The sequence below is a fragment of the Xanthomonas sp. D-36-1 genome, from assembly GCF_017746155.1.
Classification (GTDB): Bacteria; Pseudomonadota; Gammaproteobacteria; order Xanthomonadales; family Xanthomonadaceae; genus Xanthomonas; species Xanthomonas cissicola.
Genome location: NZ_JAGHWR010000060.1, coordinates 1 through 40,604 on the forward strand (window position 1 = coordinate 1; position 40,604 = coordinate 40,604).

General features: G+C 65.8%; 33 protein-coding genes and 2 pseudogenes. 19 read left to right on the plus strand and 16 right to left on the minus strand.

Annotation, left to right across the window (positions count from 1 at the left end):
- Window positions 1-227, plus strand: a 227-nt coding sequence (locus tag J7367_RS16090; protein ID WP_209028954.1) for a hypothetical protein, incomplete at its 5' end; no start/stop codon positions are given.
- Between the two features lie 55 nt (window positions 228-282).
- Here the strand turns inward: J7367_RS16090 and tyrS are convergent.
- Window positions 283-1,494 carry a tyrosine--tRNA ligase gene (tyrS, locus tag J7367_RS16095; RefSeq protein ID WP_057660398.1) on the minus strand — a complete coding sequence of 404 codons (1,212 nt, stop codon included), beginning with the start codon at window positions 1,492-1,494 and terminating at the stop codon, window positions 283-285.
- Between the two features lie 170 nt (window positions 1,495-1,664).
- Here tyrS and J7367_RS16100 point away from each other — a divergent pair, with 170 nt between their 5' ends.
- Together J7367_RS16100 and J7367_RS16105 are read left to right on the plus strand one after the other, a co-directional pair.
- Entirely contained in the window at window positions 1,665-3,083 is a 1,419-nt protein-coding gene (locus J7367_RS16100; RefSeq protein ID WP_057660399.1) for a M23 family metallopeptidase, read from the plus strand.
- A 369-nt stretch (window positions 3,084-3,452) separates the two neighbouring features.
- The gene (locus tag J7367_RS16105; protein WP_057660402.1) at window positions 3,453-4,586 is read left to right on the plus strand and encodes an anhydro-N-acetylmuramic acid kinase; all 1,134 of its coding nucleotides are present in this window, start codon (window positions 3,453-3,455) and stop codon (window positions 4,584-4,586) included.
- A gap of 41 nt (window positions 4,587-4,627) precedes the next feature.
- On the opposite strand, the gene J7367_RS16110 is transcribed toward J7367_RS16105, so the two are convergent.
- From J7367_RS16110 to J7367_RS16120, 3 genes are all read right to left on the minus strand, one after another.
- Window positions 4,628-4,855 carry a hypothetical protein gene (locus J7367_RS16110; RefSeq protein ID WP_003489057.1) on the minus strand — a complete coding sequence of 76 codons (228 nt, stop codon included), beginning with the start codon at window positions 4,853-4,855 and terminating at the stop codon, window positions 4,628-4,630.
- 58 nt (window positions 4,856-4,913) lie between these two features.
- Entirely contained in the window at window positions 4,914-6,209 is a 1,296-nt protein-coding gene (locus J7367_RS16115; RefSeq protein ID WP_007964123.1) for an MFS transporter, read from the minus strand.
- A gap of 319 nt (window positions 6,210-6,528) precedes the next feature.
- Window positions 6,529-7,329, minus strand: a complete 801-nt coding sequence (locus J7367_RS16120; protein WP_005930855.1) for an exodeoxyribonuclease III — start codon at window positions 7,327-7,329, stop codon at window positions 6,529-6,531.
- A 121-nt stretch (window positions 7,330-7,450) separates the two neighbouring features.
- Between J7367_RS16120 and pyrE the strand changes: the two genes are divergently transcribed.
- From pyrE to J7367_RS22335, 9 genes are all read left to right on the plus strand, one after another.
- Window positions 7,451-8,110 carry an orotate phosphoribosyltransferase gene (gene pyrE / locus J7367_RS16125; RefSeq protein WP_057660404.1) on the plus strand — a complete coding sequence of 220 codons (660 nt, stop codon included), beginning with the start codon at window positions 7,451-7,453 and terminating at the stop codon, window positions 8,108-8,110.
- A gap of 88 nt (window positions 8,111-8,198) precedes the next feature.
- Window positions 8,199-8,810 carry a hypothetical protein gene (locus J7367_RS16130; protein WP_057660406.1) on the plus strand — a complete coding sequence of 204 codons (612 nt, stop codon included), beginning with the start codon at window positions 8,199-8,201 and terminating at the stop codon, window positions 8,808-8,810.
- A 114-nt stretch (window positions 8,811-8,924) separates the two neighbouring features.
- Window positions 8,925-9,722, plus strand: a complete 798-nt coding sequence (locus J7367_RS16135; RefSeq protein ID WP_005914407.1) for an AAA family ATPase — start codon at window positions 8,925-8,927, stop codon at window positions 9,720-9,722.
- The gene (locus J7367_RS16140) at window positions 9,722-10,651 is read left to right on the plus strand and encodes a ParB/RepB/Spo0J family partition protein (protein WP_022560182.1); all 930 of its coding nucleotides are present in this window, start codon (window positions 9,722-9,724) and stop codon (window positions 10,649-10,651) included. The genes J7367_RS16135 and J7367_RS16140 overlap by 1 nt, the downstream gene beginning before the upstream one ends.
- Before the next feature lie 33 nt (window positions 10,652-10,684).
- Entirely contained in the window at window positions 10,685-10,993 is a 309-nt protein-coding gene (locus J7367_RS16145; RefSeq protein WP_003489070.1) for a helix-hairpin-helix domain-containing protein, read from the plus strand.
- A 204-nt stretch (window positions 10,994-11,197) separates the two neighbouring features.
- On the plus strand, window positions 11,198-12,163 hold the full coding sequence (locus tag J7367_RS16150) for an NAD-dependent epimerase/dehydratase family protein (RefSeq protein ID WP_057660410.1): 966 nt from the start codon (window positions 11,198-11,200) through the stop codon (window positions 12,161-12,163).
- A gap of 362 nt (window positions 12,164-12,525) precedes the next feature.
- The gene (locus J7367_RS16155) at window positions 12,526-13,248 is read left to right on the plus strand and encodes a glycosyltransferase family 2 protein (RefSeq protein WP_003489074.1); all 723 of its coding nucleotides are present in this window, start codon (window positions 12,526-12,528) and stop codon (window positions 13,246-13,248) included.
- Window positions 13,248-13,589, plus strand: coding sequence for a lipid-A-disaccharide synthase N-terminal domain-containing protein (locus tag J7367_RS16160; protein ID WP_005914402.1), 342 nt, complete (start codon window positions 13,248-13,250; stop codon window positions 13,587-13,589). The genes J7367_RS16155 and J7367_RS16160 overlap by 1 nt, the downstream gene beginning before the upstream one ends.
- 415 nt (window positions 13,590-14,004) lie before the next feature.
- On the plus strand, window positions 14,005-14,568 hold the full coding sequence (locus J7367_RS22335; RefSeq protein WP_042675175.1) for a hypothetical protein: 564 nt from the start codon (window positions 14,005-14,007) through the stop codon (window positions 14,566-14,568).
- A 79-nt stretch (window positions 14,569-14,647) separates the two neighbouring features.
- On the opposite strand, the gene J7367_RS16165 is transcribed toward J7367_RS22335, so the two are convergent.
- The 3 genes from J7367_RS16165 to coaBC are packed head-to-tail and all read right to left on the minus strand — an operon-like array spanning window position 14,648 to window position 18,745.
- Window positions 14,648-16,993, minus strand: a complete 2,346-nt coding sequence (locus J7367_RS16165) for a phosphomannomutase/phosphoglucomutase (RefSeq protein WP_057660412.1) — start codon at window positions 16,991-16,993, stop codon at window positions 14,648-14,650.
- Window positions 16,994-17,006: 13 nt separating this feature from the next.
- Window positions 17,007-17,474: a dUTP diphosphatase gene (gene dut, locus J7367_RS16170; protein WP_007964142.1), complete on the minus strand. Its 468-nt coding sequence runs from the start codon at window positions 17,472-17,474 to the stop codon at window positions 17,007-17,009.
- Entirely contained in the window at window positions 17,471-18,745 is a 1,275-nt protein-coding gene (gene coaBC / locus J7367_RS16175) for a bifunctional phosphopantothenoylcysteine decarboxylase/phosphopantothenate--cysteine ligase CoaBC (RefSeq protein WP_057660414.1), read from the minus strand. The genes dut and coaBC overlap by 4 nt, the downstream gene beginning before the upstream one ends.
- A 60-nt stretch (window positions 18,746-18,805) precedes the next feature.
- On the opposite strand from coaBC, the gene radC reads away from it, so the two are divergent.
- The 5 genes from radC (at window position 18,806) to J7367_RS16200 (ending at window position 23,688) form a co-directional block, all read left to right on the plus strand.
- Window positions 18,806-19,519: a DNA repair protein RadC gene (gene radC / locus J7367_RS16180; protein ID WP_172955934.1), complete on the plus strand. Its 714-nt coding sequence runs from the start codon at window positions 18,806-18,808 to the stop codon at window positions 19,517-19,519.
- Between the two features lie 86 nt (window positions 19,520-19,605).
- Window positions 19,606-21,294, plus strand: coding sequence for an arginine--tRNA ligase (argS, locus tag J7367_RS16185; protein WP_057660415.1), 1,689 nt, complete (start codon window positions 19,606-19,608; stop codon window positions 21,292-21,294).
- Window positions 21,295-21,473: 179 nt separating this feature from the next.
- Window positions 21,474-22,355 (plus strand): SPOR domain-containing protein, encoded by an 882-nt coding sequence (locus J7367_RS16190; RefSeq protein WP_007972634.1) that lies wholly within the window; start codon window positions 21,474-21,476, stop codon window positions 22,353-22,355.
- Window positions 22,356-22,361: 6 nt separating this feature from the next.
- Window positions 22,362-22,895: a hypothetical protein gene (locus J7367_RS16195; protein ID WP_057660418.1), complete on the plus strand. Its 534-nt coding sequence runs from the start codon at window positions 22,362-22,364 to the stop codon at window positions 22,893-22,895.
- Window positions 22,896-22,932: 37 nt separating this feature from the next.
- Window positions 22,933-23,688, plus strand: coding sequence for an SDR family NAD(P)-dependent oxidoreductase (locus J7367_RS16200; RefSeq protein WP_057660420.1), 756 nt, complete (start codon window positions 22,933-22,935; stop codon window positions 23,686-23,688).
- A 248-nt stretch (window positions 23,689-23,936) separates the two neighbouring features.
- On the opposite strand, the gene J7367_RS16205 is transcribed toward J7367_RS16200, so the two are convergent.
- From J7367_RS16205 to speA, 5 genes and pseudogenes are all read right to left on the minus strand, one after another.
- Window positions 23,937-25,046, minus strand: coding sequence for an acyltransferase (locus tag J7367_RS16205; protein WP_057660423.1), 1,110 nt, complete (start codon window positions 25,044-25,046; stop codon window positions 23,937-23,939).
- 137 nt (window positions 25,047-25,183) lie between these two features.
- On the minus strand, window positions 25,184-26,515 hold the full coding sequence (locus J7367_RS16210; RefSeq protein WP_057660425.1) for a glycosyltransferase: 1,332 nt from the start codon (window positions 26,513-26,515) through the stop codon (window positions 25,184-25,186).
- A pseudogene (locus J7367_RS16215) lies at window positions 26,508-30,516 on the minus strand (amino acid adenylation domain-containing protein). Before J7367_RS16215 ends, J7367_RS16210 begins: the two are co-directional and overlap by 8 nt.
- Window positions 30,517-31,079: 563 nt before the next feature.
- A complete protein-coding gene (locus J7367_RS16220) occupies window positions 31,080-31,259 on the minus strand; it encodes a hypothetical protein (protein ID WP_057660426.1) in 180 nt (59 codons plus the stop codon).
- Window positions 31,260-31,396: 137 nt separating this feature from the next.
- Complete coding sequence (gene speA, locus J7367_RS16225; protein WP_057660429.1) at window positions 31,397-33,283, minus strand: arginine decarboxylase; 1,887 nt, start codon at window positions 33,281-33,283, stop codon at window positions 31,397-31,399.
- Between the two features lie 232 nt (window positions 33,284-33,515).
- Between speA and speE the strand changes: the two genes are divergently transcribed.
- On the plus strand, window positions 33,516-34,373 hold the full coding sequence (speE, locus tag J7367_RS16230; protein ID WP_057660430.1) for a polyamine aminopropyltransferase: 858 nt from the start codon (window positions 33,516-33,518) through the stop codon (window positions 34,371-34,373).
- A 367-nt stretch (window positions 34,374-34,740) separates the two neighbouring features.
- On the opposite strand, the gene J7367_RS16235 is transcribed toward speE, so the two are convergent.
- Window positions 34,741-35,352: a PH domain-containing protein gene (locus tag J7367_RS16235; RefSeq protein ID WP_007963431.1), complete on the minus strand. Its 612-nt coding sequence runs from the start codon at window positions 35,350-35,352 to the stop codon at window positions 34,741-34,743.
- Window positions 35,353-35,544: 192 nt separating this feature from the next.
- Window positions 35,545-36,357 (minus strand): annotated as a pseudogene (locus J7367_RS16240) (outer membrane beta-barrel protein).
- A gap of 554 nt (window positions 36,358-36,911) precedes the next feature.
- On the opposite strand from J7367_RS16240, the gene J7367_RS16245 reads away from it, so the two are divergent.
- Complete coding sequence (locus J7367_RS16245) at window positions 36,912-37,568, plus strand: RIO1 family regulatory kinase/ATPase (RefSeq protein ID WP_007963435.1); 657 nt, start codon at window positions 36,912-36,914, stop codon at window positions 37,566-37,568.
- Window positions 37,569-37,770: 202 nt separating this feature from the next.
- On the opposite strand, the gene J7367_RS16250 is transcribed toward J7367_RS16245, so the two are convergent.
- The gene (locus tag J7367_RS16250; protein ID WP_057660433.1) at window positions 37,771-39,756 is read right to left on the minus strand and encodes a beta-N-acetylglucosaminidase domain-containing protein; all 1,986 of its coding nucleotides are present in this window, start codon (window positions 39,754-39,756) and stop codon (window positions 37,771-37,773) included.
- Window positions 39,757-40,239: 483 nt separating this feature from the next.
- Window positions 40,240-40,578 (minus strand): P-II family nitrogen regulator, encoded by a 339-nt coding sequence (locus J7367_RS16255; RefSeq protein ID WP_057660458.1) that lies wholly within the window; start codon window positions 40,576-40,578, stop codon window positions 40,240-40,242.
- Window positions 40,579-40,604 lie beyond the last annotated feature (26 nt).

A 40,604-nucleotide genomic window follows, 5' to 3' on the forward strand; every position in this document is an offset into this window, starting at 1 on the left:
TTTTTCGTTTCGTCAACACCTTAATTTCAAGGAGTTTTCGAACCCTTTCCGCTTCAGGTCCGCGTTTGCGGGCCGCTGCGTCGGGGGAGGCGAACTATATGCCCGCCGAACCGATTTGGGAAGTGTTTTGTGAAAAATTCTTCACGGAATTGCCAAAAATTTGCGCTACGCCGCAGTCATGCTGGCGTGAGACGTCTGATGGCCTTGGAACTTCTACTTCCATCTAACAGGTAAGACATGGGGGCCATCGAGATTGCCCACCTGCAGCAACCCCGGTGCGCCTTAGCAAGTCACGAGCGACACGCGAGCAAAATTGCGCTTGCCCACCTGGATGACCCCCTCAAAGCCCTGCGTGAAGACGCGACTGGGATCCTCCACCACTTCGCCGTCGATCTTGACCGCGCGCTCCTTGAGCTTGCGGGTGGCTTCGGAATTGCTGGGCGTCAGCCCGGCGGCAGTCAGGAGACCGGCGAGGCGCAGGCCTTCGGCGGGAACCACCACTTCCTGCAGCGGCAATAGGCTGGTGTCGCCCTGCCCTGTCACCACGGCATGCCAGCCGGCAATGGCCTGCTCTGCGGTTGCGGCATCGTGGAACCGGGTGGCCAGTTCGCGTGCCAGGCGCAGCTTGACCTCGCGCGGGTGCAACTCCCCGGAGGCGACCTGCTCCTTCAGGCGCGCCGCTTCGGCCAGGCTGATATCGAAGGACAGCAAGTCGATCCAGCGCCAGGTCAGCGCGTCGCCGATCTTCATCGTCTTGGTGACGATGTCGATGGCCGGCTCGTTGATGCCGATGTAATTGCCCAGTGACTTGGACATCTTGGCCACGCCGTCCAGGCCTTCCAGCAATGGCATGGTCAGCACGATCTGCGGCGCCTGGCCGTAATGCTCCTGCAAGCCACGCCCCATCAACAGGTTGAACTTCTGATCGGTGCCGCCGAGCTCGACGTCTGCCTTCAGGGCAACCGAATCGTAGCCCTGCACCAATGGATAGAGGAATTCGTGAATGGCGATCGGCTGCTGGCTGCCGAAGCGCTTGGCGAAATCGTCGCGTTCGAGCATGCGCGCGACGGTGTGCTGGGCAGAGAGCTTGATCATGTCGGCCGCGCTCATCTGGCCGAACCATTCGGAGTTGAAGCGCACTTCGGTGCGTTCGCGGTCCAGGATCTTGAAGACCTGCTCTTCGTAGGTCCGTGCGTTGACCAGCACATCCTCGCGGCTGAGCGGCTTGCGGGTGGCGTTCTTGCCGCTCGGGTCTCCAATCATGCCGGTGAAATCGCCAATCAGGAAGATCACCTGATGGCCGAGCTGCTGGAACTGCCGCATCTTGTTGAGCAGCACGGTATGGCCCAGATGTAGATCCGGCGCGGTGGGATCGAAGCCGGCCTTCACCCGCAGCGGCTTGCCGCTGGCGAGCCGCGCCTGCAGCTGATCGAGCTTGAGGATCTCTTCGGCGCCGCGGCCGATGAGTGCGAGGGATTCTTCGATAGTGGCCAACCACAGACTCCAGCGGCGCTTGCCGTCAAAAACGTGAATGATGTTAAACGCGGGTTAATTCCGCGCCAAGTGAAAATAATGAACAGGCTCAATGGTTTGACGCGCTGTTACAGGCTGTCTATGGTACCGGCGATTGGGCTCGCACTTCGAGCCAGCGAGGAATTTGAACGATGCAGAACTCAGAGCAGGGCCGTGCACGCAAGCGGCGCTTTCACGAACGCCTCCACGTCCTCCACGACACTGCACTGCATCGCAAGCTCAAGGCCCATCTGCCGGCGGCATTCAATGACCGCTGGACACGGCGCCACTGGATCCACGCCAGCCTGTTCGCCACCATCGGCGCGCTGGTGGCAACGATCGTGCCGGGTTTTTCCAACGCCATCGACACACCGCTTTCCAGCCATTCCACGCTGGCGTTGCCGTTGCCGCCGCTGATTCCCAGCCGCAAGCAGCTGGCGCCGAGCACCGATTGGGAAATTCTGCAGGTCAAGCCGGGCCAGACGCTGAGTACCTTGTTCGGCGAGCTGGGAATCCCGACCACGGTGATGTACCAGGTACTGGCGCATCCGGGGACCAAGGAGGCGCTGACCAAGCTGCGTCCGGGCACCGAGATCGCCTTCGACATGCCGACGCCCGGGCAACTGCGCGCACTGCGCTTCGATCGCGACGACAGTCATCGGGTGGAACTGCGCCTGCTGGGCGACGCGGTGCGCGAGAACGTGACCGAGCGGGCGACCACCACGCGCACGGTGGTTGCCAGCGGGGAGATCAGCAGTTCGTTGTATGCATCGGCCGGCAAATCCGGATTGTCGCCGGCGGCGGTGGCGATCATGACCGACGAGATCTTCAAGTACGACATCGACTTCGACAAGGATCTGCAGCCCGGCGACCGTTTCAGCGTGGTGATGGACGAGTCCTGGCGCGAAGGCGAGCGGATCAGCACCGGCGACATCCTGGCGGCGACGTTCACCACCGGCGGCAAGACCTATACGGGGTTTCGCTTCGAGCGCGCCGGCAAACCGGCCGAGTACTTCGACATCAATGGCCGCCCGCTCAAGAAGAGCTTTATCCGCATGCCGGTGGCCTATAGCCGGATCAGCTCCACCTTCGGTGCGCGCAAGCATCCGGTGCTGGGCACCATGCGCATGCACAAGGGTGTGGACTATGCGGCCGCCTCGGGCACGCCGATCATGGCAGCCGGCGATGCGCGGGTGGTGTTTGTCGGGACCCAGCGCGGTTACGGCAACGTGGTGATCCTGGATCACGGCAAGAACTACAGCACGCTGTACGGGCACATGTCGCGCTTTGGCAAGATCAAGGCCGGGCAGCGCATCAACCAGGGCACGGTGATCGGCTATGTCGGCATGACCGGCCTGGCGACCGGCCCGCATCTGCATTACGAATTCCGCGTGGGCGGGCAGCAGCGCAACCCGATGTCGGTGACGATGCCGCCGCCGGAGCCGCTGCAGGGCGCCGAGCTGGCGGCGTTCCGCGCGCAGACGGCGCCGGCGCTGGCGCGCATCGAAGGCATGGAGAAGCTGATCTACGCCGACGCCGCCAAGCCTGCCAAGGGCAAGTCGCGCGGGTGACTGCGGGCGGCTGGGCGACTGCGCCGGCCGTTGAGGTGGTTGGACCGCGCAAGGTCCGCCGAAGCTGACATCGCACCCAGCCATGCCGCGCGGCGAGCTGGGTTGCGTACCTCCTGCACCGCTGCGCAGCGGCGTCAGCCACTTCACGCAACCACGGCGTTCGACCTGACCTGTCCGCCGCGCATGACGTGGACACGATCATTGGAGATGCCTGCGGCTTGCAGGCCTCACGGCTCGTCGGCAATGCACGTCGCGAAGGTACCGTTACGACGGTGATTTCCCGCTGCGCATCTGCTGCGGGAAGCGGCACCAGTTGACGGACCGGGTACGGCTGCACAAGCTGGCCGGCCGTGTCTTTTTGGCTTCGGCATGTCTGTCTTGGAACACGTTGACTCCCCCCTGTACCTGGGCCTGATGTCGGGAACCAGCGCCGATGGCATCGATGCGGCGCTGGTGCGCTTTGCCGACGCCACCCACCGCCGCTGCGAACTGGTGGCCGGGACGACGGTGGCGTGGGAGCCGCAGTTGCGCGAGACCTTGGTGGCGCTCGGCCAGGGCGCCGAGACGGTGGTCATCGATGCGCTGGGCCAGCTGGACGCGCAGGTGGGGCTGGCGTTCGCGGCGGCGGCCAATCAGTTGATCGGCGACAGTGGCGTGGAGCGTCGGCAGATTCGCGCGATCGGCTCGCATGGGCAGACCATCCGCCACCGGCCCAACGCGAACCCGGCGTTCACCTGGCAGATCGGCGATGCCAGCCGGATTGCCGAGCACACCGGGATCACCACGGTGGCCGATTTCCGCCGTCGCGACATTGCCGCCGGTGGCCAGGGTGCGCCGCTGATGCCCGCCTTCCATCTGGCCATGCTGGGCGCAGGCGACGAAGACCGCGCCGTGCTCAATCTGGGCGGGATCGGCAACCTGACCTTGATTCCGCGCGATGGCGCGGTGCGGGGATTCGATACCGGCCCGGCCAATGCGTTGCTGGACAGCTGGTGTCAACGCCATCACGGCACACCGTTCGATGCCGAGGGTGCGTTTGCCGCCAGTGGGCGCGTCGATGCGGCCTTGCTGCAGGCGCTGTTGGCCGATCCGTGGTTTGCGTTGCCACCACCCAAGAGCACCGGCCGCGAGCAATTCCATCTGGACTGGGCAGTGCAGGCGATGGGCAACGCGCGGTTGGATGCTGCCGATGTGCAGGCGACCTTGCTCGAACTCACCGCTGCCAGCGTGGCCGATGCCTTGCTGCGGCTGCAGCCAACCACGCGCCGGGTGCTGGTCTGCGGCGGGGGCGTACGCAACCCGGTGCTGTTGGCCCGACTGGCGGCGCGGCTGCCGGGCGCGATGGTGGAATCCAGCGCGCGGTACGGGCTGGACCCCGATTACCTGGAGGCGATGGGCTTTGCCTGGCTGGCAGCCGAGTTGATGGCCGGACGCGCTGCCAATCTGCCCTCGGTGACTGGGGCCGCCGGGCCCCGGCTGTTGGGAGCGATCTATCCGGCGTGAGCCCGTCGGCCTTTTCCAGCCTGGATGGAGCGGCTGCGGCGCTAGGGATTATTTCCCGCCGGCAGCGCCTTGAGCGCGGCAATCGCCTCGGCCAACGCATCGACCTCCGGGTGCTGCAGGCCGCCGGTGACTTCGTATTCGCTGGCGAACAGGCCTTGTTCGAGCAGATGCATGACAGTCTGGTGCTGGGTCCAGCCACGTGCAACGGAAATGCGGCGAATACGGTCCACCAGCACCGGGTCGATGTCACGCAATACCAGATCGGTCATGCCCTGCCTCGTGCAATGCGCTGCCCCGCGCGCATCATCGGCAACCTTGGCGGACGTTTCAATCCGGCCGCCTGTCGTGCGCCAATAGCCGCGGCCACAACCAGGCCAACAGCAGCAAGGTGGGAATGACGGTCAGGGCGCTGAGGATGAAGAAGGTGCTGTAGGAGGTCGCATTAATCACGGACCCGGAGACGGCACCGGCGAACTTGCCCGGCAGGTTGGCTAGCGAGACCAGCAACGCATACTGGGTTGCGGTGAAGTTGCGGTCGGTCAGCGAGGACATGAAAGCCACCAGCACCGAGGCGGCGAAACCCTGGAACAGGTTATCGGCACTGAGCGCGGCATAGAACGCCCACAGCTTGCCGGGGTTATGCGCCATCAGCAGGAACGCCAGGTTGGACAAGGCCACCCCCAACGCGGCCACCAGCAACATGCGCCGGAACCCGAACGCGGCGACTGCGGCACCGCCAGCGAAGGCTCCGACAATCCCCATCCAGACGCCGAACAGCTTGGAGACGGTGGCGATATCGGCCTTGGTGAAGCCCGAATCCAGGTAGAACGGGCCCGCCATGACGCCGATCACCTGATCGGGAAACCTGTACAGGCCTACGAACAGCAGCAGCGCGATGCCCAGCGCCAGCCCATTGCTGGAGAAAAAACTGGAAATCGGTTGCCAGAAGGCACCTGAAACATCGACTCGGCGCACCACTGTCGCCTCGGGACGGTCGGGCTCGCGGCACAGCAAGGTGGTGACGATCGGCACCAGCATCAGTGCAGCCATGCCGACATACGCCCATGTCCAACCAAGGTATTCGGCCATGTACAGCGCGCCCGCGCCGCCCAGGATCAGCCCGATGCGGTAGCCCAGCGTGTAGGTCGCCGCCAACGCAGCCTGTGCGGAATCCGGTGCGACTTCGATGCGGTACGCATCCACGACAGAATCCTGGGTGGCCCCCCAGAACGAGGCGAACAGCACCCAGCCGACCAGGCCGGTCACGCTCAGATCCGGGCGCGAAAATGCCAGCGCGAACAGGCCGATGGTGACGCCGATCTGCGCCACCAGCAGCCAGGAGCGACGACGCCCCAGAAACGCAGTGAGCGGAAACGCGTAGCGGTCGATCAGCGGCGCCCATAGAAACTTGAGGAGATAGAAAAAGCTGGCCAGGCTGATAAAGCCGATGTCTTGCAGGTCCAGCCCTACATCGCGCAATCGGACGGACAAAGTCTGCGAGGCGATCAGCAGAAACGGCAAGCCGCTGCCGAAACCCAGCAGCGCCAGGGTCGCCGCCGAGGGCGTGGCGAAGGCGCGCTGGATACCACGCCAGCCTTTATAGCTAGGTGCGGACGTGGTCATGCGTCACACGGGCGAGAACGAACGCCAGTGGTCGTGGCCGGCGCGGCCCACCGCACCGCCGCATGCAGCCCGCCGCGGACGATCGTCATGGCGTCAAGCGTCTTGTCTTGAGCGGTCTGTGCAGCACCCCGACGACGCGCGCCCGTGCCGAGGACGAACGTTTTGAGCGGCATCGGCACACTGCGTAATGGCGAATGAGAGCCACCGCGCGTGCTGCAATGGCCAAGGTGCGTCCAGGTGGCGATATCGCCGGCGAGGTGTTCGCCCCATTCCGTAATAGGCTGACGCGATGTGACGGAAATCGCAGCCTTGACCTGCCTCACTGCGCGTAATCCACGATGTACGGCGCGTGGTCGGAGAAGCGTTCTTCGCGGTAGATCGAGCAAGCCTTCAGGGTGTCTCGCAGGCCGGGGGTGACCAGTTGGTAGTCGATGCGCCAACCCACATTGTTGGCGCGCGCCGCGCCGCGATTGCTCCACCAGGTGTAGTCCTGGCCCTGCGGATGCAGCACGCGGTAGCTGTCGACCCAACCGCGGCCGTCGGCGGCGCTGGCGTCTTCTGGCGCGTCGGCACACAGGCCGTTGAGCCAGTCGCGCTCGGGCGGCAGGCAGCCGGAATTCTTCTGGTTGGATTTCCAGTTCTTGATGTCCAGCGCCGTGCGCACGATGTTCCAGTCGCCGCACAGCACGTACTGGCGGCCACTGGCCAGCCATTCGTCCAGGATCGGCCGCAGCCATTGCATCACCTGGAACTTGTAGTCCTGGCGCAACTCGCCCGAGGAACCGGAGGGGATGTAGAAGGACACCACGCTGAGGTTGCCGAAGCGCGCTTCGATATAGCGCCCCTCTTCGTCGAACTCCGGCCAGCCCAGCGCGGTACGCACCTCGTCGGGCTCGTGCCGGCTGTAGATCGCCACTCCGCTATAGCCCTTCTTGGTGCTGGCGTCGCGAAACCAGGCCTTGTAACCGGCGGGCAGGAAGTCCGGCCCGGCCAGTTGGTGCTCCTGGGCCTTGGTCTCCTGCACGCACAGCACATCGGCGTCCTGGGCGGCGAACCATGCGAAGAAACCCTTGCTGGCGGCCGAGCGCAGGCCGTTGGCGTTGAAACTGATGATGCGCATAGGGGCCGGGAATGGGAAATTGGGAATGGAGAATCGTAAAGCCTACCCCAGACGCATGCGGAAGGCTGCCGGCGCGCGATGCGTTTACCATTCCCGATTCCCTATTCCCCATTCCTGGCCAATGACCGACCACCGCACCCGTTTCCTGCAGCTGGCCCTGGGCACCGATGCTTTGCGCTTTGGCGAGTTCACGCTCAAGTCCGGGCGGCTCAGCCCGTACTTCTTCAATGCCGGGCGCTTCGATTCCGGCGCCAAGACCGCGCAGCTGGCGCAGTGCTATGCCGATGCGATCGATGCCGCCGGCGTGGACTTCGACCTGTTGTTCGGGCCGGCCTACAAGGGCATCCCGTTGGCGACCGCGCTGGCGTGCGCCTACGCCGGGCGCGGGCGCGACCTGCCGCTGGCGTTCAACCGCAAGGAAGCCAAGGACCATGGCGAAGGCGGCACCCTGATCGGCGCGCCGCTGGCCGGCCGTAAGGTGTTGATCGTCGATGACGTGATCACCGCCGGCACGGCGATCCGCGAGGCGCTGGCCATCATCCGCGCCGCTGGCGGAACGCCGTCGGGGATCGTGGTGGCACTGGACCGGCAGGAAATCGCGTCCGATCAGGACCGCCGCTCCGCCGCGCAGGCGGTGGCAGCCGAGGCCGGCATTCCCGTGATCGCGGTAGCCAACCTGGGCGACCTGCTTGCTTTTGCGGCAGGAAACGCCGACCTTGTGGGCTTCCAGGAACCGCTGCTGGCCTATCGTGGCCGCTACGGGACCGAGACCACAGGCTGACGGCAGGCGACAGGGGGCTGCGACGATGCCAATACACACACGTTCGGCATTATTCGCCGTTGCGGCGGCTGTCGCTGCGACACTGGTCATGGCTGCGCCGGCCGGTGCGCAAGACAAGCCGGCCGCCAAGAAGCTGTATTGCTGGAACCAGAACGGCGCCCGCGTGTGCAGCGATACGCTGCCCCCGGAGGCGGTGAACCAGGCGCGCGACGAATTCAACGTCAAGAGCGGGATGCGTAGCGCCGAGGTGCAGCGGGCGATGAGCAGCGACGAGCGCGCTGCTGCTGCGGCCATCGAGCAGCAACGCCAGGCCGATCTGGCCGCCGAGCAGACGCGCCAGCGTACCGACCAGGCGATGCTGATGTCGTACCAGAGCGAGGACGACCTGCGCCGGGTGTTCAACGAGCGCATCGCCATCGTCGACAACAACATCCATACCGCGCGCTTCAATGTGACCAGCCTGCGCGAAGGGTTGGCCAGCCTGCTGCGCAGCGCCGGCGACCGCGAGCTGGCCGGCCAGACAGTGGCCGACAAGCTGGCCGGCGACATCCAGCAGCGCCATCGCGATTTGATGGCGCAGTTGCGTCTGCAGATCAGCTTCGAGCAGCAGCGGGTAGCGCTGGATAGCGAGATCGCCGACATCCTGCAGCGCTACCGGGCCATGAAGGAGCCACCCGCCAGCGCCCCGCCCGCCGGCTGAGCGGCGCTTGCGTCATCCCGGCCGTGCGGCGCACCGCCGCGGGCGGCATTTCCCGATCCGGCGCCCTGCCCGCATAATGGCCGGTCTTACTCTTCGCCCACGAGGCTCTCCCGCATGGCCCGGATCATCGCCATTGCCAACCAGAAGGGCGGCGTCGGCAAGACCACGACCGCCGTCAATCTGGCGGCCGGCCTGGCGCGCGCGCCCAAGCGTGTATTGCTGGTGGATCTGGACTCGCAGGGCAACGCCACCATGGGCAGCGGCATCGACAAGCGCGATGTGGCCGCCTCCACCTGCGATCTGCTGCTGGGCGAAAACACCGCCGCGCAGATCCGGGTGACCGCGCCGGAAGGCTTCGATCTGCTGCCAGGCAACATCGACCTGACCGCCGCCGAGATTCAGCTGATGGACCAGGGCGAACGCGAGCAGCGGCTCAAGCGCGCCTTGGCGCCGATCCGCGACGAGTACGATTTCATCCTGATCGACTGCCCGCCGGCGTTGTCGCTGCTCACGCTCAATGCGTTGACCGCGGCCGATTCCATCATCGTGCCGATGCAGTGCGAGTACTACGCGCTGGAAGGGCTGACCGCGCTGCTGGAAACCATCGAAGCGCTGCGTGCCAACCTCAACCCGGCGCTGGAAATCGAAGGCGTGCTGCGCACCATGTTCGACATCCGCAACAATCTGGCCAACGCGGTATCGGCCGAGCTGACCGAGCATTTCGGCGACAAGGTGTTTCGCACCATCGTGCCGCGCAACGTGCGCCTGGCCGAGGCGCCCAGCCATGGCCAGAGCATCGTCGGTTACGACCGCACCTCGCGCGGCGGGGTGGCCTACCTGGGGTTGGCCGGTGAGATCGTGCGCCGCCAGAACGACCGCAACAAGGCCGTCCGGCCCGTGGAGACCGTCTGATGAACAAGCCGATCCCCGCAAAGAAGCGTGGCCTGGGCCGTGGCCTGGAAGCGCTGTTGGGGCCCAAGGGCGCGGCGGCGGCAGCGGCACCCGGTGCGGCCAGCGAAGAGGCGTTGCAGCCTGGCGATAGCTTGCGCCAGTTGCCGGTGGCCCAGCTGCAGCCGGGCAAGTACCAGCCGCGCAGGGAGATGGACGAGATCAAGCTGGCCGAGCTGGCCGAGTCGATCAAGGCGCAGGGCGTGATCCAGCCGATCGTGGCGCGCGAGCTGGCACCGGCGCAGTTCGAGATCGTGGCCGGCGAACGCCGCTGGCGCGCTTCGCAGCTGGCTGGGCTGACCGAAGTGCCGGTGGTGGTGCGCGAGCTGGACGACCGCACCGTCATCGCGATGGCGCTGATCGAAAACATCCAGCGCGAAGACCTCAACCCGCTGGAAGAAGCGCAGGCGCTGCAGCGGCTGATCGACGAATTTTCGCTGACCCATGCCGAGGCCGCCGGCGCGGTGGGACGCTCGCGTGCGTCGGTCTCCAATCTGCTGCGGTTGCTGGAATTGCCGGTGGCCATTCGCGTGTTGCTGGAAACCCGCCGGCTGGAAATGGGCCACGCGCGCGCGCTGCTCACCCTGGCGCCGGAGCTGGCCAGCAAGCTGGCACAGGAAGCGGCCGACCAGGGCTGGTCGGTGCGCGAAGTCGAACACCGCGCGCAGCAGTTCGCTGCCGGCAAGGTGCCCGGCTCGCTGCGCAAGGGCAAGCCGGCGCCGGTGGCCCCACAGGCCGATATCGCCTCGCTGGAAACCGAACTGTCCGAGTCGCTGGGCACCAAGGTGGTGTTCAATCACGGCCGCGGCGGCAAGGGCAAGCTGGTGATCCATTACACCGATCTGGACACGCTGGACGGCGTGCTCGAACGCCTGCGCATGCAGCGCAGCTAATCGCCTGCACATCCAACAGGATCCTCGTCGGCCATGAATCCCGCCAAGGTGGACCGCCAGCATCTGCTGCAGCTGACCGATTTGCCCAACGTCGGGCCGGCCTGCGAAAAGGACCTGCGCCTGATCGGCATCCGCGTGCCTGCGCAGCTGCGCGGACGCGATGCCTACGACATGCACGCACAGCTATGCCTGCGCACCGGCGTGCTGCACGACCCCTGCGTGATCGATGTGTTCCTGTCGATCGTGCGCTTCATGGAAGGCGAGGCGGCGCAGCCGTGGTGGAAGTTCAGCGCCGAGCGCAAGGCCAAGCTTGCCAGCGAAGCACCGCTCGCCCTGCGGTGAGCGAAGACGCATGGCGCGCTGCAAACTTTATTTTGCGCCTGGTGTGAGCTGCGAGCACGATGAATCGCGCATGGCGCAAGGCGCACCGCAGGCGCGTGGGCAGCATCGGGATGCCGGACCCGCTGGCGGCGGTGCCCGCGATGCGCTGCGCGTGCGCATCCGCAGCGCCCGCCTTTTGTTTCCGCATTTCCCAGGATCACAGCCATGACCATTCTCGTCACCGGCGCTGCCGGTTTCATCGGTGCCTACACCTGCCGCGCGCTGGCGGCCCGCGGCGAGACGGTGGTGGGGCTGGACAACTACAACAGCTACTACGACCCGCAGCTCAAGCACGACCGGGTGGCGACGCTGTGCCCAGGCCTGGATATCCGCAGGCTGGACCTGACCGATCGCGAGGGCCTGGCCGCGTTGTTCGATGAGATCCAGCCGACCCGCGTTGTGCATCTGGCCGCGCAGGCGGGCGTGCGGTATTCGCTGGAAAACCCACACGCCTACGTCGACAGCAACCTGGTCGGCTTCGTCAACATGCTCGAGCTGTGCCGGCACCGCGGCGTGCAGCACCTGGTGTATGCCTCGAGCAGTTCGGTCTACGGCGATTCGGCCACCCCGCCGTTTTCCGAAGACCAGCGCGTGGACCAACCGCGTTCGTTGTATGCGGCAACCAAGGCCGCCAACGAATTGATGGGCTACACCTATGCGCAGCTGTATGGCCTGCGCGCGACCGGCCTGCGCTTTTTCACGGTGTACGGGCCGTGGGGCCGGCCGGACATGGCACCGCTGATCTTCAGTCGTGCGGTGCTGGCGGGGCGGCCGATCGAGGTGTTCAACCACGGCAAGATGCAGCGCGATTTCACTTTCGTCGACGATATCGTGGCCGGTGTACTGGGCGCGCTGGACACGCCCAGCGACGCGCCGGTGCCGCACCGTGTGTTCAACCTGGGCAACCACACGCCGGTGGAGCTGGAGTACTTCATCGACGTGATCGTGCAGGCCGCCGGCCGCCCGGCCGAGAAGGTCTACCGGCCGATGCAGCCGGGCGACATGATCCGCACCATGGCCGATACGCAGCGTGCGCAGGCCGCCTTCGGATTCGATCCGGCGACCCCGGTCGAGCGTGGGCTGCCGCAGGTCGTGGATTGGTGCCGGCAGTATTTCGGCGAGCGCGCCTAGCGCTTGGCGGGGTTTGCTGCAGGGTTGCACGTGGGCGTCGATGGGGCGCGCTAGCGTGGGGCGCGGGGGCTGCCATGCGAGCCAGATGCAGGGCGTACTGTCCAGCCGTCCTGACGTACGACCGCATGGCAGATAGGCAATGCACATGGCGGTGCGTGCCAACTACGCTGCGCCGGAAGAGGACGCGTGATCGGCCCGCAAGCCCACGCCTTTGCAGCCTTGCCACATCCCTACCATTCGCTACAGGCTGCTTCCAACCGTTCCAATGCGCATAACGCGTGCATGCTTCATGCCTGACTCAGAGAGTCAGGGCACAATGCCCGATCTTTTTCGCTCAGCCTTCATCCGGCCACCCTGCAACCATGAGCCAACCTCAGCTGTCCGTCGTCGTCCCGGTATTCAACGAGCGCGATAACGTCGCCACGCTGGTGGGCGAAATCGTCAGCGCCCTGCGTGGCGTGGTGGCCTTCGAAATCGTGTATGTCGACGACCATTCGCGCGACGACACGCTCGCAGTGCTGCAAGGCCTGAAGAGCACCACACCGGAACTGCGCGTGCTGCATCATGTGACCCAGAGCGGCCAGAGCACGGCGGTGCGCAGCGGGGTGAAGGCCGCACGCGCCAGCTGGATCGCCACGCTCGATGGCGACGGCCAGAACGACCCGGCCGACATCCCCAAGCTGCTGATCGCGCGCAGCCAGGCGCAGGCGCAGGTGAAGCTGTTCGCCGGCTGGCGGGTCAATCGCCAGGATTCTGGCTCCAAGCGCTGGGCCAGCAAATGGGCCAATGCGATCCGCTCGCGCATGCTGCGCGACAATACGCCCGACACCGGCTGCGGCATCAAGCTGTTCGAGCGCGAGGCATTTCTGGACCTGCCCTACTTCGACCACATGCACCGCTATTTGCCGGCGTTGATGCAGCGCGCCGGCTGGCGCACGGTGAGCGTGCCGGTCAACCATCGCCACCGCACCGCCGGCGTGTCCAAGTACAACAATCTCAATCGCGCCCTGGTCGGCATCCGCGACTTGCGCGGTGTGGCCTGGCTGATCACCCGCAGCAAGCGCACCGTGGTGCAGGAACGCTGATGGACCCGTCCTTTCTCGACCAACAACTGACCTGGCTGTACTGGACCGGCATCCACGTGACCGGGTGGAAGCTGATCGGCTATGTCGGCGCGCTGATGTTCGGCGGCCGCTGGCTGGTGCAGTTCGTCGCCTCCAAGCGCGCCGGCAAGCCGGTGATTCCGCGCCTGTTCTGGTACATGAGCGTGGTCGGCAGCTTGATGACGCTGAGCTATTTCGTGTTTTCGGCCAAGCAGGATTCGGTCGGTGTGCTGCAGAACCTGTTCCCGGCGTTTACGGCGTTTTACAGCCTGTATCTGGATGTGAAGCATCGTGGGTGGAAACGGGATAGGGCCGGTCATTGAGGCGGGGATTCGGGATTCGAATCGCCTGGTCCGGAGAGTTGCCGGTGATCGAACGCTGTAGGTGAGCACCGTGGCGGGTCGAGACGATCCGGGTGCGTGTTACTGCAAAGCGCATTGCTGCATGTCATTTCCGGTGATCGATCGTCGTTGGCGATGCCTCGACGTACGAAAGCGATCCGGGCGCATTGCATCTCACTGGCCAGGTTTTGGGGTGTGATGCATGGTGATTGATGAGCGCCTGCGCGCATTGACGTGATCCGGGGCATCCACCCGATGCAGCGCAGAGTGCCGAAGGCGTGGCGATATCGCTGACCGCTGATGCCTGCTTTTCGGACACGCCACTGCGCGCGCGGCCGACGCGATGATGGGGTGCCCGCCGATCTTGCCGCTCCTGCGTCGCTGGCAACCTGTGAACATGTCCAGTGCGCTCCGTCATCGCCCCCCGTCCACGCCGACGCTTGAAGCCGCGTATTGGCATCTGCGGCTGCCCACGCATCAGCACGTGCCGTTGTTCGCGGACTGGCGCTGCGCTCGCGCTGCGGCGGCCAGCCTGGCACTGCCCCGCCATTGGCAAGGTGCGCGGTTGCTGTGCTGGGTGCTATTGCCTGACACGTGGTGCGGGTTGCTGCAGGCACCGAGCAGGTCGGCATTGCTGCAATTGGCCGCGACGGCGCGACTGAGGACTGCCGATGCAGTCAATCGCGCACGCGGGCGTGGGGGAACGGTGTGGCAGCCGCAGATGCAGGTGTCGGCGCTCCCGCTGCTAAGCGATCATCGACAGTTCGCCCGCATGCTGGTCGCATTGCCCCTGCGGGCAGGGCTAGCCGAGCAGGTGGGCGGGTATCCGTACTGGGACGCAGTATGGCTATTGCCTGACGGTCATGACGCTGCATCGATCACCACGCAACGCGGTCGTGCTGAGCGACTGGAACAGGTGGAACACACGGGTGACCGCGTACGCCGACGCGATGCCGGATGACGGACCGCCGCGTCGCGCACCGGCCCAGCTGCGCTGCCGCTCCACAGGCAACGCAGCGGACGGTCTCCGGATCCGGCAATCAGAACGCCAGGGGATGCTCCGGCAACAACGTTTGCAGTTCGTTGCGGAACAGCGTGCGAATCCGCTGCAAGGCGGCTTCGCTGTCGGCTTCGAACCGCAGTACCAGGATCGGGGTGGTGTTGGAGGCGCGTACCAGCCCCCAGCCGTCGATGAAGTCCGCACGTAGTCCATCGATGGTCGACAGCCGCGCCGATTCGAACGGCGATTCTTCGCCGGTCTGCGCACGCGCGACAAATTGCGCGACCAGCGCATGCGCATCGCCTTCCACCGGCACCTTGATCTCCGGCGTGGAGACACTTTCAGGCAAGGCATCCAGCACCTCGGACGGCGTCTGCTCGCGCTGGGCCAGGATTTCCAGCAAGCGTGCGGCGGCGTAGATGCCGTCGTCAAAGCCGTACCAGCGCTCCTTGAAGAAGAAGTGCCCACTCATCTCGCCAGCCAGTTCGGCGTCGGTCTCGCGCATCTTGGACTTGATCAGCGAATGCCCGGTCTTCCACATCAGCGGACTACCGCCGTTGCGCAATACGTAGTCGGACAGCTTGCCGGTGCACTTCACGTCGTAGATGACCAGTGCGCCAGGGTTGCGCTGCAGTACATCGGCGGCGAACAGCATCAGCAGGCGGTCGGGGAACACCATCGCGCCTTCCTTGGTCACCACGCCCAGGCGATCGGCATCGCCATCGAACGCCACGCCGATATCGGCATCGAAACGCTGCACCATCTTCACCAGATCGTTGAGGTTGTGCGGCTCGCTCGGATCAGGGTGATGGTTGGGGAAGGAGCCGTCGATATCGCAGTACAACGGCACCACTTCGGCGCCGATCGCTTCCAGCAGGCGCGGTGCGATCTCACCGGCCACGCCATTGCCGGCGTCCACCACCACCTTGATCGGGCGATCGAGCTGGACGTCGTCGGCGATGCGCTGGATGTAGGCATCGCCGATGTCGCGCTGTTCCAGTTCGCCAGGCGTGGCGGCGGTATGCAGGCGGCCTTCGTTGATGCGCTGGTGCAGTTCGGCGATGGCCGCGCCGCACAAGGTCTCGCCGCCGATCACGATCTTGAAGCCATTGTAGTCCGGTGGATTGTGGCTGCCGGTCACCGCCACGCAGCTGCCGGCACGCAGCTCGTAGGCGCCGAAGTACACCACCGGCGTCGGTGCCAGGCCGATATCGGTGACGTTGCAGCCGGCGCGGCGCAGGCCTTCGATCAGGCCGTTGCTCAGCTCCGGCCCGGACAGCCGGCCGTCGCGACCGACCACCACATCGCGCAGTCCCTGCGCCTGCATCACGCTGCCGATGGCCTGGCCGATCAAGGCGGCAACGCCGGGGTTGAGGTCTTTGCCGACCACGCCGCGGATGTCGTAGGCACGGAACATCTCGGCGGCGACCTGCACCGCCGGCACCAGCGCTGGCGGTGCTGGCGATGCCTCGGCGTCCAGCGCGCGTGCTTCGCTGGCAACGCTGGCGTCGTGCTGCAGGCTCTGACTGAAGGTGGGTTCATCGACACTGGATTGGTCAGCCACCCGACGCCGCGGCAAGGCCACCTGCCCCCGGCTGGCCAGCACCAGCAGCACCGCAATGATCAGCAGCAGTGCCGCCACGATGGCGCAACCGACGGTGCCCAGACCCAGTGGGCCACTATCGCCTTGCGGCACTGCCGCAGCCACGCGCAAGCCGCTGTTCCCAAGCGGCCTGGCCAGCGTTTCGGCCACATCGGCCAGTGCCACGTCGCCCTGCTGGGCCACGTTGTAGCTGCCCTGGCGCACGGCCAGGTAGGCACTGTCTGGCGCCGCAATCGCATCCAGCGGGCCGGTCAGGCGCAGTAACGGCAACCGCGCATACGCCACCGCCGGCTGCCCGCCAAGGCGCACCGCGGCAGCCACGCCCAGGCGGACTTGTTTGGCGTCGCGCACGACCCGGACCTGCGCACGGTCGGCCACCTGCGCCGATTCGAGCAGGCTCAGACGCGCGTACCCGAAATCCTTGGGGTTGGCATAGGCCGCGGCAAGGTCGCCAGGCAGCACCTGGACATCCTCGGCGCCTTTGAAACGCTCGCGGATGGCCGATGCGGCCGCCAGCGCGTCGCCACCGGCCAACGCCGCGATGACCGGCGGCTGCTTGAGCACCGCATCGAGCCCGCTGGCCTGCGTGGCCATGGCCTGGCCCACGTCCTGCACCGCGCGGTCGCGTGCCTGCTCCAGCCCTTGCGCCACCGCATCCTGGCGCCATTGCGCATAACTGTTCCAGCCGAACCAGACGGCCAGCAACAGCAAGATGCCCCCCAACACCGGACCACTCGTACGCACGCTGGACATCCCCTGCCTGCGCTCGTTCGCCTTGCTCATGTAATTTCCCCTGTCAGCGCACGCCGGTGTGGCCGAATCCACCCGCTCCCCGCGCGCTGTCGACGAAAGTATCCACCACTTGCAAGCCCATACGCACGATCGGCAGGATCACCAGCTGCGCGATGCGGTCGCCGGGCTCGATGGTGAAGGCCTCGCGGCCGCGATTCCAGGTGCTGATCAGCAGCGGCCCCTGGTAATCGGCATCGATCAAACCGGTGCCATTGCCGAGCACGATGCCGTGGCGATGGCCCAACCCCGAGCGCGGCAGGATCACGGCGCACAGTTGCGGGTCGGCCAGATGGATCGCGATACCGCTGGGGATCAAGGCCGCATCGCCCGGCTGCAGCGTCATCGGCGCCTCCAGCGCGGCGCGCAGGTCCATGCCCGCACTGGATTCGGTGGCATAGGCCGGCAGCGGCCACAGATCGCCGAAGCGCGGGTCGAGCAACTTCACCTGCAGGGACTGGGTTGGGGGGCTCATGCCTGCAATCTCTCCGCGATCAGGGCCAGCAGTTGGTCTGCCAATTCGGTCTTGCTGCTGCTGGGAAACACGCGCTCGCCGCCCTGCCAATAGGCCGTGGCTGCGTTATTGTCGCTTTCGAATCCGCCGCCTTCGATCCCTACCTGATTGGCGATGATCAGGTCCAGGCGCTTGGCCGCCAGCTTGCCACGGGCGTAATGCTCCACATCGTGCGTTTCGGCAGCAAAACCGACCACCAGTTTCAGCGCGCCGGTCTGTGCGGCGACCTCGGACAGGATGTCCGGGGTGCGCACCAGTTCCAGGGTCAACGTTTCGCCGGTCTTCTTGATCTTCTGCGACACCACCCGCTTGGGGGTGTAGTCGGCCACGGCGGCAGCGCCGATGTAGATGTCGGCCGGGAATGCACCCAGCACCGCGTCGCGCATCTGCGCGGCCGAGCGCACGTCGATGCGCTGCACGCCATCCGGGGTGGTTTGATGCACCGGCCCGCTGACCAGCACCACATCAGCGCCCTGCTTGGCAGCCGCGGCGGCCAGAGCATAGCCCATCTTCCCGCTGCTGCGGTTGCCGACGTAGCGCACCGGGTCCAGGTCTTCGAAGGTGGGGCCGGCGCTGATCACGATGCGCAGGCCCTCCAACTGCGCGCTGCTGGGGATGAAGACGGGCGCGGCGACGCTCCTGGCGCCCTCCGGGGCAGTGCTGGCGGCCGCCGCGCCACCGGCCAGCGCAGCAAGGATCGCCGCCGGTTCGGCCAGCCGCCCGGGTCCGGATTCGCCCTCGGCCAGCGGGCCGTCGTCAGGGCCCACCACCGTCACCCCGCGCGCGCGCAGGGTGGCGATGTTGGCCTGGGTGGCCGGATGCAGCCACATGCGGTGGTTCATGGCCGGTGCCACGGTCAGCGGCGCGGTCGTGGCCAGGCACAGCGTGGTGACCAGATCGTCGGCCAGGCCATGCGCCAGACGCGCCAGCAGGTCGGCGGTCGCCGGGGCGACGATCACCCGATCGGCCCAGCGCGCCAGTTCGATGTGGCCCATCGCCTGCTCGGCGGCGCTGTCCCACAGCGTGGTGCGGGTGGGCTGCCCGGACAATGCCTGGAAGCTGAGCGGGGTCACGAATTGTTGCGCACCGCCGGTCATGGCGACCTGCACCTGCGCACCGGCGTCGCGCAGGCGACGGACCAGTTCGAGCGATTTGTAAGCGGCGATGCCTCCGCCGACGCACAGCAGCAAACGCTGTCCGTCCAGGGGGCGGGCCTGAGTGGAGCCGATCACGTCGGGGTCGTCCTACGGTTACAAGGACAACTAGATTAGCCGATGCCCCTGCTTGGCCTGATGGGCGTCGGCGATGAGCACCGGCAATCTCGCCATATGCACATACACGACTGGCCCACCCACGAACGCCCGCGCGAGAAACTTCTGGCGCGCGGGGCCACTGCCTTGTCCGATGCCGAGCTGCTGGCGATCTTCGTCGGCTCCGGCTTGCGCGGCCAGGATGCGGTGCAGACCGCGCGCGATCTGCTGCACCGGGATGGCCCGCTGCGCCTGTTGCTGGACCGCCCGGCCAAGGCGCTGGCGCGCCTGCCCGGGCTGGGCCCGGCCTCGGCCTGCAAGCTCGCCGCTGCGATGGAACTGGCCCAGCGGCACCTGATGAGCGCGCTGGAGCGCGGGGAGGCCCTCAGCGACCCGCCCAGCGTGGGCCGCTACTTCTCGCAGCGGCTACGCGCGCGGGCCTATGAAGTGTTCGCGGTGCTGTTCCTGGACAACCGCCACCGCGCCATCGCCTTCGAAGAACTGTTCACCGGCACCATCGACGGGGCCGACATCCACCCGCGCGAAGTGGTCCGGCGGGCGCTGCTGCACAACGCGGCGGCGGTGATCGTCGGGCACAACCACCCGTCGGGTAATCCGGAGCCCTCCGAGGCCGACCGCGCGGTCACCAAGCGCCTGCTGGACAGCCTGGAGCTGGTGGACATCCGCCTGCTGGACCATTTCGTCATCGGCGATGGTCGGCCGGTGTCGTTCGCCGAGCGCGGCTGGCTGGAATGAGCAGTGTGCGCTGACCTGAACCATTGCTCGGACCCTGCGGCACGCGGTCGGGTAAAATCGCTGGTTTGGTTCCAAGCAGATCCCACGTGAAAGCCCTACTCCGCGCACTGATCGGCCAAGGCATTGAAGCCTTGCGCGCCAATGGCACCCTGCCCGCCGACACCCTGCCGCCGGATTTTGTGGTCGAGCGACCCAAGACCCGCGAGCACGGCGACTTCGCCACCAACGCCGCGATGCTGCTGGCCAAGGCTGCGCGCAGCAATCCGCGCGCACTGGCGCAGGCGCTGCTGGCGGCGCTGCCGGCCAGCGACGACGTGACCAAGGTGGAAATCGCCGGTCCGGGCTTCATCAATTTCCATCTGGCCCCCACCGCGTATCAGCGCGAAGTGGCGCATGTGATCAAGCAAGGCCACGACTACGGGCGCGGCTTGGCCGGCAACGGCCGTTCGGTGGGCGTGGAATACGTCTCGGCCAACCCGACCGGACCGCTGCATGTCGGCCACGGCCGCGCCGCGGCGATCGGCGACAGCCTGGCGCGCGTGCTCGATGCCAACGGCTGGAACGTCAAGCGCGAGTTCTACTACAACGATGCCGGCGTGCAGATCGAGAACCTGGCGCTGTCGGTGCAGGCGCGGGCGCAGGGGCTCACGCCCGATAGCGCGGGCTGGCCGGAAAACGGCTACCGCGGCGACTACATCGCCGATGTGGCCAATGCCTACCTGGCCGGCGACACCGTCGATCTGGAAGGCCATCTGGTCACCGGCACCAAGGATCCGGCCGATCTTGAAGCGATCCGCCGCTTCGCGGTGGCGTACCTGCGTAACGAACAGAACCACGACCTGGCTGCGTTCCGGGTCGATTTCGACATCTACTTCCTGGAAAGCTCGCTGTACAAGGACGGCAAGGTCGAAGAAGCGGTGCAGAAACTAATCGCTTCCGGCCACACCTACGAAGAGGGCGGCGCGCTGTGGCTGAAGTCCACCGACTTCGGCGACGACAAGGACCGCGTCATGCGCAAGTCCGACGGCACCTACACCTATTTCGTGCCGGACGTGGCCTATCACCTGACCAAGTGGCAACGCGGCTACGAACGCGCCATCACCGAACTGGGCGCCGACCACCACGGCTCGCTGACGCGCGTGCGCGCCGGCCTGCAGGCGATGGAGCTGGGCATCCCGCAGGGCTGGCCGGAATACGTGCTGCACCAGATGGTCACGGTGATGCGCGGCGGCGAAGAAGTGAAACTGTCCAAGCGTGCCGGAAGCTACGTCACCCTGCGCGACCTCATCGAAGAAACCAGCGCCGATGCGGTGCGCTGGTTCCTGATCGCGCGCAAGCCCGATTCGCAGCTGACCTTCGATATCGACCTGGCGCGCGCGCAGAGCAACGACAACCCGGTGTTCTACGTGCAGTACGCGCATGCGCGGGTATGCAGCGTGCTGCGCCAGGCGCAGGAAAAGGGCTACAAGTACGACCAGGCCCATGGTCTGGCCGAGCTCGCATGCCTGGACGACGAACACTCGCTGGCGGTGATGCTGGAGCTGTCGCGTTACCCGGAAGTGGTGGAAATCGCCGGTCAGGCGTTGGAGCCGTACCAGATCGCGCAATACCTGCGTGAATTGGCGCACGCCTTCCACACGTGGTATCACAACAGCAAGGTGCTGGTGGACGCTGCCGCCGAGCGCGACGCCAAGCTCACCCTGGCGGTCGCCACCCAACAGGTGCTGGCCAATGGCCTGGAACTGCTCGGCGTCAGCGCTCCGGAAAAGATGTAAACAGGCCGTAGCTTCCAGGCGCCATCGCAGGCAGCGGCGCAGCGCATGGCGCTGCGGTAGGCGCCGGCCTGCCACCTCGGGCGCCGATGGCGCTCACCGGGCAATCAGCGCAGCGGCGCGCGTTGCCACAGCAAGTCGGGCCAGCGGGCCCGCAACGACACGATTCGGAGAAGTGGTAGATGGCAGCACGACGCGGTAAGAGTCAGGCCCGGCGCAACACCAGCAACGGCACCCCCGGTTGGGTATGGCTGGTGGCTGGCGCCGCGATTGCGGCAGTGATCTTCCTGGCCGCACCCAACCTGTTCAAGAAGGACGGCGACGGTTTCCTGCGCGTGGGCCCGCGTGCCAATCCGGACGCGCAGCCCGAGCCGGTGGCCGATGCCGACGTGGACACGCCGGCCGAACTGCCCAAGCCCAGCGCGCAGCCGCCCAAGCCGCAGGCCAAACCCGGCGATGCGCAGACCCAGTACGACTTCTACACCTTGCTGCCCGGCAAGGAAGTGCAGATGTCCGATGCCGAACTGGCGGCCAGCGCGCGCGCCGAAGAGGCCGCGCGTGCGCGTGCGGCGCTGGAAGGCAAACCCGTGCCCCCCGCACCCGGCGCCAGTGTGGCAGCCGCCACACCGGCCGCCAGCGTCCCGACGCCGTTGAAGGAAACCACCGCCAGCGTACCCAAGCCGCTGCCGGAAACCGCCCCTGCGCGCCCGGCCGCCACGCCGGCTCCGGCCAGCACCGCCGCACTCACCGCGCCGGCCGCCGCGCCCAAGCCCGCCGCAACTGCCGCCGCTGCAACAGCGACGACGGCTGCTGCGCCGGCGGTCGCCGACAACACCCGCTACATCCTGCAGGCCGGCTCGTTCGGCGCCTCCGGCGATGCCGAATCCACCAAGGCCAAGCTGGCGATGATGGGCCTGGCCGCACGCGTGGAATCGGCCGACATCAGCGGCAAGACGGTCTATCGCGTGCGCATGGGGCCCTACGGCAGTGCCAGCGAGCTTGCCGAGGCCAAGCAGAAGCTCACCGGCAGTGGCCTGTCCGCCATCGCGATCAAGGCGCAGTAAACGCCCGTGTTGCGACGTATCGCTGGCATGTTGCTGGGCGTCCTGGCGTGGGCCGGCCCGGCGCAGGCCACCGATCAGCTGCCCGACCTGATCCAGATCGACGGCCAGCAGGCGACCCTGCTGGCCGAACCCTTGTCCGGCCCACTGGACGACCCAGCCACCTGGAAGCGTTTCGTGGCGCACGCCGGCAGCGCGCTGGGCAGTTGCAGCGCCAACTGGCGCGGCTACCGCGCTTACTGGCGTCTGGACGGACACCAGCTGTGGCTCGATCGCGTGGTCTTGGGCGCCTGCGCCGAGGCACCGCCCACGCTGCCGTTGGATGTCCTGTTCCCCGGCCAGCCAGCGCCAGTGCCCGCCGCCTGGGTGGATGGCGAATTGATCGTGGCGCTGCCCGCCACCGCCACGAGCGCTGCGCACGCACCGGCCCCGTACGTGGCGCTGCAGCTGCGGCGTGGCCACGTCGTCGCACGCCAGGCCCTGACCGACGAGCTGCTGCGCGCGCGGCATGCCGCAACGGCGAACCCGCGGCCTGCTCACTGAATCTGCCTCCCGCCCCCTGTCCTCCCTGGAGTTCCCCATGTCCAAGACCGTCCTGATCACTGGTGCCACCTCCGGATTCGGCAGCGCCGCCGTGCGCCGCTTCGCCGCAGCCGGCTGGAAGGTCATCGCCACCGGCCGTCGCGCCGAACGCCTGCAGGCGCTGGCCGCTGAACTGCCGGCCGGGCAGGTACACGCCGCCGCGTTCGACATGCGCGATGCACACGCCTTGTCGGACGCGATCGACGCGGTGCCGGCCGCATTCGCCGAGATCGACGTGCTGGTCAACAACGCCGGCCTGGCGCTGGGCACCGCGCCCGCGCAGCAGGCCGACCTGGCGCAGTGGCAGCAGATGATCGACACCAATGTCACGGCGCTGGTCACGCTCACCCACCGCCTGCTGCCGGCGTTGATTGCGCGCCGCGGCGCCATCATCAACATCGCCTCGGTGGCGGCAACCTACCCATACACCGGCGGCAACGTCTACGGCGGCACCAAGGCCTTCGTGCAGCAGTTTTCGCTGGGCCTGCGCTCTGACCTGCACGGCACCGGCGTGCGCGTGACCTCGATCGAACCGGGCATGGCCGAGACCGAATTCACCCTGGTGCGCACCGGCGGCAACCAGGCCGCGTCGGACACGCTGTACCGTGGCGCCACCCCGATGACGGCAGAAGACATCGCCGAACAGATCTTCTATGTCGCCAGCCTGCCGGCGCATTTGAATATCAACCGCCTGGAAATCATGCCGGTGACGCAGTCCTTTGCGGGGTTCCAGGTGGCCCGCGACGCGCAGTGAGGCGTTGCAACGACGCAAGGGCCTAGGCGGTGAGCGCGCAGTGCGCCAGGCACACCCCCCCGCTGCGCCGCGTAAGCGGTACGGAGCATCGAACGGAGCATCGAAAAGCCGCGCACTGCGCGGCTTTTCTTTGCATCGGCGCTGCAGATTCGCAGCAATTGCGCAGACCGGTTGCCTGACACCAGGTGCTGCAGCGGCGGCCACCATGCGCAACCGGTGCACGCTCGCCGTTATCCGCAGCCATCGCATCATGCAAGTTCGGCATCGCGGCGCACGGCTGCGCGCCATCGCAACAACGCGCCGCGCAGCTGCAGGAACGGGCGTTCCACCATGTAATGCAGCAGCGCACCCGCCGCCAGCGCCACCACGCCGTACACTGCAAAGGCCGGGACGCCACCGCCGTCCAGCGTGGCGAACCAACCCTGGGTCACATGGAACATCGCCTTATGGGTCAGATACACGCTGTAGGAAATGGCGGCCAACCAGGCAGCGCCCGGCACGCGTAGACGGCCAAGTGCGCTGTCGGTCGCAGTGCCTGCCACTACCAGCAAGGCTAGCCCCAGCGAAAGCACCGGCCAGCCTACTGCGTTGCCCAGCAGGCCGGTTCGCTCGCGGAACAACCACATCGCCAGTGCCAGCATGGCCACGCCGGCAAGCGCCCAGGTGTTGCCGCGCTGCTGCAGCCATTGCCATGTGTGGGGGCGGAAGACCTTCACCATTGCCAGCACGACACCGGCCAGCAAGCCGTCCAGCCGGTTCCAGGTGGGGTAATAGAGATCTTCGACAAACCAGTTGCGCTGCTGGCCGCCGCCCAGCTGATCCAGCGCCGTGTTGTGCAGCCACACGCTGGTGCGCAACGCTATGCCGGCGACCACCACTGCCACGCACACCGCCGATGGACGCCGCAACAACAACGTCGCCAGCAACGGAAACACCAGATAGAAATGCTCTTCCACGCAGAGCGACCATGCGTGCGAGAACGCGGCCTGCTCGCCGTAGTCCACGAACAGATTCAAGGTGAAGGTGAGAAACATCCACCATGGCGCCAGCCCGGGCGATTCGCGAAAACCCGGCCATGCCATGTAGATCGCCAAGACCACCAGAAACGCCGGCAGGATGCGGAATGCGCGGCGCAGGTAGAAATCGGTGAAGTCCAATGGCTTGCCGTGCGACAGCGGGGTCAGCACCTGGGTGCCGATCAAAAAGCCGCTCAGCACGAAGAACAGGTCCACCCCCATCCAGCCGTAGCGCGACAGCCATTCCCAGTCCGGCCCCAACCCGCCGACCACGAACGAATGGAACAGCATCACCCACACGATGGCGATGCCACGCAACAGGTCCAGAGCGGGATAGCGCATGCGGGCCAGATCAACCGAGGGAGCCCGATTGTGCCGCATGCCGGCAGCGCACAGTGCGTCGCTGCCAACCACGCACTGCTACGCGGCGCCGCAGTGCGCGCATCGCCTGCGGCGGCGGATGCGCAGCATCGCCACGCCTATGCGATGGCGTGCTGCTCGGTCCGTGTGGCCACTGCGGGCGCCACTGCCGTGGGTTCAAGCAGGTGCCAGGCTTCCAGCTGATCGACCGCGTTGCGGACGCCGTCTTCCTGGCCAATCCGTTGCCCGAGTGCGCGCGCGGCCGCGCGCATGGCCGGCGTGCTCGCCTGCTGGATGGCTGCGGCCAGGGCTTCTGGCTGCAGCCCGGCACGCGCCAGCGCGGGCGGCGCAACCCCGCGCTGGGCCAGGCAATGCGCCCAGAACGACTGGTCGTAGCCAAACGGCAGCACCACCGAGGGGATGCCCGCCGCCAACGCGGCACCGCTGGTGCCGGCACCACCGTGATGCACGGCCACAGACACGCGCGGGAACAGCCAATCGTGCGGTGCCTGTTCCAGATGGAAGAAGCGCTCAGCGTCATCGGCGGCAGCGGCATCCCCGGCCCCCAGGCCGCCCCAGCCGCTGGCCAGCAACGCGCGCTGCCCGGTCAGTCGCACCGCTGCCTTCACCGTAGCAGTGAGCTGCGCGACGGCGCTGCTGGTCATGCTGCCGAAGCCGATATACAGCGGCGGCGGCCCGGCCTGCAAAAACGCCTGCAGCGCGGCCGGCGGTTGCCACTGCGACGGCGGCAGTTGCCAGAAGCCGCACACCTGCGCGCTCTCCGGCCAGTCCGGCGGGCGCGGGCACACATGCGCGCTATAGCCGTAGATCGCGCGCAGCGTGCTGCGATCCGGACCGCTCAACGGATACCCCGGCAGCCCCAATGCCGGACGCACGATATCGTTGAAGGCCGGCCGCATCAGCTGCCAGCCGACAAAGCGCATCAGGCGATGCAATGCCACGCTGACACTTCCCGGCAGACGCAGGTTGGGCATCAGCATCAACGGCAGGTGGCGCGACTCGGTGAGCGGCTGCAACTGCGCAAACGCCACCGGCACGCCATACGCCTCGCCCAGGCTGTGGACGAGGAAACTGGCACTGCCCACGCCCAGGATCAAGCCGGCATCGGCGCACGCCGCACGGCCCTGGGCGGGCCAATCGCGCGCCCACTCCAGCAACTTCCTGCGCAAGATGGCAGGGGCGCCGCGCATCTCGGCAACGTCCGGATGGTCTTGCAACAGCTTCTGGAGATCGCCGCTGAGCGGGAAGAATTCCAGGCCGTGGGCACGGATCAAGGTCTCGAAGTTGGAACTGGTCAGCACCCGCGCCGGATAACCGCGCCGCTGCAGTCCAAGCGCCAGCGCAATGATCGGGCGCACGTCCCCGTGCGTGCCGAGGGTGGCGATCACCACCGGCCGCTGGCGTGACGGATCGGCTCCGGACTCAGGCATATTCGGTCACTCCGTCGCCGGCGACCGCACCATGGCCGGCCTGCCCCACAGGCTGCACAGCCCGGGTAGCCTCTGCGGTAGCCGCGTGCAGCACGCTGCTGAGCGTGGCCGAATGAGTCGGCGAGAGCATCGAATGGTGGTCGCTGTCCAGAACGTGCAGCTGCAAGTTGCGCACGTACGGATGCCACGCCTGGGGACGGTAATCCACCCACAGCGCATCGTCGCCGCCGGAGCTCATGCGCACCCTCGCCTCGACAAAGACCACATCCTGGTCCAGCGGCTTGGGCCGATGACGCCGCGCCAGCTGCAGGTAATGCTGGGTGAGGGCGCCCAGATCGTCCAGCAAGGTGGGACGTTGCTCCAGCAACTGGCGCACCGCAGGCAGGTCGTTCAGCCCGTAGTGATCGCACAACAGGATGGCCAGCTCGGCGACCGTGGTCGGCATCGGCTGACCCGGCGCCAGATGCAAGGCCAACGCGTGCACCGAGGCGCGCACGTTCTCCGACTCCGACAGCGATGCGGCCTGTTCCAGATGCGGGTAACTGTCGAGCATGGCCAGCAACTGGACCTCTTCGCCCAGCGCATGCAATTCGGCCGTGATGGCGTGCGCGATCAGACCGCCCAGCGACCAGCCCAGCAGACGGTACGGCCCGGTCGGCTGCACGCTGCGCAGACGCGCCAGGTAATCGCGCGCAATTGCCTCGATGCTCTCCGGACGGTGCTGCGGGTCGCTCAAGCCCGGCGATTGCAGCGCATAGACCGGCCACTGCGGATCCAGCTGACCCAGCAAGGTGAGATACGACCAGCCCAGACCGATGACCGGATGGATGCAGAACAGCGGCGTGGTGCCGGCGGTGCCTGCACGCAGCGGCAGCAGCACGCTCAACGGGTCGTTGGGCGTGTGTGCGCTGCGCTTGATCACCTCGGCCAGGCCGGCGATCGTCGGTGCATGGAACAGCGTGCCCAGCGGCAGTTCCACCCCGAACATCTGCGGGAAACGCGCGGCCATTTCCGCCGCACGCAGCGAATCGCCGCCAAGCTCGAAGAAGTTGTCGTCCACGCCCACCACCTCGATGCCCAGCACCTCCTGCAGCATCGTTGCCAACTGGCGTTCGAGCGCATCGCGCGGCGCCAGGTGCGCGCGTTGCGGCAATGCGCCAGGCGCCGGTAATGCGCGCCGATCCAGCTTGCCGTTGGGGGTCAGCGGCAACGCCTCCAGCGGCACCCACAGGGTCGGAATCATCGATGCCGGCAGGCGCTGCTGCAGATGCGCGCGTAGCAGCTCGATCGATGGCGCGTTGCCGTGCTTGCCCACCACATAGGCCAGCAGCTGCAAGGCATGCTCGCCATCGCTGTGGCCCACCACCACCGCCTGTGCCACCTGCGAATGCAGCAGCAAGGCGCTTTCGATTTCGGCCGGCTCCACCCGATGTCCGCGGATCTTCAGCTGCGCATCGGCGCGCCCGATGAATTCCAGCAGCCCATCGCTGCGTTGACGCACGCGGTCGCCGGTGCGGTACATGCTGCTGCCGTCATCGGCGAACGGGTCGCGCATGAAACGTTCGCTGGTCAGCTGGCGCTTGCCGCGATAGCCCTTGGCCACGCCCGCGCCGCCGATATACAGCTCGCCGATCGCACCGGTCGGCAGCGGTTGACGCTGCGCATCCAGCACATAGAGGCGCGTATTGAGCAGCGGCCTGCCGATCGGCGGTGCGGCGGCATCGGTCAGCTGCAACGGCATGATGGTCGACCAGATCGTGGTTTCGGTCGGCCCGTACAACTGGGTCAGGCGCCCCACCCGGCTGAGCAATTGCGTGGCCAGTTCGGGCACCAACGCCTCGCCACCGATCAACGCGTGGATGCGATCCAGCACCAGATCCTCATTGGCCAGCAGGATGCGCCACAGCGATGGCGTAGCCTGCACCACACTGATGTGTTCGTCGGCGATCAACCGCGACAGGCCGCGTGGGTCGTGGCTGATACCGGCCGGTGCGATGACCACGCGCGCGCCCACCAGCAACGGCAGGTACAACTCCAGCCCGGCGATATCGAAGGTGATGGTGGTGACTGCCAGCACACGATCGCGCGGACGCAATGCCAGCTCGTGCTCCATCGCATGCAGGAAATTGAACAGGTTGCGATGGCTGATTTCCACGCCCTTGGTGCGCCGGTGGAGCCGGAGGTGTACAGCACGTACGCAGTGCCGTCGGGCGTCGCCAGCGGTGCGATCGCCTCCGGCAACACGGCCGGGCGCGGATCCAGCCAGACCATGCCACCGAGCAGGTAGCGCTCGCACAGCGCCGGCTCGCAGACCAGGCCGATGGCACCGGAATCGTTGAGCATCTGGCGGTTGCGTGCGGCCGGGCTCTCCGGATCCAGCGGCAGATACGCCGCACCGCTCCACATCACCGCCAGCAACGCCACCAACAGTTGTTCGCTGCGCGGCAACGCCACCGCGACCACGTCGCCAGGGCGCACGCCATCGGCCACCCATTGCGCAGCGATGCGCGAGGCAAGCTCGCACAGCGTGGCGTAGTCGAGCGTGCGGTTGTCGTATTGCGCCACCACGGCCGCAGGCATCAACTCGGCGCGTTGCAGCATGCCGTGCAACAGCGTGGCCGGTTGCGGCAGCGGCGCGGCGGTGTTGTTCCAGGTGTGCAGCAAACGTCGGCGCTCGCTGTCGCCGAGGACATCCACCTGGCCCAGCGCACATTCCGGATCGGCCAGCACCGCGTCGGCCAGATGGGTCAGGCGACGGCAGTGTTCGGCCAGTTCCTCGCTGTCGTACAACGCCGGGTTGGCATCCAGATCGAAACGCAGCGCGGCCCCATCGCCGCGTTCGTAGCAGAAGATGGTGAGGTCGTCGGCCGGGCCGTTGGAAAGGTTGTGCGGTACCGCGTACGCCTCGCCGAAGCGCAAGGTGTAGTCGAAGGCCTCGATGTTCACCGCCAAGCGTGCGAACTTCTGCTCCATCCCGAACATGCCCAGATCGCGGCGCACGTCCTCGAAGCGATATTGCTGATGGCGCAAGGCGTTCCGCACCACCGAGGATACCTGCGCGAACAAGGTATGGATCGGCTGCTGCGGGTCCATCTTCAGGCGCAGCGAAATGACGTTGGACACCAGGCCTGCGGTTTGCCGGTAGCGCGCGTTGATGCAGCCGGTCACCGGCATCGCCAGCACCAGGTCCTCGGCGCCGGTGCAGCGGTAGTAGTACGCCGCGATCAGCGAAATCAGCATCTGCGGCAGGCTGGCGCCGTACTCCTTGCCCAGCGCGCGCAAACGTACCACCTGCTGCGGCGAGAACTGTCCGGTGCCACGCAATAACCCGGTGGACAGCTGATTGCCCGGCCGCGCCAGCGTCGCCGGCGGCGGCAGATCGGCCAACTGCTGCATCCAGTACTCGCGATCGCGCTGGAACCGATCGGAGTTGCGATAGTGCTGTTCCATTTCGAGCAGCGACAATGCACTGCCGTACTGCGCAGGCTCCGGCTCCACGTCGGCCAGGTAGGCCAGGTAGGCGTTATAGAGCACGGCCATGCGCTGCATCATGATCGACGCGCAGTAGCCGTCCATCACCAGATGGCTCACGCATTGCACCCAGATATGATGATCTTCGCCAAGACGGAACACCGCGCAATGCCATAGCGGCCCGTTCTGCAGGTCTTGCCGGCTTGCGGATTTCTTCGTCGATCCAATGTTCGGCGGCATTACGCGGAGCCGGATCGGAGCTGACGTCGAAGTATGGAATCGTGCCGTTGTACTCGGGCAAGACTACCTGCGAAGGCACGCCCTCGTGCTCGACGATACACAGGCGCAGCGTATCGAACTCGTGCGTCAGCTGCATGCTGGCACGGATCAGCACCTGGGGATTGAGCGGGCCGAACATTTCCAATACTTCGGCCAACATCAAGGTGTTTTCGGTGTGCAACTTGTTGGCCACCCAAAGGCCACGTTGCGCCTTGGTCAGGGGAAAAAACGGGAGAGGCGTCAGCGTGCATTGCGTGCATCCTTCTGGTGTGGCGCGCAGTCCGTCGACACCCTTCAACCGTTATCGGTCAATGGACACCGGATCAGCACCTGGCTTGAGAAAACGAGGGGTAAGAAACACCGCCGACCACCGACAATTGCCGGTAATACGCGATGGAAACGCATGATGAAGACGCACAGCACAGCGACTCGCACAATCGAACAACAATGTGCAGGTGACTAGTTGAAGCACTTGTATCCCGACAAGTTAAACGAACACTAACAATTCGCGCGGGGCCGAAACCGTACAAAAAATCACGGAAATCGCGTGATGCCGAAAATTTTCTTTCTGAACTGTGATTTGAACTAGTGTTCTACATGCATACATCCGATCGAATCCCGCGCCGCATCCGGCATACCGCATGGTCGACGCTACGCACGCAGTTCAAGGCGAATATGCGCGCATCACCGCAGATAAGACCCCGCATTGAATAAGACCAATTCCAAATGAGCGTTACTGGAATTAGGTTATTCGGAAAATCCCTTTATGAGAGAAAAGACGCCTTCAATGCGTTTGACTCCCTCGCGTGCACGATCACGCGATGGTCGCCTGATTGTCATCGGCATGCAGTACAAACGCGCGAAGAACGTAAGCTCGAGCCGATCGCAAGGCGTAGCGCATGACAAGTGCAGGCACTTTGTTCGATCCGGCGGGGTACGGCTGCATGAAGCGCAGGATCGCAGCCGACCAGCGCACGTCTGCGCGATCGCGCATCGACACGTTGCAGAACCTGCAGCGTCCATGCCGGTGATGCCCCTGCCGCTTCAGGCGGCGCTTGCGGCACGAGCGCGTGCAGGATGGGCCATGTCGCGCACCGCCAGCGCTGCGGCCCAGCCGCAGCGCATTGCCGATCAGCCCAGCGGCTCGTCGGACAGGTAGGTGTAGCCGGTCAGCCCCGCTTCCAGCGCAGCGCTGAGTTCCTGCGCCCGTTCCGGCGACAGGTGTGCGGCAGCAATGCGCTCGGCATAGGTGGCACGCAGCGTGTCCAGCTGATAGCCCACGTAGTCCAGCATCACGTCGGTGGTATCGCCGCGGCGCTGCTGTGCGATGCGATAGCCATCGCGATTGACCACCACTTCCACCGCATCGGTATCGCCGAATAGGTTATGGATATCGCCCAGGATTTCCTGGTAGGCGCCGACCAGGAAGAAGCCGATGCGATAGCTCTCACCGGCATTCAAGCCATGCAGCGGCAGCGAGCTGTCCAGGCTCTCGTTCTCGACATAGGTCTTGACCATGCCGTCCGAATCGCAGGTCATGTCGGCGATGATGCCGCGCCGCTGCGGCGCTTCGTTCAAGCGCTCGATCGGCACGATCGGGAAGACCTGATCGATCGCCCACACGTCCGGGATCGATTCGAACACGCTGAAGTTGACGAAATACTTGTCCACCAGCCGCTCGTTGAGCTCATCCAGCACCGGGCGATGGCTCTTCTCGTCGAAGCTCAGGCGTGCGCGCACGCCATGTGCGATGGCATAGAACAGGTCGTCGATGCGCGCGCGCTGCGGCAGGTCGATCTGGCCCAGCGCGTACGCGCTCAAGCCTTCGGCATGGAAATGCTGGGCTTCCTGGAACAGCTCCACCGCCGGACGCACATCGAGCTCGTCGTGGATCTCGCGCAGGTGGCGGATCGCGGCCGGCTCATCGTCGTGCGCGTCCGGCACGCGGCCTTCCGGCGCCTGCTCCACTTCCGACACGTTGGCGATCAGCACCGCGTGGTGCGCGGTCATTGCGCGCCCGCATTCGGTGACGATGCGCGGCGGCGGCAGGCCATGCTCTTCGCAGGCGCTGGCCAACGGCTGCACGATGTTGCTGGCATACGAATGCAGGCCGTAGTTGATCGAGCAATAGCTGCGCGAGCGCGTGCCTTCGTAGTCGATGCCCAGGCCGCCGCCCACGTCCACATGGCTGATCTTCGCGCCCAGGCGCGAGAGCTCCACGAAGTAGCGCGTGGCCTCGCGCATGCCGTTGGCGATGTCGCGCACATTGGAAATCTGCGAGCCCATATGGAAATGCAGCAGATTCAGGCTGTCGGCGTACTCGGTGTCGCGCAGCGTCTTCCACAGGTCCAGCACCTGCCGCGGCGAGAGCCCGAACTTGGCCTTGTCGCCGCCGCTGTTCTGCCACTTGCCCGCGCCCAGCGAGGCCAAGCGCATGCGCACGCCCAGGCCGGGCTTGACGTCCAGCGCGCGCGCCTCTTCCAGCACCAGGGTCAGCTCGGACGGCTTTTCGATGACGATGAAGGTCTGCAGCCCGAGTTTGCGGCCGATCAGCGCCAGGCGGATATATTCGCGGTCCTTGTAGCCGTTGCACACGATCAGCCCGCCCGGACGCGACAGCGCCAGCACCGCCATCAGTTCTGGCTTGCTGCCCGCTTCCAGCCCGAAGCCTTCGCCGTGGTGGCTGGCCAGGGTGCCGGCCACGCCACGATGCTGGTTGACCTTGATCGGGTACACCGCGGTATAGCCGCCGGCGTAATCCCACTCCGACTGCGCCTGCGCAAACGCTGCCTGCAGCTTGCCCAGGCGCTGGCCCAGGATGTCCGGGAAGCGCACCAGTAGCGGCAGCTTGGCACCGGCTGCGCGCGCGGCATCCACCACCTCGGGCAGCGACACCGCCGGGCCATCGGCGGTCGGCGTGACCACGACATGTCCGGCAGCGTTCACATCGAAATACCCGTCGGCCCAATGCGGGATCGAATAGGTCTTGCGGGCTTGGTCGAGGGACCAATCGCTCATTTCGCTGTCTCGGCTGGAATAAAAAAGGGCGTGAAGTGTAACGCCTGGCATGCGCAGGGTCCGTTACAATCCGCGCCGACTTCACGCCCCTCTCCTGGTTGGAGCGGGGTTGGCGTGGGTCAGGCGCTGCGCAGTTTGGCTGCGCGAGGCCGTGCCCGACCCTCATCCGGCGCTTTGCGCCACCTTCTCCCGCTGGGAGAAGGAACAGCCCACTTCTTTTTTAGGACTTTGCATGAGCGCCAACGACAACTGGTACATCGAACACTTCCAGCCGACCGGCTCGGCGATCGGCTTCCGCATCAGCGGCAAGCTGGACGAGGTCCAGTCCCCGTTCCAGAAGATCGAGATCTACCAGACCACCGATTGGGGCAAGCTGATGCTGATCGACGGCGCGGTGATGCTCACCAGCCGCGACAATTTCTTCTACCACGAGATGATCAGCCACCCGGCGCTGTTCACCCACCCCGCGCCCAAGCGCGTGGTGATCATCGGCGGCGGCGACTGCGGCACGCTGCGCGAGGTGCTCAAGCACCCGGGCGTGGAAAGCGCCACCCAGTGCGATATCGATGAGCAGGTCACCCGCATGTCGGAGAAGTATTTCCCCGAGCTGTGCGATTCAAACCACGATGCGCGCGCCGAACTGCTGTTCAACGATGGCGTGGCCTATATGGCCAATTGCCCGGCCGGCAGCGTGGACATCGTGATTGTCGATTCCACCGACCCGGTGGGCCCGGCCGAAGGCCTGTTCAACAAGGCCTTCTACGAGAGCTGCTTCAAGGCCTTGAAGGACGATGGCATCCTGGTGCAGCAGTCCGAATCGCCACTGGCGCTGCTGGACCTGATCAATGAAATGCGCACCGAAATGGGCAAGGCCGGCTTCCAGTCGTTCAAGACCCTGCCGTTCCCGCAGCCGTGCTACCCCACTGGCTGGTGGAGCGTGACCATGGCCAGCAAGCAGGCCGACGCCGATTTCGCGTTCCGCCAGGACGCTGCGCAGGCCAAGGGCTTCGACACCCTGTACTACACCGCGCACCTGCACACCGGTGTGCTGGTTGCTCCGCCGTTCGTGGCCAAGGCGCTGGGCGAGTAATCGCGGCGGGCCTGGCCGATCATGGCCAGGACGTGCAGACAGCAGGTGTTGAATCGTGGCGTCTGAATGGACGCGGCGGATCCCAGCGACCGGCCGCGCCCGCTTGGCGGTGATCCGCAACCGGTTTGGTGGTTTTCTGCACGACGTGGCCTGCGTGCCTACAACGCGCGGGCCGGTGCGTAGCGCACCGATCAGGCCTGGCGTGGTTGCGTAACGCTGGTCGAGTGGTAGGCCAGCGCGCGGCGAGCCACCGACAGCGCCGCCGTGCGATGGACGCGTCGGTGGGTCGCGGCCGCTGATGCGTCACTGCTGCGATCGATGGGCCGAGGTATGGAAAGCCGACCAATGCGCGGAGGTACTGCGCACGCTACAAGCGCGCCAGCACTTCTGTCTTCTTGGCGTCGAACTCGTCCTGCGTGATCAGCCCCGCATCCAGCAATTGCTTGAGCTTGCTCAATACCTGCACCGGATCCTCGGACGCAGGAACGGCACTGGCCTGCGATGGCACTGCTGCGCCGTGCGTACCAGGCGCATGCACCACCACGCCACCGGCCGCCGCGCGCAGCTTGTCGATCTCCAGCTGCTGGCGCTTCTCGTAGGCGGATTCTTCCACCTGCTGCGCATAGGCGTACACGCGCCGCGCCTGTTTCTTGGGCAGGCTGTCGATGGAGGCGTAGGCGCCCTGCGTGGTGCGGCACATGATGGTGGCTCCGAGCATCTGTTCGCTCATGTGCACATCGAGCACCTCGCGCCACGGGAAATCGCGGAACGTCATGCCGAGCAGCTTTGGGTAGACCACGATGAAGCGGCGGTTGGTCAGCACCACCGCATCCGGCGAGAAGTTCATCACCATCTTCTTCTGCACGGCGATGTACTCGACCTGCTCGTCGCGGGTCAGCAACTCGGTGATCTTGGGCAGGATCTTGCCCACCGCCACCGGGTCCTGTTCGTCTGTCAAAAACTGCGCCAATGCGTCCATCTGCCCTCGCCAACGGCTAATCACTGCGTTGACCAGGACACTACAGCAAGCCGTATGGATGGCTGTGCAATGCCGACAACCGTTTGCGGTGCAGTTTCAAATGGATCTTGCTGTCCGCTGCATAGCGGCAGCATGCGGCATGACGCAGAAGGGCGAGCGCTGCCGCCCGCCCTTCTTTGCCATTGACCCGCATCAAAAGCGGATTTCGGCTCCGAAACTCAGCACTTCCGCACGATTGATCGTAAGGTCTTCGTAGTCGTCGTAATACTCATCAGCGTAGACGTAATTTGTGTAAAGCGCGCTCAAGCCGACGTGCTTGCCGATATCCACACCGAGACCGGCGCCCACATACGCACCATAAACGCGCTCGTTGTAGTCCTCACCTTTCGCCGTACCGCCCCAATAGCCCAGCCGCACAAGCGCAAAGACCGGGGCATCGCCAAAGTTGAATCGCGCCGTTCCACCGACGCTGCCGAAATCCACGTTTGGAATGACAACAAAGCCGTCCGCATCCTTGGAACCATCCACTTTCCCGGTTGCGGCTTCGATGCCGATCAATGTGACCGGACCTGCGCGCCAGCGGTAGCCCACGTTGAAGCCGTGCATCTCCTGCTTGCCGTTTTCAAACACCTTGGCTTTGCCGCTCTGCACACCAAGGAACAGGCCGCTTTTGAGGCGTTGCTCTTGCTCGCGCGGTGGCGCCGGTACGTCGGCAGGCGCGACAGGCGTTGCCTCTGCCGACGTCCGCTCGGCCACTATAGTGAATCCGCCGGACGCAACAGGTTGGCCGGAGCCGCTTCCACCCACAGCGGCCGGCGCTCCGCCAACGTCGGCTTGCGCCGGGCGCGACGATGGCGCTGCAGCCGCGGTGGCGCCCTGGGTGCCGGTCTGCTGCTTTTACTGTTGACGGTAGCTGTCCCAGCCGCGCGACAACGATTGCGCCGAGGGCTGAGCCGTGACGCCAAATGCCGTGCAGGCCAATAGCAGTGTTGCGGTCCTTTTCATCGCATTCCCCATGAGTCGAACTGCATCGTTCCCGCATCCTTGCGCACGCAGGGGTCCCCTGACGGCGTCTGGAAGCGGCGCAGTTGCTGTCGAATTCGGGGGCTGTCCCGGGATCAGCGGATGTCGTGCGACATCGGTGCGGACGCCGTCCGCAAGAACGTGCCCGTACAACGCGTGATGCAGCCCCTGACCGCAGCCGGCACAGTGTCTGGAGTCTCAGCGGCTGTCAAGAAGGGATGTGACTTTAAGCATGAGCCGGGAAACCGTGCCGCTACAACTCCCGTCGCCCAGGACTCGCACAGCATTTCCATACGCCTTGGGTCGCTCCGGCACACGCTGCCGCACCCTCACCGGCGCAGAGCATCAGACCAAGCGGCGACGTTGGCCAAACGGCTCATTCCAAAAGCCGTTCCATCTCCGGAACATTTCATTTGTTAAATAAATATAGTTTCAGTACTCATAAGTTCTAAAATTGGCCGGACCGATCCCTCGCGATCACCGTGAACCTGCGCAACGCGTGATATCTCCGCGCCGCCAAGGTCTGGAGAACTGTCATGCATTACCAGCCGCTGGACGTGTCCAGCCTGCACCTCATCACTCCCGTTCTGCTCAAGCAAGGCACCCGGCTGCTCGAGCCGGACGTCTACCGCACCCATCTGAACGGGCAACCGGCGGTGGTCAAGGACTACGGCCGCTATCGCCGCACATTGCTGGCGCCCATTGCGCGGCTGATGGTGCGCCACGAGGCCAGCATGCTGCGGCAGTTGCAGGGCTGGCGGCATGCACCTGCCCTGCTCGGCACGCTGGGCGGGCTGGCGCTGGGCATGGAATTCATTCCAGGCGACACGCTCAGCGCCAGCACCGTCGTGGGCCAGGAGGTCTTCCAGCAATTGCAGCAGGCGCTACGCCGGCTGCATGCGTTCGGCATCACCCATAACGATCTACATGGCACCAATGTGGTGGTCAGTGCGGGAGTGCCGGTGCTGATCGATTTCACTTCGGCATGGCGATTCCCGCGCTGGCTGCGGCGCGGCACGCTGGCACGTCAGCTGCGCCGTAGCGACGTGGCCAACTTTCAGAAAATGCGCCATCGCCTTGCTGGCATCGCACCGAGTGCCGACGAATCGGCACGCAGTGCAGAACCGCGCTGGATACATGCAATTCGCAGCGGCTGGAAGCGGCTGTATCCACGTTTGAAAGGCAAGGCGTGATCCGCGCTGCTGACTAACGGCGACTGAGCATACCGTTACGCTCAACTGCTGCGCTGAGTCGTCGGTTGGTCTGTAGCGCCAACATCCTTCGAGCGTGCCATGCCACGTGCTGCGATGCAGATGGCAATGGCGCTGCCCTGTTTGCATGCACCGCGACGCGAACAATTCCCCATGCGCGTCGTTGTGTTTCTGCACTATCCCATCACTTTGCTGCTGCCGAATCAGTCACTGCGGCCTGGCGATAGGCGATCAAGTGCGGTGCCTGCGCGATGAAGCGGTCCAGCACGCCGTCGGCGATCTTGACCGGGCCGCCGAAGCGCGTGGCGCCGGGAATCGACGGAATCGCCGCCGCTGAGGCGGCAAGCGCAGCCGCTTCGGCAAACAACGCGGACGCCTGCGTGTCGCCGCGATCTGCAGCATCCAGCCCGGCTGCGGTCTTCTGCAGCGCCTGGCCCCAATCTTCCATTGCCTCCAGCCAGGGGCGCGATTGCTCGGCAAAGCCCTTGTCGGCGACGCCGTCGCGGATGACCTGCGGTGCCGCAGCCATTTCGTCGGCAGTGCGTGCCAGTTCGGCAATCGCCTGCGTGCGCGCTGCCGCATCGCCAAGCGCGATTACCTCGCGCACATGATCGAGCACGGCCTTCAAGCGTGGCGCCTGTTCCTGCCATGGCTGGCTGCCAAAGGTTGGCGCCAGATGCTGGGTATCGAAGAAGGTCAGCAGGGCCGCAGCGACACGCGCATCGCCGCCGGCAAGATCGCGCGCCGCCGCGTGCCAGGTGCGTTGGGCGTCGTAGCCCTTGTCGTTCCAGGCGAACGCGGCCACACCCATCACCGCGACGCGGCTGGGCACTTCCTGGTTCATCGGGTTGGAGACGATGCCCGACAACTCGGCCGACAGACCCGCCTCGCGCCGCGCATACGGCGCCATCAGCAGGCGCCCGGCCGAGGTTTCGAAATCGTTGACCGGGTAGTTGTCCCACAGCAGCGTCCTGCGGCCGAACGCCTTGGTGGCCGCGCGCGCATCGGGAATGGAAATGGCCGGCGGCACCACGTCGGTACCGGTCCACTGCACCACGATCTTCGGATCCAGATGCTTGCGCAGCGCTTCCTTGTACGGGCTCTCCTTGGCGTCGTAGTACTCGGTCGGCACCATGATGAGTTCGGAGGCTGCATCGTGGCGCGCGACCAGATCCGCCTGCACCAGATTGAGCAGATGCGACTGCGCGATACCGGCCGCCTGCGCACCGGAGTCGCCGAAGGTGGTCTTGTCGCGCTCGCAGTTCCACTTGGTGTATTCGATGTCGTCCAGCGCCACGTAGAAGCTGCGCACACCCAGCGCGCGAAACGCATCGAACTTGCGCAACAAGGCCTTGGCATCGGCCGGATCGGAGAAGCACACCGTGGGGCCGGGCGAAATCGCATAGACGAAATCGACATGATTGCGCTTGGCGGTGGCGGCCAGTTGGCCGAGCGCCTTCAAGGTCGCCTTCGGGTACGGCTCGCGCCAGCGATCGCGCGCGTAAGGGTCGTCCTTCGGGCTGTAAATGAAGGTATTGGCCTTGGTGCGGGCGAGGAAATCGATGTGCTTGCTGCGATCGCTCATCGACCACGGCGCGCCGTAGAAGCCTTCGATGGTGCCGCGGATCGGCATGGACGGGTAATCCTGGATCGTCAGCGTCGGGATGGCCGGCCGCTCGACCAGCTGCCGCAGCGTCTGCGCCGCATGGAACAGGCCATCGTCATCGTGGCCGGCCAGCGTGATCAGGCTGCCGCGATCGCGCGCAACGCTGGCCAGCGTGTAGCCTTCCTTGTGGGTGTCCTGCGTCGCCTTGCTGCGCGTCAGCGCATCGCGCACCACTGCCGCATCGCCGGTGCCGAGCACGATGTGCGGGCGGTCCAGCGTGGCAGGCAGGCGTGTGGCGGTCGCAATCTTGGTGACGCCGGCGCCATTGAGAATGCTGCGCACCAGCGCCACCGTGGCCTTGTCCGCGCCAGGGGCGACCACCAGCACCACCGAGCGGCCCAAGGTGACGGTCGCACCATCCAGCGTGATCGATACCGGGGTCGGATAGATCGCCGGCTGAGTGACCGGTTCGATGACCGATTGCGCCAACGCAGGGGCAGCCAGGCCCAGCGCCCCCAATACCGAAAGCAGGCGCACGCCCGGCTTGCTGTTGCGTCGCTTCATTCTCGAACTCCGGTATTGGAATGGTATTACGCCCTAGGGTAGGCAAGTCGGGCGACGGCGACAAGCGCGGCCAGGATTGTCAATCCTGTCACCAATGCAGCGCCATGCGACGACATCAGTCCACCTTTGCGCCGCAATTCAGAAAGATGCGGCAGCGATACGCAGCGGTATTGAAATGGTATGAGACGATGGGTGGTAGCGCCGTCGCGCCTGGCAGCGGCCTTGCCCGTAGGCGCACAGCCGCGCATCAGCTGCGGTGATGCGCGCCAGCGTCAATGCACTTAGCGCATACGGCGCACGCCGCATGGCTTGAGCGGCCCGGTTCCCTGCGATCGGTGCAATTGCAATAGGCCTGTCCAGCACCGCTGGCTGCATTGCTGGCTCAGCAATACGGCCTCCGGTATCGACGTTGCGCGGGCACAAGGCATCAGCCCCCTCGCCGCCGCCGCACACCTGGCAAGCAACAAACGCCGCATTGCGAACCTATAACGCGTCGCTATCCAGCTCGCCGGTACGGATGCGTACCACCGTGCCCAGGTCATACACGAACACCTTGCCGTCGCCGATCTTGCCGGTACCGGCCGCTCCGACGATCGCCTCGACCACGCGCTCGGCCTGGTCGTCGGTCACCGCCACTTCGATCTTCACCTTGGACAGGAAATCGACCACGTATTCGGCGCCGCGATACAGCTCGGTGTGGCCTTTCTGCCGGCCGAAGCCTTTGACCTCGGTCACCGTGATGCCCGCCACGCCGCAGCCGGCGAGTGCTTCGCGCACATCGTCGAGCTTGAACGGTTTGACGATGGCCATGATCATTTTCAGGCTATTCGAGGATGGTTTTTTGCTCG

Coding starts and splice junctions, on each gene's coding strand:
- J7367_RS16130 (WP_057660406.1), top strand. CDS start 8,199: ATGGCTGCGCCGGCCGGTGCGCAAGACAAGCCGGCCGCCAAGAAGCTG.
- J7367_RS16245 (WP_007963435.1), top strand. CDS start 36,912: ATGCATTACCAGCCGCTGGACGTGTCCAGCCTGCACCTCATCACTCCC.
- J7367_RS16205 (WP_057660423.1), bottom strand. CDS start 25,046: ATGCGCTATCCCGCTCTGGACCTGTTGCGTGGCATCGCCATCGTGTGG.
- J7367_RS16120 (WP_005930855.1), bottom strand. CDS start 7,329: ATGCGCATCATCAGTTTCAACGCCAACGGCCTGCGCTCGGCCGCCAGC.
- J7367_RS16100 (WP_057660399.1), top strand. CDS start 1,665: ATGCAGAACTCAGAGCAGGGCCGTGCACGCAAGCGGCGCTTTCACGAA.
- speE (WP_057660430.1), top strand. CDS start 33,516: ATGAGCGCCAACGACAACTGGTACATCGAACACTTCCAGCCGACCGGC.
- J7367_RS16200 (WP_057660420.1), top strand. CDS start 22,933: ATGTCCAAGACCGTCCTGATCACTGGTGCCACCTCCGGATTCGGCAGC.
- J7367_RS16210 (WP_057660425.1), bottom strand. CDS start 26,515: ATGCCTGAGTCCGGAGCCGATCCGTCACGCCAGCGGCCGGTGGTGATC.
- J7367_RS16115 (WP_007964123.1), bottom strand. CDS start 6,209: ATGACCACGTCCGCACCTAGCTATAAAGGCTGGCGTGGTATCCAGCGC.
- J7367_RS16165 (WP_057660412.1), bottom strand. CDS start 16,993: ATGAGCAAGGCGAACGAGCGCAGGCAGGGGATGTCCAGCGTGCGTACG.
- J7367_RS16140 (WP_022560182.1), top strand. CDS start 9,722: ATGAACAAGCCGATCCCCGCAAAGAAGCGTGGCCTGGGCCGTGGCCTG.
- J7367_RS16135 (WP_005914407.1), top strand. CDS start 8,925: ATGGCCCGGATCATCGCCATTGCCAACCAGAAGGGCGGCGTCGGCAAG.
- J7367_RS16110 (WP_003489057.1), bottom strand. CDS start 4,855: ATGACCGATCTGGTATTGCGTGACATCGACCCGGTGCTGGTGGACCGT.
- J7367_RS22335 (WP_042675175.1), top strand. CDS start 14,005: ATGTCCAGTGCGCTCCGTCATCGCCCCCCGTCCACGCCGACGCTTGAA.
- J7367_RS16155 (WP_003489074.1), top strand. CDS start 12,526: ATGAGCCAACCTCAGCTGTCCGTCGTCGTCCCGGTATTCAACGAGCGC.
- J7367_RS16220 (WP_057660426.1), bottom strand. CDS start 31,259: ATGCGCGATCGCGCAGACGTGCGCTGGTCGGCTGCGATCCTGCGCTTC.
- J7367_RS16235 (WP_007963431.1), bottom strand. CDS start 35,352: ATGGACGCATTGGCGCAGTTTTTGACAGACGAACAGGACCCGGTGGCG.
- J7367_RS16190 (WP_007972634.1), top strand. CDS start 21,474: ATGGCAGCACGACGCGGTAAGAGTCAGGCCCGGCGCAACACCAGCAAC.
- speA (WP_057660429.1), bottom strand. CDS start 33,283: ATGAGCGATTGGTCCCTCGACCAAGCCCGCAAGACCTATTCGATCCCG.
- J7367_RS16250 (WP_057660433.1), bottom strand. CDS start 39,756: ATGAAGCGACGCAACAGCAAGCCGGGCGTGCGCCTGCTTTCGGTATTG.
- dut (WP_007964142.1), bottom strand. CDS start 17,474: ATGAGCCCCCCAACCCAGTCCCTGCAGGTGAAGTTGCTCGACCCGCGC.
- radC (WP_172955934.1), top strand. CDS start 18,806: ATGGGCGTCGGCGATGAGCACCGGCAATCTCGCCATATGCACATACAC.
- J7367_RS16150 (WP_057660410.1), top strand. CDS start 11,198: ATGACCATTCTCGTCACCGGCGCTGCCGGTTTCATCGGTGCCTACACC.
- pyrE (WP_057660404.1), top strand. CDS start 7,451: ATGACCGACCACCGCACCCGTTTCCTGCAGCTGGCCCTGGGCACCGAT.
- J7367_RS16145 (WP_003489070.1), top strand. CDS start 10,685: ATGAATCCCGCCAAGGTGGACCGCCAGCATCTGCTGCAGCTGACCGAT.
- J7367_RS16105 (WP_057660402.1), top strand. CDS start 3,453: ATGTCTGTCTTGGAACACGTTGACTCCCCCCTGTACCTGGGCCTGATG.
- J7367_RS16160 (WP_005914402.1), top strand. CDS start 13,248: ATGGACCCGTCCTTTCTCGACCAACAACTGACCTGGCTGTACTGGACC.